At 55.7% G+C, this 41,376-nt stretch carries 33 protein-coding genes; 17 read left to right on the top strand and 16 right to left on the bottom strand.

The annotated features are described in order from the left end of the window. The first annotated feature begins 301 nt into the window (after window positions 1-301). From tgt to VFU50_16825, 10 genes are all read left to right on the top strand, one after another. On the top strand, window positions 302-1,480 hold the full coding sequence (tgt, locus tag VFU50_16870) for a tRNA guanosine(34) transglycosylase Tgt (protein HEU5234536.1): 1,179 nt from the start codon (window positions 302-304) through the stop codon (window positions 1,478-1,480). A 171-nt stretch (window positions 1,481-1,651) separates the two neighbouring features. Beyond that, a complete protein-coding gene (gene yajC, locus VFU50_16865; protein HEU5234535.1) occupies window positions 1,652-1,963 on the top strand; it encodes a preprotein translocase subunit YajC in 312 nt (103 codons plus the stop codon). Further along, window positions 1,964-3,589 (top strand): protein translocase subunit SecD, encoded by a 1,626-nt coding sequence (gene secD, locus VFU50_16860; protein ID HEU5234534.1) that lies wholly within the window; start codon window positions 1,964-1,966, stop codon window positions 3,587-3,589. 178 nt (window positions 3,590-3,767) lie between these two features. Beyond that, entirely contained in the window at window positions 3,768-5,003 is a 1,236-nt protein-coding gene (secF, locus tag VFU50_16855) for a protein translocase subunit SecF (GenBank protein HEU5234533.1), read from the top strand. A gap of 211 nt (window positions 5,004-5,214) precedes the next feature. Next, window positions 5,215-5,943, top strand: a complete 729-nt coding sequence (locus tag VFU50_16850) for a TonB family protein (protein ID HEU5234532.1) — start codon at window positions 5,215-5,217, stop codon at window positions 5,941-5,943. A 437-nt stretch (window positions 5,944-6,380) separates the two neighbouring features. After that, window positions 6,381-7,079, top strand: a complete 699-nt coding sequence (locus tag VFU50_16845) for a MotA/TolQ/ExbB proton channel family protein (GenBank protein HEU5234531.1) — start codon at window positions 6,381-6,383, stop codon at window positions 7,077-7,079. 126 nt (window positions 7,080-7,205) lie between these two features. Then, window positions 7,206-7,667 (top strand): biopolymer transporter ExbD, encoded by a 462-nt coding sequence (locus VFU50_16840; GenBank protein HEU5234530.1) that lies wholly within the window; start codon window positions 7,206-7,208, stop codon window positions 7,665-7,667. A 41-nt stretch (window positions 7,668-7,708) separates the two neighbouring features. After that, on the top strand, window positions 7,709-8,152 hold the full coding sequence (locus VFU50_16835; GenBank protein HEU5234529.1) for a biopolymer transporter ExbD: 444 nt from the start codon (window positions 7,709-7,711) through the stop codon (window positions 8,150-8,152). A gap of 188 nt (window positions 8,153-8,340) precedes the next feature. After that, window positions 8,341-9,198, top strand: coding sequence for a hypothetical protein (locus VFU50_16830; GenBank protein HEU5234528.1), 858 nt, complete (start codon window positions 8,341-8,343; stop codon window positions 9,196-9,198). A gap of 113 nt (window positions 9,199-9,311) precedes the next feature. Further along, window positions 9,312-10,184: a diacylglycerol kinase family protein gene (locus VFU50_16825; GenBank protein HEU5234527.1), complete on the top strand. Its 873-nt coding sequence runs from the start codon at window positions 9,312-9,314 to the stop codon at window positions 10,182-10,184. A 186-nt stretch (window positions 10,185-10,370) separates the two neighbouring features. Here VFU50_16825 and VFU50_16820 read toward each other — a convergent pair whose 3' ends face one another. Then, window positions 10,371-11,297, bottom strand: a complete 927-nt coding sequence (locus VFU50_16820) for a carbohydrate kinase (protein ID HEU5234526.1) — start codon at window positions 11,295-11,297, stop codon at window positions 10,371-10,373. Between the two features lie 1,295 nt (window positions 11,298-12,592). Here VFU50_16820 and VFU50_16815 point away from each other — a divergent pair. After that, window positions 12,593-14,491, top strand: a complete 1,899-nt coding sequence (locus VFU50_16815) for an Ig-like domain-containing protein (GenBank protein ID HEU5234525.1) — start codon at window positions 12,593-12,595, stop codon at window positions 14,489-14,491. Window positions 14,492-15,081: 590 nt separating this feature from the next. On the opposite strand, the gene VFU50_16810 is transcribed toward VFU50_16815, so the two are convergent. After that, window positions 15,082-15,309 carry a hypothetical protein gene (locus VFU50_16810; protein HEU5234524.1) on the bottom strand — a complete coding sequence of 76 codons (228 nt, stop codon included), beginning with the start codon at window positions 15,307-15,309 and terminating at the stop codon, window positions 15,082-15,084. 153 nt (window positions 15,310-15,462) lie between these two features. On the opposite strand from VFU50_16810, the gene VFU50_16805 reads away from it, so the two are divergent. The 3 genes from VFU50_16805 to VFU50_16795 all read left to right on the top strand — a co-directional run bounded on the left by VFU50_16805 (window position 15,463) and on the right by VFU50_16795 (window position 21,176). Continuing rightward, window positions 15,463-19,536 carry an IPT/TIG domain-containing protein gene (locus VFU50_16805; protein HEU5234523.1) on the top strand — a complete coding sequence of 1,358 codons (4,074 nt, stop codon included), beginning with the start codon at window positions 15,463-15,465 and terminating at the stop codon, window positions 19,534-19,536. Between the two features lie 112 nt (window positions 19,537-19,648). Then, window positions 19,649-20,392, top strand: a complete 744-nt coding sequence (locus VFU50_16800) for a hypothetical protein (protein ID HEU5234522.1) — start codon at window positions 19,649-19,651, stop codon at window positions 20,390-20,392. 208 nt (window positions 20,393-20,600) lie between these two features. After that, window positions 20,601-21,176: a transposase gene (locus VFU50_16795; protein HEU5234521.1), complete on the top strand. Its 576-nt coding sequence runs from the start codon at window positions 20,601-20,603 to the stop codon at window positions 21,174-21,176. A 243-nt stretch (window positions 21,177-21,419) separates the two neighbouring features. On the opposite strand, the gene VFU50_16790 is transcribed toward VFU50_16795, so the two are convergent. Further along, entirely contained in the window at window positions 21,420-21,779 is a 360-nt protein-coding gene (locus VFU50_16790) for a nuclear transport factor 2 family protein (protein ID HEU5234520.1), read from the bottom strand. 57 nt (window positions 21,780-21,836) lie between these two features. On the opposite strand from VFU50_16790, the gene VFU50_16785 reads away from it, so the two are divergent. Then, window positions 21,837-22,082 (top strand): hypothetical protein, encoded by a 246-nt coding sequence (locus tag VFU50_16785; GenBank protein HEU5234519.1) that lies wholly within the window; start codon window positions 21,837-21,839, stop codon window positions 22,080-22,082. 77 nt (window positions 22,083-22,159) lie between these two features. Here the strand turns inward: VFU50_16785 and VFU50_16780 are convergent, their stop codons facing one another. The 10 genes from VFU50_16780 to VFU50_16735 all read right to left on the bottom strand — a co-directional run bounded on the left by VFU50_16780 (window position 22,160) and on the right by VFU50_16735 (window position 33,730). Continuing rightward, on the bottom strand, window positions 22,160-22,882 hold the full coding sequence (locus VFU50_16780; protein HEU5234518.1) for a hypothetical protein: 723 nt from the start codon (window positions 22,880-22,882) through the stop codon (window positions 22,160-22,162). Window positions 22,883-23,584: 702 nt separating this feature from the next. Then, complete coding sequence (locus tag VFU50_16775) at window positions 23,585-25,741, bottom strand: alkaline phosphatase family protein (GenBank protein ID HEU5234517.1); 2,157 nt, start codon at window positions 25,739-25,741, stop codon at window positions 23,585-23,587. Window positions 25,742-25,894: 153 nt separating this feature from the next. Beyond that, window positions 25,895-26,092 carry a hypothetical protein gene (locus VFU50_16770; protein HEU5234516.1) on the bottom strand — a complete coding sequence of 66 codons (198 nt, stop codon included), beginning with the start codon at window positions 26,090-26,092 and terminating at the stop codon, window positions 25,895-25,897. 260 nt (window positions 26,093-26,352) lie between these two features. After that, a complete protein-coding gene (locus VFU50_16765) occupies window positions 26,353-26,922 on the bottom strand; it encodes an adenine phosphoribosyltransferase (protein HEU5234515.1) in 570 nt (189 codons plus the stop codon). Further along, window positions 26,923-27,198 carry an acylphosphatase gene (locus VFU50_16760; protein ID HEU5234514.1) on the bottom strand — a complete coding sequence of 92 codons (276 nt, stop codon included), beginning with the start codon at window positions 27,196-27,198 and terminating at the stop codon, window positions 26,923-26,925. 177 nt (window positions 27,199-27,375) lie between these two features. Then, window positions 27,376-27,936: an elongation factor P gene (gene efp / locus VFU50_16755; protein ID HEU5234513.1), complete on the bottom strand. Its 561-nt coding sequence runs from the start codon at window positions 27,934-27,936 to the stop codon at window positions 27,376-27,378. A gap of 366 nt (window positions 27,937-28,302) precedes the next feature. Beyond that, window positions 28,303-28,515, bottom strand: coding sequence for a 2-oxoisovalerate dehydrogenase (locus tag VFU50_16750; GenBank protein HEU5234512.1), 213 nt, complete (start codon window positions 28,513-28,515; stop codon window positions 28,303-28,305). A 68-nt stretch (window positions 28,516-28,583) separates the two neighbouring features. Beyond that, window positions 28,584-29,360, bottom strand: a complete 777-nt coding sequence (locus VFU50_16745) for a hypothetical protein (protein HEU5234511.1) — start codon at window positions 29,358-29,360, stop codon at window positions 28,584-28,586. Window positions 29,361-29,619: 259 nt separating this feature from the next. Further along, window positions 29,620-29,946 carry a PilZ domain-containing protein gene (locus VFU50_16740; GenBank protein ID HEU5234510.1) on the bottom strand — a complete coding sequence of 109 codons (327 nt, stop codon included), beginning with the start codon at window positions 29,944-29,946 and terminating at the stop codon, window positions 29,620-29,622. A 394-nt stretch (window positions 29,947-30,340) separates the two neighbouring features. Further along, window positions 30,341-33,730, bottom strand: coding sequence for a carboxypeptidase regulatory-like domain-containing protein (locus VFU50_16735; GenBank protein HEU5234509.1), 3,390 nt, complete (start codon window positions 33,728-33,730; stop codon window positions 30,341-30,343). A 393-nt stretch (window positions 33,731-34,123) separates the two neighbouring features. Here VFU50_16735 and VFU50_16730 point away from each other — a divergent pair, with 393 nt between their 5' ends. Both VFU50_16730 and VFU50_16725 read left to right on the top strand, forming a co-directional pair. After that, window positions 34,124-35,605, top strand: coding sequence for a lipase maturation factor family protein (locus VFU50_16730; protein HEU5234508.1), 1,482 nt, complete (start codon window positions 34,124-34,126; stop codon window positions 35,603-35,605). A gap of 898 nt (window positions 35,606-36,503) precedes the next feature. Further along, window positions 36,504-36,701 carry a hypothetical protein gene (locus tag VFU50_16725; protein ID HEU5234507.1) on the top strand — a complete coding sequence of 66 codons (198 nt, stop codon included), beginning with the start codon at window positions 36,504-36,506 and terminating at the stop codon, window positions 36,699-36,701. A gap of 222 nt (window positions 36,702-36,923) precedes the next feature. Here the strand turns inward: VFU50_16725 and VFU50_16720 are convergent, their stop codons facing one another. The 3 genes from VFU50_16720 to VFU50_16710 all read right to left on the bottom strand — a co-directional run. Beyond that, window positions 36,924-39,380 carry an ABC transporter permease gene (locus VFU50_16720; GenBank protein ID HEU5234506.1) on the bottom strand — a complete coding sequence of 819 codons (2,457 nt, stop codon included), beginning with the start codon at window positions 39,378-39,380 and terminating at the stop codon, window positions 36,924-36,926. Window positions 39,381-39,580: 200 nt separating this feature from the next. Beyond that, complete coding sequence (gene queA / locus VFU50_16715) at window positions 39,581-40,672, bottom strand: tRNA preQ1(34) S-adenosylmethionine ribosyltransferase-isomerase QueA (protein HEU5234505.1); 1,092 nt, start codon at window positions 40,670-40,672, stop codon at window positions 39,581-39,583. A 186-nt stretch (window positions 40,673-40,858) separates the two neighbouring features. Then, window positions 40,859-41,376, bottom strand: a 518-nt coding sequence (locus tag VFU50_16710) for a thiamine pyrophosphate-dependent enzyme (protein ID HEU5234504.1), incomplete at its 5' end; no start/stop codon positions are given.

Below are 41,376 nucleotides of genomic sequence, written 5' to 3'. Positions count from 1 at the left end.
CCCCGAACATGGAGTGCGCACGCTGGACTGGATGGTTGCCCTCTATGCCTGGCATGGGCGGCATCACGTGGCGCACATAACCAGCTTGCGACAGCGAATGCGATGGTGAGGAATCGGGTCATCGGGTGATCGGGCCATCGGGCCAAGTAAAATCGAGAAAATCATCGGTTCATCGACCTAGTCCGGCAGGAGCGAGCGCGCTTTTGTCCTCACTTCACCCGATCACCCGATGGCCCGATCACCCCGGGGTCCCCAGCCGGCGCTGGGTTTGCGACCGCTGGGGTGGAGGTCACCCGATTCCATGCCTCTCTCCTTCTCGATCAATGCCGCAGACGGTCCCGCCCGCCTCGGCCGCATCGCTACACCCCACGGCGAAATCGAGACTCCGGTGTTCATGCCGGTTGGCACTCTCGCATCGGTCAAAGGTGTGCCACAGCACATTCTGGAAGAACTCGGCGTACAAATTCTTCTCGGGAACACCTATCACCTGTATTTGCGTCCTGGACACGAGGCGATTTGCCAGATGGGCGGGCTGCACCGGTTCATGTCTTGGGAGCGCAGCATTCTTACCGACTCCGGCGGATTCCAGGTTTTCAGCCTTAACGAGTTGCGCAAGGTCAGCGAGCGCGGCGTCGAGTTCCGCTCGCATCTTGATGGGTCGAGCCACTTCTTCACTCCCGAGCGTTCGATGGAAATCCAAATTGCTCTTGGCGCCGACATCATCATGGCATTCGACGAATGCACGGAGCACCCTGCGACGAGGGAACGCGCGAAGGAGTCCATGGAGATGACGTCGCGCTGGGCGCGGCGGAGCAAGGAATATTTTGAAGTTCATAAAGCCGACGTCCCTTGGCGAGCACTAGTAGAGACGCGGCATGCTGCATCTTTAGCACAGATCTCCGAAACCCAGTCCCTTTTCGGGATTGTTCAGGGGGGCATGTATCCCGATCTGCGCCGCGAATCCGCCGAGCGTCTGCTGGAGCTAGACTTTCCTGGTTACGCCATCGGCGGGCTCAGCGTGGGTGAGCCGCGGGAGCTCACGCGCGAGATCATCGAGAGCACGCTTCCTCTTCTCCCCAAAGACAAGCCGCGGTACGTGATGGGCGTCGGCTATCCGGAGGAGATCGTCGAGTACGCCGCGATGGGCGTCGACATGATGGACTGCGTGCTGCCCACACGAGCTGCGCGGCATGGTCTGCTGTTCACCTCAGAGGGACGGATGAATATCAAGAATGCGCGTTTTGCCCGCGATCAGCGGCCGCCGGATCCTGCATGTGACTGCATGGTTTGCTCGCGTTACACGCGAGCGTATCTCCGTCATTTGTTTGTCTCTGGAGAGGCGCTGGCTGCGGTGCTGAACACCATCCACAACCTCGCGCATTACCTTGACACGATGCGCAGTGTCCGTCATGCTATTAAAACTGGAGAGTTGCGAGCGAAGCGATCTGAGGCCGCGCAGGTTTCAGAGCAATCGAGCTAAGCAGGCTCTCCTCTAGCCGCGCCCCAGAATTGGGTAATTGAGTAATCGGGTAAGTTCGTAACGCGCGGCATGGCGAGGCCGGTAGTTGCAAGTGCCTCTGGCAATTACCCAATTACCAAATTACTCAATTAGAAAATCTCCCCCTGGTTTCAGAGCGAAGCCTTGATTCAAATGCACGCAATTCCCAGCCTGTTGGCGCAGTCGTCGGGGTCTGCCATCTTCGGCCTGCTCCCGCTGATCGCGATCTTCGCGATCTTTTATTTCATGCTGATCATGCCGCAGCAGAAGAAGCAGAAGAAGTGGCAGGCAATGCTGGCGAGCCTGAAAAATGGCGACAAAGTTGTCACCAGCGGCGGCATTCGCGGCACCGTGATCTCTCTCAGGGACGACGCCGTACAACTGCGCGTCCCTCCCGACAACCTGCGGATTGAAGTGGCCCGAGCGGCCGTCACCGCGCTCGTGAATCCAGAAGAAGCAAAGTAAATGCGTAAAAACCTTCTCTCAAAGACCCTGCTGATCATCGGAACGCTGCTGATCTTTGTCTACGGCGTCTTTCTCGGTACCGATCCCGAGAAGGCCATTAATGCCTGGAAACAACAAGGCGTTCTCGGTGCGATCCAGGAGAACATTCACCTTGGTCTCGACCTCAAGGGCGGTACTCACCTCATTCTGCAAGTTGCTGTGAACGAGGCGGTGAATGCCGATACCGATCGCACGCTTTCAGGACTGAAAGATGACCTGAGCAAAGCCGGGATCGCGTCGCCCGACATTACTAAGCCTGATCCGGTCAATCACCCTGAGGTCATGCAGATCAAAGGCGTGCCTCCGGACAAGATCGGCGCGCTGCGGGAAACCGTCAGCGACAACTTCCCACAGTACGAACTACAGAGCGGCCCGAACAATACCTATCAGTTCGTGATGAAGCCCTCGGAAGTCACGTCGCTTAAGCAGCGCGCTGTTCAGCAGGCAATTGAGACGATCCGCAACCGTGTGGATCAGTTCGGCGTGACCGAGCCGACTATCCAGGAGCACGGGATGGGCGCCTATCAGATTCTCGTAGAGCTGCCGGGTGTTGATGACCCCGCCCGCGTAAGAGACCTGATTCAGTCCACGGCGATGCTGGAGATCCGGCAGTCAATGGGCGGCCCGTATCCTGACGAGCAATCTGCGTTACAGGCGAATGGTGGCAGCATTCCTCCGGATGAGGTAATCCTGCCCGGCGCAACCGGTCAGGGTGGCGGACAGCCGGAGTATTGGGTTGTGTCCCGCACTTCCGCGGTTGCGGGCAGCGACATTCGCGATGCCCAGCCGAGCCGCGACGAAAATGGTCGTCCGGATGTGCAGTTCAATCTTTCCAACGATGGGGGACGCCGTTTCTTTGCGTTTACCAGTGCTCACGTGAACGACAAGCTAGCCATCGTGCTTGATAATCGCGTCCGTGAGGTTGCCAATATTCAGGAGCCAATTCGGGATAGCGTTCGCATAGCCGGCGCGTTTACCGAAGAGCAGACGCATGATCTCTCCATGATGCTGCGCTCCGGCGCGCTGCCCGCGAGCATTCATTATCTGAATGAAGAAACCGTAGGTCCGTCGCTCGGGGCCGATTCGATTCGAGCAGGCGTGCTCGCTGCAGTTGTCGGCATGGCAGCCGTGCTCATCTTCATGCTGATTTATTACCGCGGCGCGGGCATCAATGCCGATTTGGCACTGTTGCTGAACCTGGTCATTTTGCTCGGATTTCTCGGATTCAGCCATGCGTCACTTACGCTGCCGGGAATTGCCGGTGTGATTCTGACTATCGGTATGGGCGTCGACTCGAACGTGCTGATCTTTGAGCGCATCCGCGAAGAGCTCCGCGCGGGGAAGGCTCCGGCTGCGGCGGTCGATCAGGGATTCGCACATGCGTGGCTGACGATCGTCGATACGCACGTGACGACAATTGTTTCGGCATTCATTCTGTTCATTTTTGGAACCGGCCCAGTGCGCGGATTTGCCACCACCCTGACCTTCGGTCTGCTGGCAAACCTGTTCACCGCCGTGTTCGTCTCGCGCGTGATCTTCGATGCGATCTTGAATCGGAAGGAACGCGGGGAAGCGTTGAGTATTTAGAAGCTTATTCACCACGGAGACACGGAGGCACGGAGAAAGGCATTTGAGTGGGCTCTCGAAGTTCCACTCGGTATGGTCGAGCCAGATTAATAAGTCGACTGGAGTGCCTTTCACCTTTTTTTGTTTTTCTCCGTGACTCCGTGTCTCCGTGGTGAAAACGATTTTCAAAGGTTACAAATTGGAATTCTTTAAAAGCACCAACATCGACTTTCTCGGGAAGAAGTGGTACTTCCTCAGCTTTTCTTTGATATTCAGCGTGGCGGGATTGATCTCGCTGATCTTCTGGCACGGTATTCCGTGGGGCGTTGACTTCCGCGGCGGTACCCAGGTTGACGTGAAGTTCGTCAATGGCGTCGATGACGGCAAGATTCGTCGCTCCATCGATGCGGCGGGGTATCACGACTTCAAGATTCAGAGCATCGGCGGCGCCGGCGCCAACGAAGTCATCATCAGCCTTCCCGAAAAGGAAACCAGCGAGCAATCCCTTGATCGAGGACGCGCGGCCATCGTCGCGGTGATGGAGAAGTATTTCGGCGGTACTAGTGACCAAGGCAAGCTTGATCTGAATAACTCCAGTTCGAGTCAAATCTCCGACTACCTGCTGAACAAAGATCCTCTCCACTTGGGAACCGATGCCGGCGCTCGCTACGGCGCAATCGCGCGGCAGATCACCGATTTCCGCGATAAGACCCGCTCCGGTGTGCTCGGCTCAATCGACGACCTGAACAGCGTCATTCAGCCGCAGATAGTCTCCTCCTTGAAAGAAGGAGCTTTCACTTCTGGTTTCGGCGTGCGTAGCGTGCAGATCGTCGGTCCGCAAGTAGGAAAGCAGCTGACGCATCAGGCCGAATGGGCAACGCTCTATTCGCTCGCGGGAATGCTGGTTTATCTCGCGTTCCGCTTCGAGTGGATCTATGGCGTGGCCGCTGTGGTCGCGGTCTTCCACGATACTTTGATCACCATCGGCGCGTTCTCCTTGACGAATCAAGAGATAACGCTTACCGTTATCGCCGCGATACTTACGCTGATCGGATATTCGATGAACGACACCATCGTCGTCTTCGATCGTATCCGGGAGAACGTGAAGCTGCTCCGGCGTGAGTCGCTGGCGGAGATCGTTAACCGCAGCATCAATCAGACCCTGAGCCGAACCGTGCTGACTTCAGGGCTGACGTTTCTGACGGTGCTCTCGCTGTATCTTTTCGGCGGCGAGGTTCTTCGCGGGTTTTCCTTTGCCCTGGTTGTGGGCATCCTAATTGGTACTTACTCTTCGATTGCTGTAGCTGCCCCCATGCTGGTCGCGTACCAGGATTGGCGCTTAAAGAAGACTGGCAAAGTAGTGTTGCCGGGAGCCAGCACGCGAAGAGGAACGCAGAGGACAGGGAAGTTACAGGGGACGGGAACGAGGAGCTGAGGAAGAAGCAATTAGCGATCAGCCGTCAGCAATCAGCTTTGATTCGGGTTGTGCAGGCGGTTTGGTCGATTCTGATTCATGCTTGTAACTGGGCGAAAGCCGGTTTCGCTGAATGCTGAGAGCTGACTGCTGACGGCTGCTCCTCCCCCGGGAGCAAAATCATCGTCCCCGGTGTCTAAACATCAGCTATTGCCCTATTGGAGAGATAGGTATGTTTGAGGACAGCCTGGTCGAATCTTCGGGACGAATCAAAACCAAGCGTGGAGTGACAACTTTCTTGTCATTCGCTTTGCAGATCCTGCTGCTTGGTGTTCTGGTCCTGATCCCGCTCATCTACACGGAGGCGCTGCCGAAACAGCAGCTCATGACGTTCCTGGTTGCGCCGCCGCCACCGCCGCCACCGCCGCCACCGCCGCCCGCAGCTCCGGTACATGTGGTGAAGGTGCAGACGGAAATTGTCAACAATCAGCTCCGCGCCCCAACCAAGATTCCCAAAAAAGTCGAAATGCTCAAGGAAGACGAAGCCCCACCGCCGAGTATCGGCGTAGTAGGCGGAGTTCCGGGCGGCGTTGCTGGTGGAGCAGCAGGCGGCGTACTTGGCGGAATTATTGGATCGTCATTGCCTCCTCCGAAGGTCGCCGCGCCACAAAAGGTAAGGGTGTCATCCGGTGTAGTCGCGGGTAATAAGATTTCCGGACCGAATCCGGTGTATCCAGCGATTGCCAAGACGGCTCGCATTCAAGGCCAAGTCGTGCTGCAGGCTGAAATCAGCAAGGGTGGAACGATTCAGAACCTGCACGCGGTAAGCGGACCCCCGATGCTGTACCAATCCGCGATCGACGCGGTTCGGCAGTGGCGCTACAAGCCGTACATTTTGAACGGCGAGCCGGTGGAAGTGGAAACCACCATTCAGGTGAATTTCACGCTGAACGGTGGATAGTAACCATGCAGTCAGCAATCAGCGCTGATTGCTGAAAGCTGGGTGCTCGGGTTCTTCTCCGGAAAACCCGAATGCACGATGTGAGCTTCTGATGGTTGGAGGGGCAGAGCTGCCCCTCCCTGTGTTGTTCTGTTTTTCCCCTCGACCAGACACAGCTTTGCTCATCTGCTGGAGAGCGTGTTTGAATCGAGAGTTCTTGATCAGCGACTCGGTACTAACTGAAAGATTTTTCTGGTGGTGCGATTGCCGCTTCCGAGCGGATCGCGCGGGAACATCTAAGGCATGGACGGAGTCGAATTTTGTAAGCAAATATTGCGGGCTTTGATGTTCAACAATCATCGTCGCACTGAAACGCATAGTTCTGAGGAGGACTAACTCAAGTGATTCAACTGGCAACTCTCGCAACGGTGGCGTATTACAAGCTGCCTGTACTGGCCATGTGGCTCCAGACTGATACTGGCGAAATCGGGTGGGACCCGATCTCGCTGTGGAAGCAGATGGGCTGGCTGGCGCGCATCGTCGTGATCATTCTCTTCATCATGTCGGCGTGGTCGATTGGTGTGATGATCGACCGCTACATCGCCTTCAACGCCGCGCGCAAGCAGTCGCGTTCGTTTGCTCCGCAGGTTGCCGGCGCACTGCGCGACGGCAAGATCGACGAAGCTATCCGCGTGGCCGAGCGCAACAAGAAGTCGCATCTGGCGAAGGTCGTCACCGCTGGTCTGCAGGAGTTCAAGGCCCACGGTGAATCTACCGACATTCCTGGCGAGCAGATTGAAGCCAGCAAGCGCGCTCTCGAGCGTGCCGAAGCCATCGTTCACGCCGAACTGAAGCGCGGACTCGGCGGTCTCGCCACCATCGGTTCCACGGCTCCGTTCGTCGGACTGTTCGGCACCGTGGTCGGTATTTTGAACGCCTTCCGCCAGATCTCGGCGCAGAAGACCTCCGGCCTCGGCGCAGTCGCCGGTGGTATTTCGGAAGCGCTGGTGACGACCGCTATCGGATTGTTCGTCGCCATCCCCGCCGTCATGATGTTCAACTACTTCACCAATAAGGTTGAAGCCTTCGACGTGGAGATGGATAACTCGTCCTCTGAGCTGATCGATTACTTCCTGAAGCGCAGCGGACGTCGGTAATTGTTATACGCAGTTCGAGAGTAGCCAACGCCTCCTTCGGCCAGCAACGCGCTGAACGTCGAAGGAGGCTCCTCCTCGGCTGAATCCCGGACGCAGCAGAGCGTCCAACAGAGATAGGCAAACACAATGTCTTTAGTGAAAAGAGACGAAGGCAAGAAGGTCAACTCCGACATCAACGTCACGCCGATGGTCGACGTGATGCTGGTTCTGCTGATCATCTTCATGGTCATCACGCCCATGCTGCAGAAAGGTCACAGCGTGGAGCTGGCACAGACCAATAATCCGGAGCAAATGCCGGATGCGGATAAAGAAGACGCAATCCTGATCGCAATTACTCGCGACAACAAGATCTACCTGAACAACGATCAGATGGGCGCCGACCAGCTTAGCGATAAAGTTCGCGACCGTCTGGCCAACAAGACCGATAAGCGCGTTTACGTGAAGGCTGACGCCCGCGCGAAGTACGGAACTGTGGTCTCGGTAGTGGATAACGTTCGTTCGGCTGGAGTCGATCAGTTGGGCCTGCTCACCGAGCAGAAGCGTCCGCTGGCGGACCAGCCAGCCAAGACAACCGCCGGCGGCGAGTAACTTAGCTCCCGCACGTAGGCGGGAATATAGAGGATTCCAATATGGCAATGACAACGGGGGGCTCCGGTGGTGGCCCCAGCGCAAGCATCAACGTAACCCCGCTCATCGACGTTTTGCTGGTGCTGCTGATCATCTTCATGGTCATCACTCCGCTCACGCCGCGCGGACTCGACGCGCTCGTTCCGCAGCCTCCGAAGGACAAACAGAAGCAGCAGGAACCGAACGATCGCACCATCGTGGTTTCCGTGAATCAGGGTGTTCCTGGGCAGCGTCCGACGTTGAAAATCAACCAGGACGATGTGGGTTGGAACGACTTGCAGACGCGACTCACTGACATATTCAAGACCCGCGCCGAACGCGTAATGTTCGTGAGAGGCGACGATGAAGTGCCGTTCTCGGACGTAGCGCAGGTCATCGATATTGCGCACGCGTCCGGTGTAGATAAGGTTGGGTTGATGACGGCGAAGATCGAAGCAGGACAGTAGAAGAATCGGGTGATCGGGCCCTCGGGTGATCGAGTCATCGGGTGAAGTAAATGCGGTGACTTGAGCTTTGGGTCTTACTTCACCCGATGACCCGATCACCCGATTCTCCGCTGCGTCGATTCACCTTGTACAATGCTGTAATTTCATCAGCACGAAATTTTTTGCCGTACTGGCAAGGACAAACTTTCATGAACAGAAGCGCACGTTTCCTGGCATTGCTCGCCGCGCTGGCGTCACTGACCGGGGTGGGATGTGACAAGCTCAGAGCGCGAGATCAGCTCAACAAGGGCGTCCAGTCGTATCGAGGCGCACAGTATGACGCTGCTATCGAACACTTCAAGAATGCGGTAAATCTCGATCCGAACCTTTCCGTGGCCGGCCTTTATCTCGCTACCGCGTATGCGCAGCAATGCGTTCCTGGCGTCGATACTCCTGAGAACACTCGCAACTGCAACCAGGCGATCGACGAATTCAAAAAGCTCCTCGAGAAGGATCCGAACAACATCAACAGTCTGAAAGGGATCGCTTCTCTTTACTTCAACATGGCCAGCGGTGCGACCAAGCCTGAGGACAAGCTGCAGGATCTGGAAGAGGCAAAGTCGTATCACGAGAAAGTCTTGCAGGCCGATCCCAGCGATCCTGAAGCCTACTACTCAGTTGCCGTCATTGATTGGACCGAAGCTTACAAGCGGCGCATGGATGCAAAGACCGCTGCCGGAATTAAAGCGGACGAGCCAATCAAAGACAAAAAGCTCTGCGCCGATATCCAATCGAAGAACCAGCAGGAAGTGCAGGAAGGCATCGACGACCTGAATAAAGCTATCAATTTGCGTAAAGACTATGACGACGCGATGGCATACCTGAACCTGCTTTTCCGCGAGAAGGCCGATCTCGAGTGTGGTGATCCCGAAGCACGTAAACAAGATCTTGCCACTGCCGACGACTGGGTCAAGAAGACCATGGAAACCAAGAAGGCCAAAGCCGAAAAACAGCAAGGCCCAGGCGGCATCGTCCTCGATCAGCCAAAATCGGGCGGCACACAGTAATCTGAAAAAGCTATTCATCACCGAGAACCCGGATTGACAGAATCCGGGTTTTCCTTTTGCGGCAACTCGAACCGGGCGCCACCGCACACACGTAGTCTGATCACTGTAGAACCATGATCGCGCACGCAATTCTCGGTCCGGGTGCCCGCGATAGCGATCTTCGACTTCTGCGTTCTACTGGACTCACTATTCATGCTTCCAGAGCTTTCACGAGCATCGATGATGTGAGTCTCTTTATCGTTCTGGGCGGCGATGGAACCATCCATCGCTTTCTTCCCGAATTGGCGCGCTCGTCGAAGCCGGTACTCGTCGTGCCCTGTGGAAGCGGCAACGATCTGGCGCGCGCTCTTGGAATTCGTTCCGCTGCTGCCGCGACAACTCTCGCGCGCGATTTCGTCAACGGGAATGCCGCAATCAGGCAGATCGACATCGGCATCATCACGGATTCCGCCGGCAAGGAAACGCCATTCTGCTGCACCGCCGGGATCGGCCTTGACGCCGCTGCAGGCGAGTTTGCGAATCGTATGCCGCGATGGCTGCGCGCCCGTGGCGGATATCTGATTGCCGCGATGAATGGGATACTCATGAATCCCAAATTGGAACTGACCCTTACCGCCGGTGACGTCGGCCTGGCTGAGAGGATCGAGCAAGCTGCATGCCTCTTTACCATCGCCAATACTCCCTCGTTCGGCGGAGGTCTACGGATCGCCCCAGATGCGAGCCTCGACGATAGCCAATTCGATTGCATTCTCGCCGAAGCCATGACGAAGACGAGACTGGCGCGCGCATCGCTTTCCTTGCTTCGTGGAACTCATCTTGGCCTGCCGGAAGTTCACTTTATGCGTATGACGAGCGTGCGCATTAAGAGCAGCCCCCCAGCGAACATCTATGCGGATGGAGAGTTCGTCTGCGAGACCTCATGCGAGGTGCGCATCGCAGCTGGAGCGCTCCGCGTTCTGTCACTCGGAACCGGTAGTTCCAAATAGGGAATGCCCATAGCATTGCAGCGAAGCACGTTTTGCACGACTCTTCCCTTATCGGGACAGCTATAGCAGTTTCTTAGTTGCTGTGGCTCCCTAAATACCCTGTCATCCTGAGCCAAGGAGCGAAGCGACGCGGGCGAAGGACCCTGTGGTTTCCCTTTTTGGGGCTGCACTAACTCTGAAAATGCTCTAAGCCGAACTCATTGCTTTTCTCTCCTCTTCTTTAAGTACCGGCATCCCGCCGGCCTGGGATGCCACCCACGATGCCCATCGATCGGCAAAAGCGAGTGTCTGTTCCAGGTCCACGCCTCGGATGAGGCAGTGAGTCACGGCGGCGCTAAAGGCGTCGCCGGCGCCGATCGTATCGCGGACCTTCACAGCAAATCCAGGATGCTCGACGACGCGCGAGCCATCGGTCGCCGCAGCGCCACGCTCGCCACGCGTAACCAAAAGAAGCTTCACCCCAAGTTTCCGCCGCATTGCCGGCATCAACTCTGTTGCTGACTGGCCGGGAATTCCAAACATCTCCGCGAGCTGCGGCAGCTCGAGATCGTTCATCTTCAGCACCGTCGTAAAGCGCAGAGCAGCTTCGATCACGGTTCGCGAGTAAAAGGGCTTGCGCAGATTGATGTCAAAAACTCTCAGGCACGACGCCGGCGTATGTTCGAGGAACCGCAGAATGGTGGAACGAGATTCTGCCGAGCGCTGCGCCAGCGTGCCAAAGCAGACGGCATCGCATCGCCGCGCCAGCCGCTGCCAGTCGGATGACCACTCCAGCGCATCCCATGCGACAGGCTTTCGAATGTCGTAGTCCGGCTGCCCATTATGGAACTGAACATCGACCGTGCCCGTAGGAAGTTTCGCGTCAGTCTGGATCGCGCTCGTATCCACGTTGCGCGCATTTAATTCACTGCGAATCTTACGACCTAAAGCATCTTCGCCCACGCGGGTAGCGATCACCGCGCGATTGCCGAGCAGGGAAGCAATGTAAGCGAAATTCAAAGGAGCCCCACCCAGATGCTTTCCTGAAGGGAGCATGTCCCACAGAGCCTCGCCAATTCCGACGATTAGATGGCCGTTTAGCAGATTGCCTTCGTAATCCTGTTCGGAAGTCATAAAAGAGTTCTCAATCTCTCTTTACCCTTCCCAGCATGTTTCCACGATTTCATCGGCGAGCACTCGCACTAGAGGATTTTCCGAGTTAGTGTGATCTATGTTGGTCTTGTGGCACGAGCTCTACTAGACTCATGATGGTTCTTTCGCCGACGCTTTCAGCCACTGTCATCCTGAAGCGCTTCTTTTGCGCGAAGGATCTCCCGGAATGTGTCGGACTGAATTGCGCTTTCCAGGCTCTTGGCCAATGAGACATAGCTTTTCTGGTGAGAGCCAAGCCACAGCATTTCAGCCTGAAGCATTGCCGGAGATCCTTCGGCCAAAAGCGGGCCTTCAGGATGACAGGTGATTGAGCGCGTCCCACGATCAACTTCAACATTCGAGTAAGAACTCGTGCTCGATACGAACCGGCGGTCTACACCAACCCTGAAAATAGCACGAACCAGATAGGAATCAGCATCATACAACTGAGAGTACTGTTCATGGTATGAGTCTAACTTGGCTGCGTAACCCTGACTTTGTCTCAGGGTATCGCTGCGATTTCCTCAGGGTTACCCATCAATTTCCTGAGCGTTACCCATCGAGCGATTGCGAATTGATAAATGAAGGCAGCGAATGATTGTTCATTGGGGCAGTACTCCGTGTGATATCTCGCTTGAAGGAACAAACTTCGCATCGACAAAAGCCCTCGTTCGAGCTGAAAGTTTGTGGTGGAAATCAGCATATCTGTTTGTAAATGAGAGACATCGATGAGCATTAGCTTTACCTGACTACCTGGGGTTAACGCCCTTTTTTCCACGGCGTTAACCCCCAGATTTCCACGGCGTTAACCCCGAAATTTCCACGGCGTTAACGCCGAGTCTCAAAGGGGTTAACCCCAGTGAGACACGGAAGAAGCTCGACCACAACCATAAGCGAACCTGATCGAGACAGTGAAGATCGGCCAGTCTGAAAACTTTGTAACTCCATACGCGGCATCTCTACAAACACTACTATCTGTGCTATCCCGAAAGTGAGCGAAAGTCAAGCGAAAAAACAGTTCCCGAAATGGGCCAAATGTCTGAATCGCAAAAATAAGAATGGCGAGCATTCAAATGAAAAAAGCGGAGTACAAAGGATAAGGGCAGCCGCTCGGAAGCAGAGACCCCTCATTTCGGGCTGTTCCCTTTCTTTCCCTGAACCCATCCGAACGTGAGCGAAGAAGGTGAGACAAATGAAATCCGCGTCTCGAAAATCCATGCCGTCACTCTGGGATGGATGTAACCGTGAGGCTAGGCTCTCGATTATGATGAAGTCTTGTGAATGTCAGACGGCCTGAGTTGTTTGTCATCGCGTTGTTCGCTGCGCTTACTGCGTGTAGCGGCAAGTCCTCTTCTTCGTCCGGTGGAGGAGGTGGTTCGTCTGCGACTTTGGTTTCGATCTCGCTGAGCCCGAGCTCGCCTTCCATTCAGACCGGCGGGACGCAACCATTCACGGCTACCGGAGCATTCAGCGACAACACGACGCAGAATCTTACGAGCACGGCTACGTGGTCGTCGTCGAGCCCAAGTATTGCGACGATCAGTTCTGCCGGAATAGCCACCGGAGTAGCCGTTGGCACTACCACGATCAAAGCAGTGTCGGGGGCGATCAGCGGCACGACCACTCTCACCGTCAGCGCGACTGCACCTCCGCCGCCTACGACGGCAGACGTGCTGACCTATCACAACGATGTCGCGCGCACTGGTCAAAATCTGAAGGAGACTCTTCTCGCGCCCACAAACGTGAATGCGTCCAATTTCGGAAAACTGTTCGCGATCTCGGTAGACGGAAAAGTCGACGCGCAGCCGCTCTATGTGTCGAACGTAGCGATTTCCGGAGCCACACACAATGTGCTGCTGGTCGCCAGCGAGCACGACAGTGTGTACGCGTTCGATGCCGATACGGGCGCCAAACTCTGGCAAGTCTCGATGCTCAAGACGGGAGAAACCACGTCGGAGCCGCGCCTTGGCTGCGGTCAGGTCTCGCCTGAGATCGGAGTCACGGCTACGCCTGTCATCGATCGCAACGCCGGTCCGAACGGTACTGTGTATGTAGTCGCAATGAGCAAGAATTCTGCGCCAACGTACTTTCAACGGCTGCACGCGCTGAATCTTGCAACCGGCGCGGAAGAGTTTGGTGGGCCCCAGGATGTGCATGCGACCTTTCCCGGAACGGGAGCGAACAGCAGTGGAGGCTCGGTTTTGTTCGATCCGGGAGCGTACAAAGAGCGTCCTGGACTGCTTTTGCTGAATGGCGTCGTGTACACAAGCTGGTCGTCGCATTGCGACGTGGATCCGTACACCGGCTGGATGATCGGCTACGATCAAAACACGCTGTCGCAGACGACGGTCATCAACATCGTTCCCAATGGCAGCGAGGCCTCATTCTGGAACAGCGGAGCCGCTCCGGCAGCCGACGCCGCCGGCAACATCTATCAGCTCGCCGCAAACGGAACCTTCGACAGCACGCTCAACGCAAACGGCTTCCCAGCCCAAGGTGATTTCGGGAATGCGTTCATCAAGTTCTCGACCGTTAACAACAAACTGGCTGTGGCGGATTATTTCGCGCTATTCAACACCGCGAGTGAATCCAGCGCCGATACCGATCTGGGATCGGGTGGCGCCATGCTGCTTCCCGATCTGACCGATGGCTCCGGCGTTGTGAAACATCTCGCGGTGGGCGCCGGCAAGGACGAAAACATTTACGTCGTCGATCGCGACAACATGGGCAAATTCAATCCCTCGACCAACAACATCTACCAGCAACTGACCAGCGCAATCGGCGCGGAATTCGGCGCACCCGCATTTTTCAATAACACGGTCTTCTTCGGCGGAGTGAACGACAGGCTAAAAGCGTTCTCGGTCACGAATGCGAAACTCAGCGCGAATCCGACTTCCCAAACCGGCAACACCTTTCCCTATCCGGGAACCACGCCTTCGATTTCTGCAAATGGAAATGCGAACGGCATCGTCTGGGCAGCCGAAAACGGCAGCACAGCCGTGCTCCACGCCTACGATGCGTCAAACCTCGGCACGGAACTCTACAACAGCAACCAGGCCGCAAATGGCCGCGATCACTTTGGCACGGGCAACAAATTCATCGTGCCTACCGTAGCAAACGGCAAAGTGTACGTGGGGACGACCACTGGAGTCGGAGTATTCGGGCTTCTGCATTGATGATTGTGACCTGGATGAAGTACTTGGCAGAGGTGATGAAATCAGCCCCGGCTCGGATGATCTCTCCCCGCGATTGCCACTTTTCGGCAACATCGTTGGGATCAGATCTAACTTGTGTACGATTTTCGTACACTCTTGTTCCAAAAAGTGAGCAGTTCTCTTTCGGGAATTGATTAAAGCTGGTTTTCCACAACTCCAATGAAGAATTCGCTTGACCTCATTACGTCACCGCCCTATAAGTAACTCCCAATTCCCATTCTGCTACTCGTTGCTGGCGCGGGACAGACGCTCCGCTCGAATGCAAGATGTTTGGAATTCACTATACCCGCGACAGTCAACGGACGTTGATCTCGCGGCGCATGGTGGACGCTGTGTGGATTCTTTTCCGAACCAGGAAGATTCAGCGTGCTTGCATTCTGAAGGAGCTCCTCCATGAAACGATTGGCTTCGCGATATTTCGCTTTTCTGATCTGTCTCTTCACGTTTCCGGCAGTTTCATTTGCGGTGGGACCTAGCATTACGTCTATAAGCCCAGTCTCTGGCGTGATTGGGACCCCGGTTACGATCAACGGGTCTAGCTTCGGTAATTCTCAGGGCAACAGTACCGTCAAATTCAATGGGACCACAGCGGCTCCAAGCAGTTGGAGCGCTACGAAGATCGTTGTGTCCGTGCCGAGCGGCGCGACTTCCGGAAACATAGTCGTGACCGTGTCCAATAAGGCCAGCAATGGGGTGAACTTCACCGTCTTCCCGAACATCAGCAGCCTATCCCTGAACGCTGCAGCCGCTGGAATTTCGATTACCATTTCGGGAAGCATTTCGGCACATCGCAGGGAGGCAGTACGATTACGTTCAACGGCGCTGCAGGTCTTCCCACAAGCTGGAGCGCCACGCAAATCGTCGTACCGGTACCCAGCAGCGCCACCAACGGAAACGTAGTAGTCACGGTCGGAGGATTCTCGAGTAATTCGGTGCCGTTCACAGTTCTGCACGGCTATGTTGGCGGGCGGATGGAGATGACGCCGTTCTCTTATCCGCCTGACTATTCGCAGATAAACCTCAGTGATCCGGAAGTCCTCGATTGGGTTCATTGGGGGTTATCGGGCGCAAGTGGCGTCGATCGCAAGAGTGGTGCAAACCTCATTAGCGGTCTTACCGTTATCGGAGCCGAAGCCCCGACGCAGTACGCGAGTTGTGCAGACCATTTCAGTTGGACCAACGGAAACGTAAATACGAATGTCGTGGATGCCTGCTCTGGGTTGTTTTTGCAGTCCGTCGGAGATGGTTTTCAAATTACAGTGCCGGCGGATACTACACCCAAGACTCTGAAGCTGTACGTGGCAACCGACCACGGCAGCGGCCGTCTTCAGGCATCCCTGAGCGATAGCTCCGCAGTGCCTTACAGTGACTCGTCGATGCTTACTGGTGGCGACGCAGGCGGAACCTACAGCATCGACTTTGAGTCAGCTTCCGCAGGGCAGACGCTAACGGTGGTTTACACGCTTACCGTCGCCGGCGATATCACGATCGAGGCCGCAGAGCTAACTCCGAAGCACCCTAATGTGGCCATTACTCAGCCCTCGACCGGTCAAAGTTTTACGGCTCCAGCAAGCTTCACGGCTAGTGTTCAGGCTTCGCAAATCGGCTCGACCATCGGCAGTGTTTCACTGCTCCAAGACGGCAATTCGCTACTCACGCTGAATAATTCTCCGTTCGACTTCCAGGTCAGCAATCTCGCGGCGGGCAACTACGAGTTCTCGGCGAGTGCTGCAGACTCCAGCGGTCTGGCGCAGGCGTCATCACCTGTAGCTTTGCATGTGGTGGGAAGTGGTGGGGAGCTCGCTGCCAGCGTCGCAGTTCCGCCATCTACGGTGGATTTAACCCAGCAAGGGACCGCGGATTGGGTGCTGTACGGCAGACAAGAATTCGGGGCAGAGAATCCAGTCAATCTGGACCGAAAGGGAAACGTTTCTCCCCTGATCGCGGCGGCTTCACGCATTAATTGGGCATTTTGGTATCAGTACGGAGATAATCTCGTCACCTACACGGCCGAGGATGCAACGCAATCATTTGGTCCACAAACTACCGGAATCTATTCTCCAAACCCGGCCTCTGGGTTTCAGTTCACCATCAGCGCAGGCCTAACCGAGCGCACGGCAAACATCTATGTCGGCGCCTGGCAGGCCCAAGGAAAACTTGAAGCTTACTTGAGTGATGGGAGCGCTCCCGTTTACATTGACACCTCAACGGATACTACCGATCACATCAACCACGTATATACGATCAAGTACCACGCTGCCTCGGAAGGCCAGCACCTGATCATTCGCTACACGCTGCTAACCAATCACGCATTTGGGAATGTCACCCTGCAGGCGGTCACCGTAGATGGTGCTCCTCGACAGGCTCCGTCGATAACGAGTGTGTCTCAAGCGGCTGATCCGAGGGGTACCCTGATTTGGATCTACGGCGCCAAGTTCGGAACCACTTCCGGAACCGTCCTGTTCAATGGGGCGCCTGCTCAGGTGCTCTACTGGAGCGACACAGCCATTGAAGTGTCAGTCCCGCCCGGTGCCACATCGGGTCCGATTGTCGTCAGCACAGACGGCGCTTCCAGTAACGGGCTGAACTTCACGGTGACCCACGCCACGCCGCCTGGACCACCGGCAACGATAGCGCCGTCGCAGGTGAGTTTGTTTGTTGGGGACACACGGAAGTTTCAAGTTCTGGACAGTTCCGGTCGACCGACGACAGCGTCATCATGGACCAGCAGCGATACCACCATCGCCGATTTTGGTCCCGACCCAGACGATCCGACAGGAACGCCTATCCTCACCGCTAAAGCCTCAGGCCAGGTGACCATCAATGCTGATTCAGCCACTGCTACGGTCACGGTGTATCCACAGGGGACGAGCTTTCCTGCGGGAACAGTCTTGTGGTCGGTGCCCAGCGCGTCCGCAGGTGGAGGGAGCGGCGCTTTTAGCGTGCAGGCGATGCCGGCGCCTTCAAGTCTGGCCGACCTGCTCATCGTGCAGCCGTCGGGATTGGTGCAGGCTCTAAAAGCGGATGGCACGCCGGTGTGGAATGCAAGTTTCGGCTTTAATGCTGCCCACGCTTTGCCCGATGCAAACGGCGGAATTATCGGGTTCACTGACGGCTCAACGCCTATGACCCGCATCGACAGCTCGGGCAAGCCCACCTGGAGCATTCCCCCAACTGACTATCACTTTTGGTCATGGAACATTTCGATTCATCCAGACGGGACAATTTTCATCCTCGGGACGCTTAAGCAGCCGCCGGATAATGCGCAGACGACTACGTACGTAATAGGAATCGATGGCCTAACCGGAGGCGAGAAGTTTCGCGTTCCGGTGGCCAGCCCAAATGAGCCCGCGGCGAGCACTATCACGATTGCTCCAGACGGCGATGCCTACTTGGAACACATACTCGAGACGACGTCGCAAACGCAACAGAACACTGATGTCACTACAATTATTGATTCGACTTCGGCTGCCTCACTGCGGATCATGAAAATCGGACCAGACGGTACTTACGCCGACAGCGAGATCCAAAATTGGTCGAGCACCTATCATGAGGAAGACGATTTCTCCGACAGTGGAGCCACTGAGGTAGCAACGTATTCCTATAGTCCCGCACCGTTACCTCTGTTTTCCTTGAAGGAAATTATTCCCGATAATCACGGCAATCTGCTGGCATCTTGGAGCTACGCGGTTCCGGGCTGGACGCAAACTTGCACCACTATCAACCGGCATAGCCAACAACAGAGCACAACCTGCAGCGGCGAGGTGCCGGGACAGGATAGCCAAGCACACGTGGGTTTGTTGATCGGCACAACTCTGCAGAACGATTTCACCCTCAGTGGTGTCAATGAGTTCACAGGGCCTATGGTGATGGGAGAAGGCGATACCGCATTCGCAACGGTGTACGGATCAGACAATCTCAACCGAATTGTTGCATTCAATGCTGCAACTGGGGCCGCGCTGTGGAGCACGCCTGCAACGTCCGATGAACTCAGTCCAATATTAGCGCTCGCGGGGGATGGCATCATGATCGGTCAGACAAGCGGAAGCTCACCATCGACCATCACCCGTTATGATGGAGGCGGGAACTCTACGCCAGACCTCGTAGCAGGGTATAGCCCTCAATATCTCAGGGCAGGAGGCTTACTACTCACACTCGACACTTCGGGCCTGTTCACTGCATATGCCGATGCAGCAGTTAACTTGGCTAGATCGGATTGGGACCAGCCCGGGGGGAACGGCGCGAGAACAGCGCCAACCGAATGGCCGCAACTCGTGAGATGCAGTGACGGCGTAACTAGCGAATGCGCACAGCACAGTTGGACAGTCGCTACGGGCGGGCCCAGGGATTGGATCTTCAATGGGTTGTATGCCCTCGAGCGACTACTTGGAACGCCTTGCGTGAGAAACTCATCCGATCCGGCAGAAATACAAGCTTGCAATATCTCTGACTATGTTTTTACGTCACAAGTAAAAGATGCCAATGGGAATCAGGGATATGGCACTGCGTTGCTAGGCTTTCTTTTAGCAAGTCCACCACAATTCTATGACGCTACGCTTTCAACCCTAATAAAGTGCGGATGGATTGAGTCCTGTTCCGGATCTGCGGAGGTCAAAGACGATTTTCTTCTCGATCCCTTTGACGCGTCTACCGTCATCTTTGACTCGCGGCAAAGGCCCACTATTCCGCCTATGAGAACATTCTTCAACCCCAACATCATCTGGAGAGAATTCCAGAATGTCTCTGGGCCTCATGATGCCGACAATATGGCGATGGTCTTTCACGAAGCGTTGCACGCATACACTCGATTACCCGATTTTCCGGACATTCTTAATTTAGCGGGACCTAGCCTCAAAAAAGAGCTTCAGTGTTCACTTGATCCGGAGAAAGGGACCTATGACGTTACGGCATTTTTGATGCAGTTTACAAACACAACTCCGCCAGCTGTAGTCCAGGGTTGTACGTCATTCGCCAATGCAACTCGGCCTACCGTACCTCCACAATGAGTCTCAAGGAAACGGGACGTATGGAAACCGCAGCGTTCGAGTAAAGGAGATTATGAGTGGGAGTCTGAGTAGATTAAGGAACATTGCACTGGTAGTTTTCGCAGTACTAATCGTGAGCGCCGCTTCCATGTGGTCGCTTGCTCGATATCAACAGACAAAATTCGAAAAACTCGCCGAAAGTGTTTCTAGGTTGAAGGCTTATGATTCTCCTTTCGATCAGGCAGAAGAGATCCTTACTCGCTATAAGCAACACGCGACTGTTGAAGATCAACCCTGTACAGCATCATCGTGCAAATTTACGATCGTCCTGAAGAACTTCCTCGTCGATAATCACGTTCCAGTTCGCACGCGGTGGTTTGATAGCAAGCTACTCAGGCTCTTTGGCGTTCGGCCAGCTGCTGTGGTCGCAAGGGCAGCAATCAAGGATGGTACAGTTCAGGAGTCAGAACTCGCCGCAGCATATGAGAGCACCAGGGGTGCCTGGATATGGGCCAGTTGGAGCTCGGTCGTTCACCTATCACTGGCCTCGAAGTGTGAAAATCTAGCTCTAGGCAGAGAATCCTCCTATATGGTTACTACCGGGCATACAAATCAATCCAATATGCACGGACCCTACGTCTCCGCCACCTTTGAGCCAAGCATCAACGACAGTGAGAGGGCCCGATGTCAATACATCAGATTCGATTGCATGACCAGTCTTATCGAGTGTGCCAACAATGGTTCGGTAGGCGCAAGGAAATTCATGCCCCGCGTCGAGCAGGACATTGCTGATACTGAAACCATTCGGCAAGTTCACCCTGAACAGTACTCAGATGCTGTCCACCGTTGCCTGTACGGAACTCAAAAGATCAAATAACCGGTTGGCGCCTAAGCTAGAGAAATCACAGAAATCGGAGACCCCTCTCCCTAATTTGCCACGGTTTCCCCCAAAGCCAATGCCGGATGCCCCACCCATTCCCATATTGATATGCTGTTCTGGATGTCTAGGACTCGGGTGCCCCACTCTCGCGTGCCGTTCGCGAGGGTGGGCTGAGATCTGTGCCGCACGTCTATAATGGCGCGCCGTGCCCACGCGTCTGAAACGTATTTACGGTCATCATGACCTTCATTTCGTTACCTGCAGTTGCTACAAAAGGCAGCCACTTCTGGGAAGCGGGCGTTCTCGCGATGTCTTCCTCCGCATCTTCGAGCAGGTTCGGCGGAAGTATCGCTTTGAAGTGGTCGGCTATGTGGTCATGCCTGAGGACTTTCACGTTTTGATCAGTGAGCCTGAAATCGGGACGCCTTCGACGGTGCTGCAGGTTCTAAAACAAAGGGTAGGTCAGCGTCTGCTGCCGCCTCGACGGAAGAGCCAGAATCAACTCGGCTTGTGGAAAGAAAATGGAAAGCAGAAGAAGCGTCATTTCTTTCAGCCTCGCTTTTATGACTTCAACGTCTACACTCGCAGAAAGATCATCGAGAAGCTGCGCTATATGCACAGAAATCAAGTAAAGCGAGGATTGGTACCGTCGCCAGAATTATGGGGGTGGAGCAGTTTCCGAGCCTACTATTTTGGCGAGAAGAGCGTGGTCTGGATCGAGGGACTACACCCGAACCCCAAGCTGCGGATGGTGAAAGCGACCAGGTTGGTAGGCGATTGACGTTACACCCCACCCTCGCGAACGGCACGCGAGAGTGGGGCACCCGACTTCTCGAGAATGATACTGTGTTCCAGTATGGGAACAGGGTGGGGCACCCGGCGCTCGCGCCGAGACGAGATCCTCTAAGGGGAATATCGGCGTGAGGAGCGCCGAACTTCGCCGACAGTTCCGACAGGACAGGTATAGACCTAATCAAACCCAGGAAGGGCAGGCAATCGAGGAGCCGGAAAAGCGGTACTTGGGTCACGTGCTGTAGTTTGCGACCACCCGGATGATCTTGCCGTTCTCACCCAGCTCCATAAACTCTGCGGTTCTTGTACCGCTCTGATTCCTGTAGCAGAGGACGATGCTGCTTAGGCCGCGCATTGCGTCCAGCAACTCAAAATTGAGGTTCGGATAGGCTTGCAGTCCGCGCCGGAAGTACTCGCGCAGCGCGACCTTGCCTTCGACCCTCCCGGATGGACGATTCAATATCTTGGCCGCCACTGGAGAGGTCAGGACGACCTCGTCGTCGTAGTGCGACATAATGGCGTCAAGATCGTGCGAGTTCCATGCTTCAATCCACTCGAGTGCAAATTCTCTAATTGCAGGTCCTGGAGACATGCAAGTGATCATATAGAGTCCGCATAACGATCTGATGACCAAGATGGAGAGATTCGATTGAAGCGGCTCATCCTTGCGAGCGCTTTGGCGGTGCTAATCGGCGTGCCCAGTGGTTGGGTGATCGCGATGCTGCTGACGCCGGCATTTTGGCGCTTGGAGCCGATCCTGCATATGGAACTGGCCGGTCACTCCGGTCCGTCTGATTGGATTTTTTACCTGGTGTGGTTGATCGTGATCCCTTTGTTATTCGGCATCTTTTGGGGCTTGCTCCGCCAGAAAGCCAAGGCACCGTATCGCGTCTGATCCTGCGGAATTCACGGGTGTTTGAACAGGGTGCGCCTCCTCCGAGGAGCGAAGCAAACAATGATTCGGGCACCGAACTACGGCGTTAGCACAGCCTCGAATCCAGAAGCCGCCCGTGATTGACTGATCTTAGTAAGTGCACCGGTGCTTTGGTCGATACGATATGTGATGGCTCCGCCGATTGCATAAAGATACTTACCTGAAGGATTTGCATTTAGCGCCCAGCAGCTACCGGTGTCAAAAGGTGTTCCGGGAAGCGGTGTTAATTGGCCGCTATTTTCGAGCTTGTAACCTTCTAAATAGCCGGGACCGGCGCTTTGAGCACAAAAATAAACGTAACGCTGTGTCGGATCAATCGCGAAAGATCCTGCTTCGGCGAGAGTCAGCGGCGTGGAAGCGAGGCGTGTGAGGCTGCCATCGTCGTTGATGTGCATCGTTATTATTTTTTGCGAGGCAGAAATGAGTAGCATCCGATCGTCTGGAGTAATCGCACTTAAAGAGAAATTCGATTCTCCTACGGAGAAAGGCGATCCGCGTACAACGCTCGGAACACCGGTCTGGGGGTTGAGCCGCCAAGCGCCGATAGCGTTGTTGGACTGAGTAAAGAGTTCAGACCCCTCATTGTTGACGAGAGGACCGCCGCTTGTGGGACCGGGAAAAGGCGAATCGGGAATGCGTTGCAACGCTCCAGTTTGCTGGTCTACAGCAAAGACGTCCAAGCCGCCTGCAACCATCATGTAAACGAAAAGCCCACCCGGATCCGCGCCCATAGGGGCGGTGAAGTTCAGTATGGGAGCCATCCGGCTCAAAGATCCATCTGAATGATTGATGATGAAAGACGCAGTTCCAGACGGTGGCCTCGATCCGTGATCATCGGGTCCCGAAGAAGAGACGAAGAGGAAATGTCCGTGCCGGTCGGCGGCAATACCGGTCGTGAATGCGCCAGTACCGTCGTCGGTGTCCCCACTTGAAATGGAGGTCACGCTGCCGTCGTCGTGGAGAACTCCGCCGTTAATAGAGCTGCCAGAGGGTTGAATCGCGTAAATAAATCTCGCTGCATCCACGCTCGCTGCTGGACTGGACCCGCCAGAGCCAGAGCTGCTTGGTCCCGACCCGGAACCGGAGCTGCTCGATCCACCTGCAGATCCCGATCCCGAACCCGAACCACCATTCGGGGACGATCCCCCGCCAGAAGGTCCAGCAGCGGGTGTCATGGTGTTGCTCCGTTGACCGCTTTCACCGCAGCCGAACAAGAATAGGGCGCCGAAGATCGTGATTAATAGCAGAGAACAGCGATTTCGCACCGTTAACCCCAGGAGACTCAGAACTCACTCGATCTGATGCTTAGGCACTAAAGAAAGTGGTTCGGCTCTGGGTCGTCGTGATCCAGGCAATCCCCGCGGGGGTGACGTCGATTGGTGTCTCTGTTCCGGTTCTCACATCCGAAAAATCTGGATTCATGAAAACAATGTCAGAGAGCGAGTACCTTCTCCTCAAGCAACTCACGGTCCCAGGTCTGCCGGGTGGCATGCGCTGGTCGATGCCGGAGTTGGCGGGCTGGGCGGAGTCTTCCAGGGCACGTTCACGAAATCGAAGAACTCGTTCAAGCTCGGTTGGGCCGCATCGCGGGCGGTCAGATAGTTGCCATCGTGAATGAATCGATCTTCCACGAACTTGATGATCGCGGTGTGATCCATCGGTGTGTGGGCAACATAGTGTTTCTTGGTAAATGGAGAAATCACGATGTTCGGCAGGCGGAAACCTAGCTGTGCGGCGAATCCTTGTTGCGCCGGAGCATCTCCGGGATTTGCTCCGGGATCGGTGCTTTGTAAATCACAGTGCAGATTGCCGGGGCCGCCGAGGCAGGGATTGAACTGATCGGGATTCACGGCAATGCTGCGGATGTCGGTAGTTACGCCCAACGTAGCGTCGGTGAAATCGTTGGTATGACCGGGGACCGGAGGAACGTGGTCGAACGGCCCGCCGCCTTCATCGTAGGAAAGGAAGAAGACGGAATCGCTCCACGATGGGCTCGCCATGAATGCGTTGATCAGCTTCGCCATCTCCCGCTGTCCGACGAGAATCGAGGCGCCGGAGCCGGGATGCTCATCGCTGATTCCATATCCGGGCTCAATGTAGGCAAAGGCCGGCAGCGTCCCATTGCTCATATCAGTCAAGAATTGTGACAACGGCGCAATATGATTTGGATCGATACAGAAGTCGTTATTGGGATCGCCCACGGCTTGTCCGGACGGCTGCGTTGGAGCGTTGCACGCCGCGTGCGTTGGATTGTCGTACAGATATCTCGCCGAGTAGTTGAAGTATGAAAATGACGTTGCGGGAAATTTGTCAGGGTGGCTCGATTGACACTCATCGGTGTCGGCAGGACATTCGTCCGCAGTAACCGAGTAGTAAATCTTCCAGGAGACGCCTGCGTTGTCGAGCTTCTGGAAAATAGTTTCGATACTCAGTCCGCCGACGTGGTCATCGTTCGACGGATCGCGAACCAGGCCTTGCGTGGTGCCTCCGGTCATCGTCGCCAGGCGATTCGGAATGGTCTTGCTGGCCACTGGAGAGAACCAGCGATCGGACAAGGCAAACTCCGATGCCATGAAGTAGTAGTAGTTAAGAAAATCCTGGTCGTAGTAGCCCATCGCGCGACGGCCTTTGAGATCGGTGAACTTGCCGGTTCCCGCTCCGCTCTTGGCAAAACCCTCGGCAATATGCACGAAGCCGTTCATCAGGATCGAGCGCGAAGGGGCGAAGTCGAATCGATTCACGTCGCCATAGCTCTCCAGCCAGGCTGAGGACAGATCATCCACGCACGTAGTGCTGAGCTTGAAGAGGTTGAAGTTGTCCCCTTCGTCGTCCGGATTTGGGAATTTATTCAGCTTATCTTCAATTCCATCGACGTCATATTGTTTGCCATCGTCTCCTATTTCAAAGCCGTGGCTCTTGCGATAGGGATTGAGCATGCCAAAGTAATTGTCGAAGCTGCGGTTCTCCTGCATGAGGAAGATGACGTGGTTGATCTGGTGCACATCTTTCACCGTCACCTGCACAGATGCTGTCGCCGTTTGGTTATCTGCCCCTGTCGCTGTAGCGACGCACGTAACCGTGTTCTTGGGAGTGACCGACAGAGTGCCGCCGGTTCCGGGCAGGGTGCTGGTGAATTCCTGAGTGCCGTCGCTATCGCTGCAGACAACTCCCACCTCGGAGGCATTAGTCGCAGTCACTGTCAGTGTCGAGCTTTGTCCGGGGCTCACGCCGGTTGGGTTGACGGTAATCGTGACCGTCGGCTTGGGCTGATTCACGGTGACGGTGACATGAGCAGAGCTGCTGCCTCCGCTGCCCGTGGCAGTTAGCGTGTAAGTCGTCGTTTGCGTCGGTGAAACGGTGGCAGATCCGGAGGCAGCAACGGTTCCGACCCCGTTGTCGATTGTTACTGCAGTCGCGCCGGTGGTCGCCCAATTCAGTGTGGTGCTCTGTCCCGCGGTGATGGACGTGGCTGCGGCAGTAAAGCTGCCGATCGATGGCGGTCCGGCGGGCTGTAGCGATCCGGCAACCAGGCCTCGCCCACATCCGGGGGTGAAGCTCAGAAGAAAAAGAAAAAAAGACACCAATGAGAACTTGCAGATGTTCGATCCGGTTACTGACATATGGCCTAGACACTTAGAACCAGCAGCTCCCGAACCGAGTTGCTCCCGCCTGCATTTGTCTTGGCACCAATTGGGCCAAAAAGTCGCTACATCTATGACGAGAAAAAGCCCGCTGGCGGCGGGCTTAGGACGGAGAGGCGGTTGGGAGGGCTGCTAGGCTCCGCGTTTGAACGGGAACTCCGCGGGATTGTCTTCTTCCCCCGTTTGTTCGAGGGCGATGTCGGCTAGATCGAGCCATTGTTGAATGCGAAGCGTTTCTCCATCCTTCTGCTCGCGATTGCTCAAGAAGAATTTTGGAGGACGCGGTTTGCGGGGCTCAGTCCAGATCTTTACCTTTCCTTTGGTCGGCATCTTCTCCTGTACTCGAACCGGCCGCGGGGAACGGACAGCCAGGAACTTCGCCTTCCACCATAAATGCCATGGCTGTCATGAATGATGACAAAAATAATCTTAGACGGGGATGTTACGAGGCAGGGGATAGGGAACAGGGGACAGGTTACAGGGAGCGTCGCGCGCTTGCTCCCGCAGCATGGGAGTTTGTAGGGATTCCTCGCTCCTGCTCACGCAAACAGCGCGTGCGCATCCGTTCGGAATGACAAAAAGCGAGAGTCTCAGGAGCTGTAATGCAGCAACGAGAAGACGTCGTATTCCTTCAGCTTCTCGCGGCCATTGAGGAAATCGAGCTCGACTACAAACGCCAAGCCCGCGATGTTGCCGCCTAACGATTTTACGAGTTGAATCGTCGCAGCGCAGGTTCCGCCGGTAGCAAGAAGATCATCTACGATGATCACGCGCTGGCCGCGGCGGACTGCGTCTTTGTGCATCTCGAGCGAGTCGCTGCCGTATTCGAGCTGATATGTCACCTTTGCGGTCTCGGCTGGCAGCTTCTTGGGTTTGCGGACTGGCACGAAGCCAGCATTCAGTCGATAAGCCAGAGCTGGGCCGAAAATGAAGCCCCGCGCCTCGATTCCCAAAACGAGATCGATGTCTTTCTCCATGTAGTGCGCTGAGAGTGCATCGATCAGCGTGGCAAAGCCGACCTTGTCTTTGAGCAGCGTTGTGATGTCATAAAAGAGAATTCCCGGTTTAGGAAAATCAGGAACTTCGCGGATCAGCTTCTTGAGATGATCGCAGTTGATTGGTTGCGACTTTGACGTGGACCTTCCGGGAGAGGGGCTCATTTACCAGGCTCCTTCGATGCGGAATGATGTTTCCCTTGCTTGCTGCTCTTCTTCAAATTCCTGCACTTCATCGACGCGCGCCGCTCGCGGTCCGCTGTCGAGCGCCTTCCGCAACCGCGCAAGCTGCTCATCGCTGCCGCTGGCGAGGACCTCGACGGCGCCATCTTCGTTATTGCGCACCCATCCGCCAATGCCGATGGCGCGGGCTTCGCGTTCCACAAACCAGCGAAAGCCTACGCCTTGAACGCGTCCCGTGATGATGTAGCGACGAGTCATAGGGAAGCTGCTGGCTACTAGCTGCTAGCTACTGGCTAAACCAAAATCAAAACCGCACCGATTGCGCGGATGCTTCGCCGCGGATTTCACGTCTTTGGCAGAACTGGCTGGAAGCCGGAACTCCGCGTTGTAACAACAGAAGCTAGCAGCTAGAAGCTAGCAGCCAGCAGCTTGTTTTCACGCTCTGGACAAATACGCGCCTTCGGCCGTATCTACTCGAATCTTTTCGCCTTCGTTGATGAACGGCGGCACTTGGACTACCAGCCCGGTTTCCAGCTTTGCTGGCTTTGTCACGCTGCTGGCTGTGGCGCTTTTGAGTCCCGGTTCGGTTTCGACCACCGTGAGTTCTACTGTTTGCGGCAGTTCAATTCCTACCGGCTTGCTGTCGTAGAACTCGACTTTGATTTGCAGATTTGGCGTCAGGTACTCGACGGCATCCCCGAGTGTGTCGCGCTTCAGGTGCGTTTGCTCGTAGGTTTCCGTGTTCATGAAGTAGAAATCGTCGCCGTCGCTATAGAGGAACTCCATATCGACTTCATCGACGACGATCTTGTCGATGGGATCGGGCGAGCGGAAGCGGTGCTCGAACATCGCTCCGGTGCGCAGATTGCGCAGCTTGGCCTGAATGAACGCGCGCAGATTGCCCGGGGTACGGTGCTCAACGCTGAACACCGAGTGCAGATCATTGTTGTGCTTGATGATCATGCCCGGACGCAACTGTGTGGCTGGAATCGCCATGCAGAAAAGTCTCCTTGCTGAACTGGTGAATGCCTGCCGAGGCGGGCTGGAGTAGCCGCGAGGACGCGGCGAACTCATTATTTTAGCAGGCGAGGACGGCGGGGGCGGCTGCGGACGTGTTTTCAGCTTCCGAAGAGATTCCGTGATACCTCTTCGCGGCTGACGCCCAAATAGTCGGCAACACCGCCGAGTATCCCGGACAATGTCCCGATCTTCAGGCTTCGGTGAGCGGGCACAGTGATGTGGTGTTCGGAGCCCATGCGAGTGGAGGTCAGGCGGATATGGCTGCCGGTTTGACGTGTTGTGACGTAGCCGTACTTTCTAAGAAGTCGGGAAAGTTGTTCACCGCCGAGGTCACGGGAACTTTCAAACCGAAATGACCTCATCCTTGACCATGTGCAAACGAATTACGCCAGGTTTTTCATTGTCCCCGAAATGGCAGAGCACCGCATCGCGGAGCATCGTTTTGAGTTCATCGAGGGAATCTGCCTCTGTGAATATCGGAAATCCGAGTGCGCGTGCTTCGTAGCCTCCCTCGGGAGATTCCTGTACATCGAAGATGATCTCGGTGGGAATCATGGATTGAGCTCATTATACGGTTAGGAAGAGCTAAAAAATCCGGCACGCCCCTCACTCATGATGCGTGGTCAATCGTGGTGCATACCCGGTCCCATGCCCCACACATCTTTATCGTTCGGATACACATGCACCATCCAGCCGAAGACGCGCGGCACGAACTTCCCGCCCGCTGCCTCGCATGCCTCTTTTGTGGAGATCGAGCCTGCCATTCCGAATTTGGGATTCTTCTGCCACATCTCGGCGCTGCGATCTTTTGGCGGGAAGCAGAAATTTACGTGCTGATGCCAGTGCGCAACGCTAAGAGGGATGCGGTCATTTAGTTCGTCTTCACTGTCCCTCGCAGGCGCCGTGTACATCACGCCAGCGAGCTTGTAGCCATCGGGAGTTTTGTCATAGAGCAGGGAAGTCGGGTGTTCGGGATTGAAGCGGAATGCGGCTTCAAATGCGTAACGATTGTTGGTGAAGTGATACTGCTTCTGCGGGACGTTGGGCAGGAAGATCTTGAAGCCGTCGTTCAGGGCGGTGTGGTAATCCTGATATTTCTGCATTACCTCGCGCGCTTCGTCCACGACTTGCGCTGCACGCCGCTGATCTCCATTCTGGATCGGACGCAGCTCGGTCATCTTCATGTGCGGTCCCATGTCCATGTGGTGCGAGCTCATCATTTGCGTGGCGGCGTTCATTCCCTGTGCGCCCGAGTCGTGATCGTGTTCCATGTCCATCCCATCCATTGAAGACATGTCGTGCGCTGCCGGCTGTGAGCGCTCCTGCTGCTGCGCGGAGAGAAACGTTATGAGCACGAGCGCCAAAATCGCACAGGCTGCAAGCGTTAGTTTTGGCCGCATAGGACCTCCATGAGGAAATATACGAACAAGCTGACACAAAGGATCAGGAATTCTGAACCCAATGGATTGAACGGCTTAGCAGCAGAAATGTTGCGGCAGGTTCATTGGTAATTCGTAATTTCGTGATTTCGCGATTGGAATCGCTTCGCGCACCAGACTGGCAATGAATACGTATGCGGACTGAATCAGGGCCGGGGACCAAGAGGCTGGACGAGCGGAGACTCAATAAATCGCGAAATCAGGAAATCACGAAATTTCTTTAGTGCACCCAGGAAATGTCGTAGCGGCTGAACCGGACGGCAAATCCGCTGGCCACTCCGTCATATCCAGGCTCGACGCGAACGACTTCGCCTTCGCATGAGATCTTCAGTTGGCGACCATCGCCGGAGTCAGGCAGAACCAATTGCAGGGACAGACCTTCACCGATTTCCGCCTGCATCTCGCTGTAAAAGAACGCTCCCAGGGTATTCATATCGCGCAATGCGGCGACTTGCAGCTCGTTAGGCTGATTGATGGGGGAAACGGTCGCCGACAGCGGGTTGTGCAGCCGGGATTCCCGGCGCTGCTCGGGCAGGTGATGCCGCATGATGTCGAGGGATCTCGGACTTTCCTGGAACAAGCTCAGCCTCCAAACAGCACGACTATCGCTGCAGTTATCCGGCCAACTTGTAAGTTGCTGAATGCGCAGGAACATTCCTGTTTTCCACAAGGTATCCAGAGAGAAAAATTTGCACTTAGAGGAAAGGACCGTGTGAATTTTTGCCGGTAGAACTAGTGGTGAGACTCGCCTTTTGGAAGATTTAAGCGAAAAGAGGAACGAATTTCTGATCTCACTGTGGAATGCATCTTCTGGAGACAAAGTTGGAACTGGGCTTTCATCGTGGCGGCCAGGAAGCACTTAGCGTCGACAGCTTTAAGACATTTTCATGCAAAAAAAAGGAGGGCCGGTTTCGCGGCCCTCAACACTGCGGATTGTAGAACTAGAAGATGAACCTCATCTGCAGACGCATATTGCGCGCGTTCTGGTAGATGATCGGTTGGCCATAACGTGAAGCCAAGGTGTTAGGGGCACCGTTCACGTTCGGTCCACCGTAGACAAGCTGGCCCTTGGAGTTCACCGTCGTGGTTTTGTTGTTCATCAGGCTCATGTAATCGAAGTTGGTCATCAGGCTCAGGTAGTCCCAGCCGGGATCCGCCGCAGACTGTTGTGTCGTAACTCCGGTCGCCAGAGGGCTGTTGTACAGAGCCAGCGGAGCATGCTGATTGAGGATGTTGAAGACATCAGCACGGAACTGCAGCCTCAGATTTTCATTTGACTTGCTAACATGAAACTCTTGAGAAAGGCTCAGGTCCGATTGCATGAGCCAAGGCGTGCGCTTGCCTTGCGTAATGCTGTCGCGCACGATGTCTCCGGTCGCCGGATCCTGGTGGAAATTCACCCAGTTCCCCTGACCTTCCACAAACATGCAACTCGACTGGCTGTCCACCGTCGGCAGACAGGTGCTCTGCGGAGTTCCTTGACCAAACTCTTGTACAAGGCCGAAATTCGTTTCCTGACCGAGCCACTTCAGACGATAGTATCCGTATCCGGAGAATACATTTGGACGATCCGTCGGCAGCGGTCCTCCCACCGGTTTTCCGTGGGCGTCGAACAGCATCTGCGGCAGGTCGAAGGCGCGGTTGTTGTTGGGTTCATGACGACCTCCGCCACCATCGAGGAAGTAGGTGTCGCTCAATCCAGGATAGTTTCCGTACAACCGGCTGTAGGTATACGCAGCCTGTCCGCCCCAATTACCGCCGCCGCGTTTGATCAGACGGAATTCAACTCCGTCGTAATCGCGCTGGGCTTTGGGTAGGTTTGGGCAGCTTGGGCAAACAGCGGTTGTGAAACCCGCGTTCGGTAGAGGCCGGTGTAACAGCTGACTGTATGCCGAACCGGGATTGCCGATGTAGTACTGGTTGTCATCCACCGACATGTCTTCGATGGTCCAATCGAGGCGCTTACGCGCATAGCGGGACTCGAAGGCGAGCGTCGGACTTAGTTCCCAGTCAGCTCCGAAGACTGTCTCGTGCGTCTGCATGGGGTGCATGTCTGGTTGGATGACCGGGTCAGTCGGGTCGCCGGGAGCACTCGCGCGCCAGTTCTGATTTTCGATGAAGTCACCCGGCAGGCTGCCGCTGGCCGGACCTGAATCGGGGCAGAACTTGCCATTTACGTTGTTCGGAACAATCTGGGTGTAGTCGGTCGTGGTGAGGGCATAGACGCAATCATGCCAACGATCGCCACCAAACGAGCCGCGTGGCAGGGAGTACTTCATGATGTCGAAGAACTTACCGTATGATCCGTACAGCTTGACCTTCCCATTATGGAACAGATCGTAGGCCGCGCCGATGCGGGGAGCAACCTTCTGTGTGAAGCCGAAGCTGATGGATGAAGCTCCGGGCCGATACGGCGGCAGGAATTCTTTATCGAGACGGACGCCCGCATTGATGGTAAGACTTTTGATTGTCCAACCATCCTGACCGTAGATGGAATGATTCAGGGCGGAGACGTTGCCGTTGGTCAGAACGCCGTCACGCAGAACGTAGTAGCCGTCTGGTCCGGCGCACTTGCCATACTTCGCAATAACAGAAGCGCACACCGTCGCGGTCGGTCCACTGGCCGTCGAATAGATATCGGTATTGCTCATGAATACATTCACGAGCGAAGTACTGAACGAATTGCTGACATTCTCAGCCTGCCGCTGCACGGCGTATCCAGCTTTCAAGCTGTGCGTGCCGAAGAAGTTTCCGACAAGGTATGAAACGTCGGTGTTCAACTGGCGCCGATCAAAAATGTCAAAGAGCTGCTGAGCGTTGCTTGGAATGTTGAAGAATCCAGCCGTGTGCTGTGATGCCGAAGGCAGCCCGCAACCAAAAGCGTTTGACGCGGTACATGTGGTGTCATCCTGCCACACATAGCGGGTACCGGTTGGTTTTCCTCTATCTTCCGAGTTCTGGTAGAACGAGCCGTATCTCGCCGTTACCACCATCCTGGAATTCACCGTCCAATCACCGCCAAAATTGAGGATCGTCAAAGGATTTACCGTTCCCGTATCGGCCCGCAACGTATTGGGATCCGTGCCCGCGCTGGTATTTACCTGTCCGAGAGCGGAATCCGGAGCGGGGAGGTTCACTCCACGCGTGCGGTTGAATGCGCTCTGCCAAGCTCCGTGCAATTGCAGCGAGCTGAACGGACTGTAATCGAGCCGATTCATGAAGTACTGCGTATTCTGGGTCTGTGTGAACGAGTGCGGACCAGGATTGGTGCCGGTGAAATTCACTTTACGGGTGACGTTATAAAGCGAAGGTACATAGCTGCTGAAGAACCGCAAGCGGTCCCAGTGCAGCGGTCCACCGACTTCGTAACCAGGCTCAACAATGCTCCACTTGTCCTGTTGCTGGACGTAACGCTGAGCAGTGCCATCGAGCCGATCAGCCCAGAGGTCACTAGCGCTACCCTGGTTTAGCTTCGTACCCGGCTGCAGACGGAGATTGCATGTTGTAACACCAGCGCCGATCTGGCGATTTATGCAATTATCGTTAGCGCTCAACGGGCTTCCCTGGTAGTAGGCGAACACGCCTCCATGCCACTGCTGGCCACCGCGCTTTTGAATGACGTTTACAACTCCGCCAGTCGCCCCGCCGAATTCGGCTTCGAAACTTGAACTCTTAACCTGGACTTCCTGCACGAACTCCATGGGCACATTGGCGCCGACACCACCACCATAAATACTCGTGGTGTTCAAACCATCCATCATGTAAACGTTCTCAGCGTCGGAAGCGCCGTCAATTTGAAAGCCGTTGAGTTTGCCTTGGTCGGTCGTCCTGCTCTGCAGTTGCTCCTGGCGAGCGCCGGGGGCGAAGGGAATCACCGATTGGAATGACCGTCCATGGGGGGTATTCTCGAGAACGTCTTGGGTGATGGTGACGGCGACTTTACTCTGGGTCACGTCTACCATCGCGCCTTCGGCGTTTACTTCTACTGTTTGTTCGGCTTGGCCTATCTTGAGAGTGAAATTCAAACTGGGCAGCGAACCCGTCTCAAGCCGGAGGTCTTTGACGTTTTCCGGGCTGAACCCAGCAGCTTTGGTAGTTACCTCGTAAACGCCAGGAGGCAACTGATCAATGTGATAAATTCCGGCCGAATCGGTTGTAGCAGCCTTTTCTCCGATTAGCGCGGGACCAGTGACTGTTACTGTAGCTCCCGCAATCACAGCACCTGACGGATCTTTTACCATGCCTCGGATGCCGGCTGTCGTTTCCTGCGCAAAGGCAGTAAACGAAAAGACGAGCGTACAGACTGCCGCGTAAAACAGCTTTCTCGCCATATTCTCTCCTCAAAATGTCGATCGGACTTCTGCTACAGACAGGCTCCAGAATCAACGTAGCTGGGGGGTGAGACTCTGGATTTTCAGCTACTCCGAAAGCACTTTGGACACCAGAATCGTCTTCTATTCTTTTCAAAGAGTTACATTCCGAATCGAAAGCGTGTGATCCAGAAAATGGGACTGTCTGGACATGTGGTATATGGAATTGTGGATTTCGTCCCACTTCCATAACTCCTCGTCCCACGCTGGATAGCGGAACCGCGGGTCGTACTCGACGTGGAGCACGCTCCGAACGAGTCTGACAGTAGCCTCTTCGAGAATTCTTGTGGCCTCTTTCTTTATGCTCCGTGACCTTCGTGTTCGCTCTTCTCGGGCATCAAAAGTACTTCGCAAATGAATGGCTGGATCCATTGGCTGTCGCCTGGGGACTATTGGCTGGCCCGTTGGGCGCTGGAGAAGTCGGTGGGAGCGCTCTTTCTTATTGGCTTTGTCAATGTGGTGAATCAGTTCAAGCTCTTGCTCGGCGAGCGCGGATTGCTGCCGGTTCCGCTGTTCGTCAGGGAAGTTCCATTCCGGGACTCGCCGAGTCTGTTCTTCTTCTTCCCTTCCGATAGAGCTTTCACGTTCTGCGGATGGATCGGAGTTGTGCTTTCCGCTCTGATCGTCTCCGGTTTGGTCGATGGCTACACCTGGGCGCTTTTCGCGATATGGGCGGTGCTGTGGGTACTGTATCTCTCGTTCGTCAACGTCGGACAGGTGTTCTACGGATTCGGATGGGAGTCGATACTGCTCGAGGCTGGCGTGCTCTCTGCATTTCTCGGCGGCAGCCACACGACTCCGCAGGTCGCAGTCATGTGGCTCTTCCGCTGGCTGCTGTTTCGTGTGATGTTTGGCGCGGGACTCATCAAGCTGCGCGGCGATTTCTGCTGGCGTGATCTAACTTGTCTCGACTACCACTACGAGACACAGCCGATTCCGAATCCGCTGAGCTGGTTCTTTCACCACGGACCAAAATGGTCCCGCTCAGGTGGCGTGCTGTTCAACCATTTCGCCGAGTTGATTGTCCCCTTCGGCTATTTTCTTCCGCAGCCGATCGCAAGCATCGCCGGTGGGCTGACGATCCTTTTTCAGTCGCTCATCTTCTTGAGCGGAAATCTCTCCTGGCTGAATGTGCTCACTCTCTGCCTTGCATTCAGCTGCTTCGACGATCGCACGCTTACATCTCTCTTCGGCTTACAAATGCCGATTACTCATACACCGGACATGGTTTTTCGGGGGCTGACGGCCGCCCTCTTTATTCTCGTCATTGTGCTGAGCATCAAGCCGGTGCGCAATCTCATGTCGCGACGGCAGGTCATGAATACGGTCTACAACCGCTTTCATTTCGTGGGAACTTACGGCGCGTTCGGTGGTATCACGCGCGAGCGTTACGAGATTGTGGTCGAGGGTACCGATGAAACCGTGATCACCGGCTCGACCAGGTGGCGCGAGTATGAGTTCAAAGGTAAGCCCGGAGATCCTTCTCGTTTGCCTCCGCAGATCGCGCCTTACCATCTCCGCCTCGACTGGCTGATGTGGTTCGCTGCCATGGGCTCCTACCATCGCCATCCGTGGTTCGTTCACTTTCTCGCCAAGCTTCTCGAAGGCGACAAGGCTGTTCTTGGATTAATTAAAACGAATCCATTTCCGGAATCTCCACCACGCTACGTCCGCGCGCTGCTGTACGAGTATCGCTTCTCGTCACCACAAGTTCGGAAGAAGACTGGACTTTGGTGGGTAAGGGAATCAGTCGGCTCCTACTTTCCGACAGTCTCGCTACAGAGTCCAGCACTCCGCGCAATGCTCCAGCAGATGGAGTGGATGGATCTGGAGTAACGGGCAGTCGGCACTCGGCACTCAGCACTCGGCTTAAACCAACTGCAAAAGCAAAACACGACACGGATCACACGGATGCTTCGCTCACGGATCACTCGGAAGAAGTATTTGTCATAACGTCAAGGCATCGATCCACCGGACATGTAAACACCTGAACTGTCGAACCGGCGTGTCCTCAAGCGGATACAAGTTCCAAAATGGAATCACTGAGAAGGCGGCGACTGGCAGTCGGCACTCGGCTCAGCAAATGCAATGTGTCCGAGACTCATCTTCCTTGCCAGAGGCGATTTATGCACTCAGAGAATTTGGAACTCTGGGCTGAAAGAGCGCAGTCTGCAGTTTCGCTTCTTGCCTTTTTCGTGTAATCCGTGCGCGAAGCGTCCGTGTGATCCGTGTCGTGTTTTGTTGTTGTTTTTAGCCGAGTGCTGAGTGCCGAATGCCGATTGCGGGGTTCTCTTTCTGAGCACCTGAATTCCAACCTTTGCCATTTCGGGAAACAGGCGTTTTCCAAACAGCGAAACGCTGTTGCGCATTCAGAGGGAACTCTGACGCGCTCACATTGGCACGCAGCTTGCTTCTGCTCAAGTCAAGTAATCAGGAGTAAGCAGTAGCTTTGCGGAACCGTTCGCGGCAGGACGCAATGCAGACGATATGCGTGATCGCGTCACTTCGTCATCGCACCGTCGAGTAACTTCCTGGAGTGTGTTGCGGCCGTCGCGAGCGGCCCCGCTGAGCCACTGCTGGTCACAAAACTATGACGATTGGTCCCACTTCGTTACTGGAGAGTCGCGCTGCCCGCGGCTCTCAAACTATAACCAGAGACGTGTCTAAATACACGGCTCTCGACCCAGCCCCACGGTTCGCTGTTTCCCCCGCTCCCGGCGCAAGAGCACATCGCATGACCCGCAAACGCAGAACAGTCCTTTGGCTTTACAACGAAGACTATGAATACCTTAGTTCCGTCGCAGACCAGGACATGGATTCGAAGAATGTCTCCATGCATCGGCTGGTGAAAGCGCTACGCAATGCCGGCGTGAAAAGCTTTCTCAAGCTGGATGAGACGCTGAAGCGTTTGCCGCCGCCGGGGAAAGGGTGAGGAAGAGGCTTCTGGCCGCTGGCTACTGGCTTCCGGCTAACAGCCACACCAAAGCCGAGGGATTACGCGCATGCTGTCGCACACGGATCACACGGATGAACCTTTCAGGGTCGCTTCATCACGCTTCTGATCCGTGTAATCCGTGGCATCCGTGAAATCCGTGCCGTGTTTTGGTGTTGCTTTTGGTGTAGCCAGAAGCCAGACGCCAGAAGCCAGAAGCCCTCACTCATCCCGCAACGTCTTCACCGGCTCAACCCGTGTAGCGCGATACGCAGGAATGATGCTGGCCAGCAATCCTATGCAGAGAAGCCCTACGGACACCGTGATGAACGTAAGTAAATCCGTGGACTTCACTCCGTAGATCATGCTGGAAAGCAGGCGTCCGAGGGCGAGCGCGCCGATGATGCCGATTGCGAGGCCGAGCACGGTTGGCTTCATGCCTTCGAGCACGACCAGTTGCAGCACGTCTTTGATCTGCGCTCCGAGAGCCATGCGGATTCCGATCTCGCGCACGCGCCGGCGAACGCTGTAGGCGAGCACGCTGTAGATGCCGATAGCTGCGAGGAAGAGTGCGAGTCCGGCGAAGATGCCGAGCAGCATAGTGCTGAAGCGCTGCTGCGAGAGCGAGTTGCCGACGACCTCGTCGAGCGTGCTGCTGCCCAGAACCGGCAACTCTGGATTGATCTGATGGATTGCCGAAGTGATCGCAGGAACAAGGCTGGCAGCATTGGCAGAGGCGCGCACCACGATCCAGATCGGGAAGGACTGGAAAGGATGATCCGGCGGCTGTTCAAGTTGAGCGAACGGCGCGTACAGCGTCGCATCGGGCGCGCCCTTGAGCCCGTTGTCTTTTACGTCGCCGACAATGCCAACGACTTCGCGGTTCCGATTCGGGAAAAAGAACATGGTCAGGTGTTTGCCGATCGGATCTTCATTCGGCCAGAGTCGCTTGGCCATGGCTTCGCTGATGACTACCGCGCCCGGAGCCGACGCGACGTCCTGTTCGCCAAGTTCGCGTCCGCGAATAAGAGGGATATGCATCGCCTTGAAATATCCCGGCATGATGCCGCGGACCGAAACTTCAGGTTGGTCGGCCATCTGCTGTACGGGCCTGCCTTCGAGTTGTACTGGCTGCACGGATCCACCGCCGGAGAGTGGTAGATCGTCGATGCCCCCTGCGGCCTGTACGCCGGGCAAGCTGCGCACGCGCGAGAGAACTTGGTTATAGAAGGCAAGTTCCTGAGTCGGAGTCTGGAATGTCTTGCGCGCGATCGAGGGCATGACCGCTATTACGTTGTGTGGATCGAATCCCGGATCGACTCGATGCAGCAGCCACAAGCTGCGAATCATCAGGCCCGCGCCGATCAGCAGCATCAGTGAGAGTGCCACTTCGGCAACAACCAGCACCCCGCGCGTGCGGCTGCCCACGACATCGGAACTCGCGCGCGTGCCCTGCTTCAGCGCATCATTCACGTTGGTCTTGCTCATGCGCATGGCTGGAAGCAGACCGGCCAGGATACCCGCCAACACCGACACGGCGAACGCAAATATCAAAACGGGAACGCTCAACGAGATTTCAGAAGCACGCGGCAACTGCGCAGCCGCCGCTGAAACGATGAACCGTATGCTGGCGTATGCGACGCCGAGCCCTAATACTCCACCCAGCAGCGACAACAGCACGGTTTCCGAAATGATCTGCCGAAGCAGTCGCGCGCGGCTGGCGCCAAGCGCCGTCCGGATCGCAACTTCGCGCTGGCGAGAAACGGTGCGGGCGAGAACGAGATTGGCAACGTTGGCGCATGCAATGAGCAGGACGAAGGCCACAGCTCCAAAGAGGACGAGCAACGGCGTGCGCACGTCGCCGACGATATCTTGGTTGATCGGATCCACGGCTGCGCCCCAACCCTTGTCGTCGGCGGGATATTCCTGCTCGAGCCGGCGCGAGATGGTGTCCATCTCAGCTTGCGCCTGCTGGATGGTTACACCCGATCGCAGTCTGCCGACTACAAAGTAATTGTGGTTACCGCGTATGGCGCGCTCCTGAGGCGTCAAGCCGAGCGGAGTCCAGAAGCGAGGAGCGTTCTCGGCGTCCTCGATTGGATATTGGTACTTTGTCGGCATCACCCCGATCACTTTGTAAGCCGCTCCGTTGAGAGTGATGTCTTTGCCCACGATTCCCGGATCGGAATTGAACTGGCTGCGCCAGAAGTTCTCACTGAGAATTACGACGTAGTTATGTCCGGGCTGATCGTCGTCCGGATTGAATGTTCTGCCGAGTATTGGCTGCGCCTGCAGAACCGAGAAGAAGTTGTACGAGACGCGGCGGGCGACCACCGAGCGTGGTTCCCCGGCTCCAGTCAGATTGAAGTTTCCGCCCCCAACCAGCGACATGCCTTGGAATACGTCGTTCTGCGCCTGCCAATCGAGAAAGTTCGCCGGCGAGACGGAGAAGCGCGTCATGCCGGGAAAGCTCGATTGCGGAGGCGTGTGCCAGATATGTACGAGCTGCTCGGGTTGCGGAAACGCGAGCGGCTTGAGCAGCACAGTATCAACCACACTGAAGATGGCCGTGTTCGCGCCAATTCCAAGCGCTAGAACCAGAATGGCGGCAAAAGCAAATCCAGGGTTTTTACGAATTAGACGTCCTGCGAAGCGAAGGTCCTGAAGAAGGTTCGACATGTGAGCTCTCAGACGGGTTAGACGAAGATGTATCGGCGCCTGTTAGCAACAGAACCGGCGGCGGTAGCCGCTGGGGCAGTCGCGCATTTTGCGACTGCGCGCACGAGCTTGGCGGGTATACGGACATCCCTGGCGCTCGCCTTGCCCGCCGAGCACCAGCCCACCGGGCACCAGCCCACCGGCCGCCGCCGCCGGTTCCGTTACTTCACGAACATGCAATCGCCATACGAGAAGAACCGATACTTCTCTTCGATGGCATGGCCATAAGCCTCAAGCACGCGTTCGCGTCCCGCAAAAGCCGATACCAGCATAAGCAGCGAAGAGCGCGGCAGATGAAAATTCGTGAGCAGCGCGCCAACTACCCGGAATCGGAATCCAGGATAAATAAAGATGCTGGTCTCAGCCTCGCCACTTTGAATCCTTCCCGATTCAAGCGCGGCATGTTCCAAAGTCCGCACCACGGTTGTGCCGACCGCGATAACTCTGCGTTTCTCGTCCAAGGCGCGATTAATTGTCTCGGCGGTATGGGTACCAATGCTGTAGCTCTCGACGTGCAGCTTGTTCGCTTCGACACGTTCTTCGCGCAACGGCTGAAACGTTCCCAGCCCGACATGAAGCGTAACCTCTAGGATCTCGACTCCGCGGCTGCGAATTTCATCGAGGATCTGCGGCGTGAAATGAAGTCCCGCAGTAGGCGCTGCAGCCGACCCACGGTTGCGCGCAAAGACGGTCTGATATCGTTCGCGATCTGCGGCTTCATCCTCGCGGCTGATGTATGGTGGAAGAGGAACGTGGCCGATACGTTCGACGCGCTCGAAGAAATTCGGTACCGAAGCGAAACGCAGACGTCGCTCGCCGTACTCTCCCCGTCCAACGATCTCAGCTTCGAGCAATGGCTCTCGTTCTTCACCGCCGAAGCGCAACACTTCGCCAATACCGAGCTTGCGGCCAGGCCGCACCAGCGCCTCCCATTCGCCATTTCCGAGCGCCCGCGTCAGCAGAACTTCAACTCGACCTTTCAGGAATTCACGCGAAGCGGGGTTGCGCCGGCTCAACGGCTGAGCGCGGCTGCCGGAGCGATGTCCAAAAAGTCGGGCAGGGAAGACGCGGCTGTTGTTCAGAACGAGAACATCGCCGCGATTCAGATAAGCAGGAAAACTTCTGAAGCAATCGTCCTTTATGGTGCCGCTCTCGCGATCGAGCACCAGCATGCGAGAGCTGGAGCGATCAGCAAGAGGCTCTTGCGCGATGAGTTCCGGCGGAAGATGAAAGTCGAAGTCGGAGACGAGCACGGGTTGGATGGGAAAGAGTGTAGCGCAGCAAATCTGTCATTCCGAACGCCCGATTTTGGCGGAGGAATCCCTATGAACTTCCATTCTGCGACTTTTCTGCATGGACGTTGGTAGGGATTCCTCACCCCTGCTCACGCGAACTGCACGCGCGAGCAGGAGTTCGGAATGACAAGGGGGAGCGACGATCTACACCAGCTCCCGCACCCGGTCCTCCACCATGTTCTCCCACGCGATCTTGCCGCGATTCGGTTCGCCGCGCAGCAATGACTCGGCGAACTTGGCAGCTTGCTCAGCTTTGATCTTGCCTGGCATCGGCGCGGTGAGCGGATCGACTACCGCTTCGATCAGCACTGGGCCATCGACTTTGAGAGCTTCGTCGAGAATTGATCCGCAACGCTTGGGATCTTCGATCGTGTAACCCGTTCCTCCGCAGGCGCGTGCAAAGGCGGCGAAGTCGATGGGATGCAGTTCGACTCCATACTCCGGATTGCCGAGAAAGACCATCTGCTCCCATTTGATTTGCCCGAGCACGTTGTTCTTGATGACGACCACCCTGATCGGGAGCTCGTACTTCACCGCAGTCACGAAATCGGCCATCAGCATCGAGAATCCGCCATCGCCGACGAACGCGAACACCGGCCGATCCGGATGCGCCGCTGCAGCCGCAATGGCATATGGCAGTCCGCAAGCCATCGTCGCCAGGT

The sequence above is a fragment of the Terriglobales bacterium genome, from assembly GCA_035764005.1.
In the GTDB taxonomy this organism is placed as follows: Bacteria; Acidobacteriota; Terriglobia; order Terriglobales; family Acidobacteriaceae; genus Gp1-AA112.
This window is presented reverse-complemented; position numbering and strand designations above follow the sequence as displayed.

What these genes read in the sequence shown, in the direction of transcription:
- tgt (HEU5234536.1), top strand. Translation starts at nt 302, where the DNA reads ATGCCTCTCTCCTTCTCGATCAATGCCGCAGACGGTCCCGCCCGCCTC.
- yajC (HEU5234535.1), top strand. Translation starts at nt 1,652, where the DNA reads ATGCACGCAATTCCCAGCCTGTTGGCGCAGTCGTCGGGGTCTGCCATC.
- secD (HEU5234534.1), top strand. Translation starts at nt 1,964, where the DNA reads ATGCGTAAAAACCTTCTCTCAAAGACCCTGCTGATCATCGGAACGCTG.
- VFU50_16850 (HEU5234532.1), top strand. Translation starts at nt 5,215, where the DNA reads ATGTTTGAGGACAGCCTGGTCGAATCTTCGGGACGAATCAAAACCAAG.
- VFU50_16845 (HEU5234531.1), top strand. Translation starts at nt 6,381, where the DNA reads ATGTGGCTCCAGACTGATACTGGCGAAATCGGGTGGGACCCGATCTCG.
- VFU50_16840 (HEU5234530.1), top strand. Translation starts at nt 7,206, where the DNA reads ATGTCTTTAGTGAAAAGAGACGAAGGCAAGAAGGTCAACTCCGACATC.
- VFU50_16835 (HEU5234529.1), top strand. Translation starts at nt 7,709, where the DNA reads ATGGCAATGACAACGGGGGGCTCCGGTGGTGGCCCCAGCGCAAGCATC.
- VFU50_16830 (HEU5234528.1), top strand. Translation starts at nt 8,341, where the DNA reads ATGAACAGAAGCGCACGTTTCCTGGCATTGCTCGCCGCGCTGGCGTCA.
- VFU50_16825 (HEU5234527.1), top strand. Translation starts at nt 9,312, where the DNA reads ATGATCGCGCACGCAATTCTCGGTCCGGGTGCCCGCGATAGCGATCTT.
- VFU50_16820 (HEU5234526.1), bottom strand. Translation starts at nt 11,297, where the DNA reads ATGACTTCCGAACAGGATTACGAAGGCAATCTGCTAAACGGCCATCTA.
- VFU50_16810 (HEU5234524.1), bottom strand. Translation starts at nt 15,309, where the DNA reads ATGCTTCCCGAAATGGTAATCGAAATTCCAGCGGCTGCAGCGTTCAGG.
- VFU50_16790 (HEU5234520.1), bottom strand. Translation starts at nt 21,779, where the DNA reads ATGTCTCCAGGACCTGCAATTAGAGAATTTGCACTCGAGTGGATTGAA.
- VFU50_16780 (HEU5234518.1), bottom strand. Translation starts at nt 22,882, where the DNA reads ATGGCTCCCATACTGAACTTCACCGCCCCTATGGGCGCGGATCCGGGT.
- VFU50_16775 (HEU5234517.1), bottom strand. Translation starts at nt 25,741, where the DNA reads ATGTCAGTAACCGGATCGAACATCTGCAAGTTCTCATTGGTGTCTTTT.
- VFU50_16770 (HEU5234516.1), bottom strand. Translation starts at nt 26,092, where the DNA reads ATGCCGACCAAAGGAAAGGTAAAGATCTGGACTGAGCCCCGCAAACCG.
- VFU50_16765 (HEU5234515.1), bottom strand. Translation starts at nt 26,922, where the DNA reads ATGAGCCCCTCTCCCGGAAGGTCCACGTCAAAGTCGCAACCAATCAAC.
- VFU50_16760 (HEU5234514.1), bottom strand. Translation starts at nt 27,198, where the DNA reads ATGACTCGTCGCTACATCATCACGGGACGCGTTCAAGGCGTAGGCTTT.
- efp (HEU5234513.1), bottom strand. Translation starts at nt 27,936, where the DNA reads ATGGCGATTCCAGCCACACAGTTGCGTCCGGGCATGATCATCAAGCAC.
- VFU50_16750 (HEU5234512.1), bottom strand. Translation starts at nt 28,515, where the DNA reads ATGATTCCCACCGAGATCATCTTCGATGTACAGGAATCTCCCGAGGGA.
- VFU50_16745 (HEU5234511.1), bottom strand. Translation starts at nt 29,360, where the DNA reads ATGCGGCCAAAACTAACGCTTGCAGCCTGTGCGATTTTGGCGCTCGTG.
- VFU50_16740 (HEU5234510.1), bottom strand. Translation starts at nt 29,946, where the DNA reads ATGCGGCATCACCTGCCCGAGCAGCGCCGGGAATCCCGGCTGCACAAC.
- VFU50_16735 (HEU5234509.1), bottom strand. Translation starts at nt 33,730, where the DNA reads ATGGCGAGAAAGCTGTTTTACGCGGCAGTCTGTACGCTCGTCTTTTCG.
- VFU50_16730 (HEU5234508.1), top strand. Translation starts at nt 34,124, where the DNA reads ATGAATGGCTGGATCCATTGGCTGTCGCCTGGGGACTATTGGCTGGCC.
- VFU50_16725 (HEU5234507.1), top strand. Translation starts at nt 36,504, where the DNA reads ATGACCCGCAAACGCAGAACAGTCCTTTGGCTTTACAACGAAGACTAT.
- VFU50_16720 (HEU5234506.1), bottom strand. Translation starts at nt 39,380, where the DNA reads ATGTCGAACCTTCTTCAGGACCTTCGCTTCGCAGGACGTCTAATTCGT.